Here is a 57,671-nt window from a genome sequence, read left to right as displayed (position 1 = left end):
CATTACCATTATTGGGAACGAGATCCAGGCTATATACAGACCAACCCCGTTGTATGAGGTATGCCCTCATTTTATGGAAAACTGCCTCTGTATCGACAATGCCGTGTATTAACAAAACGGGATTGCGTTGTTGATTTTCAATGTTCATTTACAAAATCTAACTGAATTAAAGGGTGTATTTCACTTTTGTAGACACATCCTGCTCTACAAACTGAAGCTATTGCTTTTCGGATTCGATATTGTTGCAAACAAAACTGAAATGCTTCCAAAGAGAATTTGTATAAAGTTTTACAAATTAATCCGTTCGTCTGCCAATAGGCTATGACACTCTTCTTACTGGGTGAGAGCAAACTGCTTATTTAACTTCAATTGGGTATTTAACAAACAAAGAAATGTTAATTATTGTAAAGCTTGCTTTCAGAATCTTGCTCTTAGCTACAGTAAAATTTAATAATTAATTCTCGGTGTGTGCAGGTTGCAAATGCTTGCAATAGAACATTTGCCCTGTGGTTTTACTACAATGTTAATTAAGCACAAGCCTATAAGGGTTGTCACCAGAGCGAGGTGACACTAAGTAGATAATGTAACATTTTGTCGTAATTTTTAACAATTACGGTCGAGTTCAAAATATAAAAGGTAAAAGGCAGGAGTAATTGTAATGGATTTTATCAAAAAGTTAATTTCGGGTATTCAGGGTTTTCTTGGCGGTATTCTGGGTTTCATTACTGGATTGTTACCAGGGAAGAAGAAAAGCAACGGCTACTTCTTAGAATTGGACGAAGCCAAAGATGCTGCCAAAGATGCTGCTAAAGAGGTAGCATCGAACGCAAAGAAAGTAGCAGAGACAGTTACATCGACAGTTGCATCGAATGCTAAGAAAGTAGCAGAGACGATTACATCAGAAGCACCAACTCCATCTAAACCAGATTCATTGAACGGAACAAAAACTGCTGCGGCTAAGAGTAAGGCTAAGGAGAAATCAGCTAAAAATCCCAAACCAGCCGATGTTCAACTAGTCCAGACTGCTGAAGGTCTGAAAGTTGAACCGGGCAAAAAAGAAAAAGCCGCAGCCGCCAAAGTCCTCAAAGAGGAGCCAAAAGAAACTACCTTTGCACCAAAATATCTTGCTCCCTCGGCTACTAGTTCTAATGGTCGTCGTCGTCCAGGGGCGAATATGAGTGCTTATCTAGACATGGCACGTCAGATTAAAACACCTAAATAATTTATAGAGACCGTAAATTTACGGTCTCTATAGATTAAGCGTGAAGATGCAAGGTTAAGATAACTTTGCCAGTTGTAGATGGGGGAACTCTCCAAAGTAAGAGCGATCGCTTAATTTTCTCCACTACAACTGAATCTTTGAGGGTGGAGGTTTCCTCATCCAAAACTACCCGTTCTACCCGACCTTTCTTGACGGTGAACTCAAAGACGATTTCACCACTGAAGCCTGAAGGAAAGTTTAGTTGCTGAAGGTGTCGGGTTAGATCAGCAATTTCTGTGTCATCCAAGCCAGTAACGCTGATGATCTCTAACTGATGGTTGATGGCTGCGTCTAATATTTCATCTTGTGCCATCTCCTCTAAATCAAAGTTCAAAGATATCTCGACTTCTTTGGCTACTGGGGATTGTGGCGATCGCTTTTGCCGAAGAAAATCTGGAGCTTCTGCTGAAGCTGGCGCTGATAAGGTTAAGAATTCCATTTGATCCGCAAAACCACCAGCCGGAGCATTGCCAAACACTCCTTTGTAACTAACTGCTTCAGGCATTTCCACTGGCATTTGCATAGATACATATTCGCTTCCTGGTTCAACCCGCACGTCATCACTGACGGCAACAAAAGCAGTGTATTGAGAAAGTAGTTGATAAGTTAAGGCTGTTTCTGTCACCGCTTCTACACCAGCTTTAGTTTCAAAGCTCACCATCTGATTCATCAAGTCTTTGATGCAAGCACGTCCCCATAACTGGGCTACAGCAAGATTTCCTGTTTCTTCAAATTTGAGGTGAAAAGTTTTTTCGTAGTCTTTACCGCCCGCAGCAACGCCGGAAATTTGCAGATTACCTCCGACTTTATCTTGCTTCCGACCAAACAACACTAATGGTTGTTCGCTGAATAAATCAGGCGCTATTGCTGGGTAAATAACAGGCGATTCTGTCTCACCCTGCCAAGAAATTTGAATATTTGTGAGTACGGGGTTGTTAATTTGCCTGTAAAACTTTTCGGCAACTTCTTCTGTGGGTTCATCATGACGAATGATTTGGGATATTCCCCGGCCAATTTCGGCGATGCGATTTAGTAAGAAACGGTTGACTGAACTACCAGCACCAAAACTGTAAAGGCGATTTCCTGGTTGGAGGTGCTGTTGTACTTCTGCTAAAATCTCATTTTCGTTGCCGATATAGCCATCAGTTAAGAGTACAACACTGCGCAATCTTCCGACTGGTGTAGGGAAATTTATGGCTGTACGAATGCCACTGAGCATTTCTGTGCTGCCATCAGCTTGTAAATTGTTAATGTAAGCGATCGCTTTGGTACGATTTTCTGCTGTATTCGGTAGAGGTTTTTTTGATAACTGTCTGACTCTATTGGAAAAATCGATAATTGTGAAAGTATCGTTGGGATTTAACCCATTGATAAATCGCCGCATTAATTCCTGACACTTCCATAACGGATCGCCAGATTGTGAACCGGAAGTATCCACCAAAAATACAACATCTTTAGGGACAATTTGATCCGTGGAATATTCCAAAGCTGGAATCAGATATATGGCAAAATGTCCGCCGCGATCGTCGGCTTGGCTTAATACTGTGCATTGAGTTTCTTTACCAGAAACTTGATAGCGGAGAATTAAATCTTTGTTGGGAATTGTATCTTCTTTGGCTAATTGAATCCGTACAATTTGACCTGAGTGTTCAATTTTTAATTGATGGGAAGGAGAACGCACTTCACAAATTGGTAAACCTGCATCAATTTCGACTGTGACATTAATATTGTGACGCGATCGCATTCCTTCTAAGACTACAGGTGGTGTAATGCGAGAAGCATCAGGAACTCGATCTGTATCACCGCTACCATCTATCGGCGTTCCCGGAATATATCTTGGTCCCACCACCATCGGGAAAACAAATTCGTAGTTTCCCGCCTCAAATTTTAAACTTTCGGTGTAACGAATTGTAACATCAATTTGTTCGCCAGGTTTGATGTTAGCTAGAGATTGGGTAAAAATGTTGTCTCGTTCCTGTTCTAGTAGTCCGGCGGTGCGTCCTTCTTGTTTGGCTTGTTCATAGATTTGTTGTGCTTCTTCACGTTTTTTAATATTACCTTTGATGATGCGATCGCCTATTTTGATTTCCATATCATCCACCGCCGCCTCATCAGGTAACGGAAAGATATAGACTGCTTCTAAAGGCTGCGTGAAGGTATTTTCAAAGCTTTGAATGACATCAACTCGTGACAAGTTACCTGCAATTTTTGCTAGAACCTCTGTATGCTTGAGTGGAAAAACTAGTTGCTCTCCTTGAGGCGATTGAACATACAAACCGCCTAAATGTTGTTTTTTAGCACTTACTATATTCATAGAACACTCCTATTTGATTTGTGAACTTACTTTTTAAAGTAGGCAATAAGTAACTTAATTACGAATTACGAATTACGAATTACGAATTATTTAACAAACACCAGTCCACTATACAAATGAAAAGCTGAATCCCAATTAGTCTGTTCTCGACGAAACAAATCGATGTGAGACTTGATATGACTCAACATTTCTGTTTGATCTAATGTTGTATCTGCAAAAGGCGTGAAATCTGACCAGATTTTGACTTGAGGTAGTTGCTGGTCAATCCAACTTGATAAACTATTCCAATTAATTCTGATTGTATTTTGGCTAGCTTGAGGAATGATTTCTAAACCTTGCTGGAATTCATAGCCATTATCATAAAGTCGGAGAATAGAACGCCTACCAGGTATGTGTAAATCACAAAACTGAGCATAGTCTTGTGTTTGGGTTTTCCATTCCAGTTTACGGCGAGCATCAACATCTACAACTTGTTCAAAAATGGGCAAAAGTCCTACTACTCTCGCTGTGACTTCTGACCAGTCAAAGGTGAGAGAACCAAGTTGATTGACTTCGTTTCGGCAAACAACAGTAGCTTGTGGGGTAGATGCTTGGAAATGTTTGACTTGATAAACTTGAATTTGCTGAATTTGCGCTATTGTTGCCCAAAAGCAAGGAATACCAGCCTGCTGTAGCTGTTTGCCATAAAATTTTAGTTCTCCTACTTGGCCAGTGCGGTACAATCTCCAGCCACGACTTGGGAGTATTAATCGTGCAGTGTAGGGGTCTAGCTGCATAATCTGGGCGAATTTTCGAGACACTTCTGTTTTCAATTCGTTACTGAGTGGCTCTAAGACTAGTACGCCAAGTTCGGTGTTATTTGGTTCAGATTTTGCTTGGGAAATAGCTCTTTGTCTTTCTTCTAGCTCCATTTCTTGTAGGCGTCGCAAACCTTGGCGTGCGAGCGTTACTATTTTGGCGTTCCTTGTATCTCGCAGCAATTGCCGATAAATTTGTTCTGCATCTTGGCGCTTTTGGGATACTTCATGGAGCCGACCGAGATAATATTGTACCCAAGGATTTTCGGGTGATTCTTTTTGCAGCTGTTTGAGTAATTTAGCTGCTGTTTGATAATCTTTATGCTCAAAGGCGATCGCAACTTGCTCAATCATCACTTACTCTAAATACACGCTGGAGTGATGTCTCGCGCAAAAGTAATTTTGCGTGAGCTATAAATCATTTATACTTCACAACTTGCGGTAATCAAGGATAATGCTACTACTGGGGCTGTAACTGCTCTCAGGATGCGGCGACCAAGGGAAACGGGTTGAAATCCGGCTGATTTGGCATTCTCTACTTCTTGTGTTGTCCATCCCCCTTCTGGCCCAATAGCAATGACAATCTCCTCAGAGATGCTACTCAGCACTTTGTTTAAATGGGGATACTCTCCGCGAGCCTCACAAATATAACGGTGACTTGTCTGATTCGCGGTGACAGCAGTATTAAAAGCAACAGGCTCTAAAATTGTCGGCACGAATGAGCGTTCTGATTGTTCGGCGGCTTCGGCTGCGATACGCCGCCAGCGTTCGAGCTTTTGAGGACTAGGATGAAGTAAAGTGCGATCGCTCAATACTGGTGCAATACAAGTTACTCCCAACTCTGTACAACACCGCACTACTTCATCAAATCCATTGCCTTTGGGCAACGCTACCATCAGGATAATTGATACAGGTAATTCTGTTTCCACCAAAAGCGCTTCTAAAACCCGTGCTTGTTCCCCTGCTAGCTGCGCTAACCACCATTTTCCTCTACCATCCATTGCAATAAAGCGATCGCCTTCACGCAAGCGCAACACACGCCCCAAATAATGCTGCTGTTCTTTGGTGAGTAAAATTTGCCCTTGTTGAAATTGGGAGGGTGCGATCGCAATTCTTTGCAGTTGAGACATGGGATTTTGGAATTTCAAGAATATCAAATCAAAGATGGACACAGATAAATCCATCTGTGTCCATCATGGTTTAATTATTTATTCGGCTTACGAAAGATTCTGGAAGTAAACCTCTAGCGCTTCAGTAACTAACTGAGTCATCGGTTTACCTTGGCTTTCTGCTACTTCCTTCAACTTGCTATAAACCTCTTCTTTCAAATTCACCCGATGGCGCGATTTGTTTGCACCATTAGCCGTGTTAGGTTCGTAGGTGGCAGCAAATTCGCGGATGGCATCAAAACCAACGCGATCGCAAAAATCACCAAATTTTTCCTTTGATTTCCGAGATCTCTTAAAGTAAACAAAAATTGGCTCTAAGAAGATTTCTAAGTCATTGTGGTGCAGTTTCTCTGTGTAAGGTTGCGCCAGTCGAGTCTGATTTGGCGAACCCCCTAACCATAATTGGTAAGATTCTGGGGCGCTACCGACAAAGCCCAATTCTGCTAAGTAGGGACGAGCGCAACCGTTGGGGCATCCTGTCATCCTTACTACAAAATGTTCATTTTGTAAACCTACTTTATTTAAAAGGGCGCGAACCCGCTCCAAAATACCCGGTATTGCCCGTTCTGATTCCGTGATTGCCAAGCCGCAAGTGGGCAAAGCAGGACAAGCCATTGCATACCGTACTAAAGGTTCGATTTTACTAGGGTCGTCTACGATACCGTGACGGCTGAGAATGTCTTGAATAGCTTGCTTACTATCTGGCTCAATATCGTAAAAAATCAGGTTGTGGTTGGCTGTCAGGCGGATGTGTAAGTTGAACTGCTCGACAATTTCCCGCAAAGCGGTTTTCAGTTGAAACGAACCTTCATCTTTGATTCGACCATTGTCAATGGAAATTCCTAAAAATAGCTTGCCATCACCTTGTTCATTCCAGCCGAGGAAGTCGTAGTATTTAAACTCTGGCAGTGGTTTGAAGGCTTCGACTGGTTTACCGAAATATTCTTCAACTTGGGCACGGAATTTATCTAGCCCCCAATCGTTGATTAGATATTTTAACCTGGCATGACGACGATCGGTGCGATCGCCATAATCTCTCTGGGTCGCAACAATCGCTTTTACAATGTCATAAACGTCATCCTTCGCCACATAACCGATGGGGTCTGCTAACCTAGCAAAAGTTTCTTCTTTACCGTGGGTTCTGCCTAAACCACCACCAGCAAAAATATTAAATCCTTCTAATTGCTTCTTCTTATTGGTAATCACTACCAACGTCAGGTCTTGAGAATACAAATCAATCGAATTATCCCCAGGCACTGTCACGCAAATTTTGAACTTGCGGGGCATATAGTACGTGCCATAAATCGGTTCTTCGTTGTCATGGATAATTGTGCCATTTCCATTGCGCTGTCGGGCTGCCTTCACTTCTGGGGCTTCTTCAGCACTAATTGCCTTTTCCCCATCTAACCAAATTTCGTAATAAGCGCCTGTTTGCGCTGTCAGTAAGTCAGCAATATTCTGGGCATACTCCCAAGCATACTGATACTCTGGGCGATTCTTAAATGGGGCTGGTGGTGCCATCACGTTGCGGTTAATGTCACCGCAAGCTCCCAAAGTAGAACCCAGGTTCTTGACAATGGTGGCAATCGCTGATTTAAGATTCTTCTTTAAAATTCCGTGCAGTTGGAAACCTTGACGGGTAGTTGCTCGTAATGTCTGGTTGCCATACTCATCAGCTATTTTATCTAAAGCCAGATACAGCTGCGGCGGTACTAAACCACCGGGATTTTTTGTCCGCAGCATAAACTGATAATCTTTTTCCTGCCCCTTGGTGCGGTTGTCGCGGTTATCCTGCTGATAAGAACCGTGATACTTCAAAAGCTGCACCGCATTTTCAGTAAAATGGGTAGTATCTTGAAGGATTTCAGTTGCTACAGGTTCACGCAAAAAATTACTATTTTCCTTGATTCCTTCTACTTTGGAAGGCTTACGGCTAGCGATGGGGGAAGGAGCAGATTTAACCATTAGACTTGTATAGTATTCTCAATAAAGCATTAGTAGACGCCGAATCAGCACCCTTCGGCTAGTTTATCCCCGGTAATCCGGCCGGAATAATGAGGAATATTTTAATTTTATCACGGCAAAAGCTGGCTTTGTCAGTGATGTAATACTTAACAAAACCAGCTTTTTGGAGTAGTGAGTGAAGAAGTGCTGAGTCCTAAGTACTAAGTAAAGTATAAACTGACTGAGGACTCAATAATTTTTTATTTGAAGCGATAGCCAAGACCACCGTTGATGGTAACAGCAGAAGCATCACTATTTTGGTAGGCACCAAGTCCTACTTTAGCGTTAGTGTAGACGAGGAAGTTATTAGCAACTTCCGATTCAACACCAGCACCTACCACTACTGAATCTTTGTTACCTATAGGAGTTGGTGAGCCATCTTTCTCTACAAAAGAATAACCACCAGTTAAATAAGCATTAGTTCTATTAGCGATAGGCACATCCACAGAAACTTCTGGGATAATGGCACTTGTTTTATCACTCCAGAGGACATTACCGCGTGCAGAAAATGGCGTAGTTCCTAATTTCACGCGACCTGTAACATTACCACCAAATGTGGCATCATCGTTGATACCTTGTCCGCCACTGGTAACGCCAGCGGCAACACCAGCACCAACATAGCTAGCATCAGTACCCTTTTTAGTTTCAGCAGAAGCTTGACCAGCTGATAGAACAAAAGGAGCAACTATTAAGGAAGACAATGCAGAAATTGTCACGAAAGACTTGAGTAAGCGTTTCATAATTTTTACCTAAATTTGTATTTTTTACTTGTATATTCCAGGTCGAAAATAAAGTGATAATGTTCCAAATGATTCCCAATTTTTATTAAAAAATTGTTGTGGTTAATGTATAACGCTTACAGGATAACTATCCCTTAAATTGATAAATAAGCTGTTATAATTACATCTCAATGTCTTTACATTCTGTCTGTTTGTTCCCCCAATAGACGCTTTTAAAACTGTCACAATATTTGGAACTAAAAATAAGTCGGGATATGGTAAATAAAATACCCGATTAATAATTTTTGCCTACCTTTTCACAGATGATGAAGTAGGCTGTAACATCTGTTGCAACAAGCTATAGAGGGAATCTATAAAGTTAATTTTGAGCAATTCTTGTGGAGATTGAATAATGCTAACCGTTACAAAAACGTTATCTGGTTTGATGGGTTTATGTGTCGGTGATGCGTTGGGTGTGCCGGTGGAGTTTACTAGCCGCGCTGAACGAGTAAAATCTCCAGTGACAACGATGCAGGGTTATGGCACATGGAATCAACCACCAGGAACTTGGTCAGATGACAGTTCCTTAAGCTTTTGCTTGGCAGAATGCCTTTGTAGGGGGTATTCGTTGGATGCCATAGCCAATTCCTTCTGGCGCTGGTACAAGGAGGCTTACTGGACTCCTCGTGGCGATGTCTTTGATATTGGTCAAACTACCCACACAGCAATTATGCGCCTGAAACAAGGAGTTGTTCCCCATCAGGCCGGTGGTAAGGTTGAAAATACTAATGGCAATGGTTCTTTAATGAGAATCTTGCCGATGGCTTATTGTCACAGAAGCTTAACTTTAGCCGAATTGCTGGCGCGGGTGCATGATGTTTCGGCAATTACTCATGCTCATGCGCGATCGCAAATGGCCTGTGGCATTTATATTAGTATTGCAGTGGCGCTCTTGGAAGGGGCTGACCCGCAAACAGCTTATCTACAAGGATTGCAAGATATCCAAACAATTTATTCTGTCCGAGAATTTTTATTAGAGAAGCCGCATTTTGGCAGAATTTTCAGTGGTGAGATTGCCAAGGTACCAGTGGAAGAGATTAATTCTAGTGGCTATGTGATTGATACCTTAGAATCATCCCTGTGGTGCTTGTTAAATAGTTCGTCTTATTCTGAAGCGGTGTTAAAAGCTGTCAACTTAGGTGGAGATACCGATACTACTGCTGCTGTCACCGGTGGGTTAGCGGGAATTTACTATGGCGTGGAAAATATTCCTAAACAATGGATGAACCAAATTGCTCGTAGACAGGACATTATTTACTTAGCAGAGCGTTTTGCAAGGGCTGTCTACACTTAGGTTAGGAGTTAAAAGTTAAGAGTTAAGAATTATGAAACTCTAAACTCCTAACTCCTAACTCCTAACTTCTAACTCTTAAACCGTAGACAAAGAATAGACCTGACCATCAATTAGCAGTCGTGTAATGCCCTTAGCTTGGAGATGAGTCCGAGCCTTATGCAGCATTTTACTATCAGGAACTTTAATCACGCGATCGCGTTTAGTAGAAAAACGCTTGGCGACGCGATGGTTATCAAACACCGGCAGAGTTCTTTGCTGGGTTTCCAGGCTGGGAATTTGTCCCAAATCACCAAAGTCTTTCAGAGGACGGGTAATTAATTCTGAGGAACGGTCAATTACCAAATAGCAAGTTTTGGGCAAATTGGCTATCGACAGTGGTAAAACTTCAACTGATGCTTCACCTGGTCTTCTTCTTGTAACTAAAGGTCTTTGCTCATCCAGGTCATCATCATCAAAGTCTTCTTCCTCAAAGTCGTCATCCTCTAAATCATCATCATCTAAATCATCCAAATCTTCGGATTCGTCGAGCAAATCTTCGCCCAGCATGTGCGCGATAACAGCCGCTCCTGGATGTTCATTCTTTAGGGGTGGGATGGGGATGCTGACTATTTCCGGCGGCTTTGGCTCTGGAGTTTCTAATTTATCTGCTGTGACTCGGAGTTTCGGTTTTTCCGCAGCCGAAGGGCGTCGCCGCACCCGTCTACTAGCGGCGATTGACTCCGCCGTTTCCTCTGAGTACACTTCCTGCTCTACACGAATTATCTTACGTGGTAGTGGCTCAACCTTTGGCACTTCCAAGGGTTGGCTTTCGATGGGTGGAACTTCTATCTCCGGCTCTGGTTCTGGTTGACTCAGCAGTGGTAACTGCTCGTAGCTCACCTGTGCCCTTCCTTCAGGAGTTCTCGCAGCCCGCTTTAAGGAGACTAAGTATTCATACTCATCTTCTGGCAAAGTGCTTTTGAGCAGGCGACTAATTGTCGAATTACTCACACCATAGCGGTCTGCCAAAGTTGAGGTTGTTTCAGCAGTCTCTCGATATAACTTAAGAATTTCTTGCTTGTCAGAGTCTGTTAGTTTTCTCACGGTAGATACCAAAAATCTTTACTAAGCTCGTTTACGTCCGCTGGTACGCCGCGTTCGTCTTAGTGATGCGTCATATTCTAAGGCAGCGCCCATACCAAATAACACTCCACTAAACACCCAAAACACTTCTAATATTTCTCCACTTTGATAATTGGGGCCTTGGGCATATTTAAACCACATATCTGCAATGTAGAGCGAAAAGGCCGCCGCTGCAATCATTCGCCAAGACTGGGAAACTCTTCCCCCCCAAAAGGCTAGTAGCAGAGTGGTAGCAATAATTAACAAAACTACATCGCTAACTACGTAAAACCAATTCAAAATAGCGACTAGCAGTTCTGAGGGTGTTTCTTGTTGCATAGAAATCCACCATGCCAACAAACTACCGAACACTGCAATTGCTAATACAATTAGCCACTGCCATTTTTCCAGATTGATTCGCCTGGAAGCCACAGCTAAAATCATGCCTGCGCCAAGTAATAGATAAGTCAGTACAAAAAATATATCGCCCACAGACACATCCGGTTCATCTTTTAAAACTATTTCGGTATAGCCGAAAATTATCCCTCCAACGAAATAAGAAAGCATACCTAGCCCAATTAAGAGCCAAACATTCCGGCCACTGACGATTTGCGGACTCAGCCAGTTCCTCAAGCATAAGATACTGGCACCCAAATAAGCTAAAGCTTCAAAAATATTTGTGCCAATCACATACCACTCGGCTCGGCTTTCTATGCCATCGGCTCCAGGAACTTTGGCACTAAATAACAAAAAGTATAGCAGTGCCAGTACGGCCCAGCCAATATTAGCTAAGACAATGTTCTGAGTAGTGAAAATTGATTTAGAAAGGAACGAATTCTCGTAAGAGTTACTCATAGGACTTGACTATGTAGATGCACTCTGGCAGTATTTTGAGTTAAAGGACTGTATATCTAGCAGTGTGTCTATCAGGTAATACACAATCGGACACCAAAAGCAAGTGCCAGTGGCAGGAATTTTGTGAAAAAATTTCCCTGCTACTGCCATAGTTTACCCAGTGGCGATTGATTTAGCCAAGTGATAAACAGCGATCGCTCGGCTTCTGGCATATCTTCTAGCTTATAAATTACTTGTTTGGTAAAATTAGCATTGCCAAAATAGGCTTTTCCTAATCTATGCAGTTCTTGTAACAGGATAACTACATGATTTTCTTGCCAATCAGGTATTTTGGCTGTTGGCAAAGGATTAGTAGATACCAGATATTTCACTGCTTCTAAAGAAGATGCTTGGGGAAATTGTTTTTGCTTGAACACCTCCGCAATATCTTTTTCAAATAATGCAGCTTGTCTAGCACCTAAAAACTCTTCAATGTCGATAGAAACACCCTGCAACAGCAAAATACCGGCTTGGATTAAAATCGCCGTTTTGCCATGATTACCTGTGTCACTATCTAGTTGCTCTAAACGGATTTTACCCCAAACACTAAAGCGTTCTGGTTCCTCCAGCAAAACACAGGCTTTACCTCGGTTATCCGTTAATTCTCTCCATAAGGCTCTAGCTTCTTCCTCTTGACTAGCTTTGAAAACACTAATCAAGCGGAAAGTCTGCCCTTGATAACTAAGAATCGGCACCTGCTGATCCTTTTTTGGGTGCTGAATGCTTGATATTTCAACATCCTGCCGTTTGAGAATAAACATGGCACTAGCAAATAACTCCTCACAGGGGCACTCTTAATATGGAATATATAATGGCATTTGGCAGTATCGCCAAGGCTGAAATTACCTAGCATACTGTAGGAATGAGCCTCGCGATCGCCAGATTCTTCCCGAAGGTAGCCGCCCAGAGGACGTTAGCGCTAACGGGCAAATAACCCCTTGACAACACAATATATCTAAACCAATACCCCATCTGTTTCGTTTTCAGTGTAGATTGCACTAACTAGCGACTAGCATCTTAGCCTTGCTAGTGGTAAATCTGCAATTTTCGATTGCTTCTTGTTACGTCGAAACGATATAATAGTTAAGATGACTCTTTTGGGAGCCATTATTTTGTTTTGGGCGCGTAGCTCAGTGGATAGAGCAATTGCCTTCTAAGCAATCGGCCGCAGGTTCGAACCCTGCCGCGCTCGTTTTAACTCAATATGAACCTTCAAGCACCGTGAAGTGATATGATGATTTCCGAGTTTGAGGTTCGTTATTGCTGCATCATACCAAGAACAAAGGCGATATTGCTGCTACGAAAGCGATCGCCGATCTAACTTTAAAAGGATACTTAATTCTCACACCATTTGTTTGTGAGCATTTATCTTTTGATTTTGTTGCCTACAAAGACGATAAATTTTACAAAATACAAGCTAAATACGCGGGAGATAATAGAGTAGTCAATAAAACTATTTGGGTAGATAAAAATGGTACTCATCAGAAGAAGTATAAAGTAAATGACTTTGACTTTTATACTGTTTATCTGCCTGATATAGATAAAGTTGTTTATCCATCAATTAACTTTAATGGTTGCTACATAACTACCCAGATACCTAATTCAGCTACACCGTTTTACTGGTGGGAAGATTTTACAGACTTAACTGAAGCAGCATCTAAGCGAACCTACAAGGACTTTGGCGTTGATTTAACAACCAGAAAGGTTAACCCAGACTCTAGAATTCATACCAGAAAAGTAGAAAGACCATCGAAAGAAGAACTAGGAAAACTAATTTGGGAAAAGCCAACTGCACAAATTGGGAGAGATTTTGGCGTGTCTGATAAAGCTGTAGAAAAGTGGTGTAAGGCTTATGGAATAGAAAAGCCACCTAGAGGGTATTGGGTGAAGAAAGCTTATGGAAAAGTGGAAGGACAGTTAACAATCCATGACGAAGATTGAAACTTCTTGAGTCTGCTCAAAAAAACTAAATAAATGAAAACTTTTTTATATACATCAGATATTCCATCTAATCGGAGTGATGTTTTAGACTCTCTTAAGGGACTTGCGATACTGAATTTGACTAGATATAGTTGGGAGCCACCTGATAAGGCGGTTCTGGAATACGGCATTGAAGCAAAAGAAGTTTTTTCACTGACAGCCGGCTGTCTTATCATGAGCTTTGACTCAGGGCTAGTTATTGGATATGGAAGTCAACCATCAAAAAACTCAGTTATTATCTGGGTTGAGAAAAACGAGGCTGCTGAAACAAGTGAAGAACTAGCTGAAGAAGATAAGGAACTTTATCCAGTAGATGCAAGAGATGCAGTATACAGTAATAATTTTTGGGCTAGGTTTGTAGGACAACGTATATCAAATATAACTATTTTAAAAAGAAGCTACAGCAGCGCACTATACGCAGATATTGCAAATGAAATTGGATTACTGTTTGAGGTAGAAGATGGGAGTAGATTTATCGCTTCTCACGGATTACATGACGATTCGGATGACTTTTCAGTAATTCAGGAATCACAAATTGATAATGAAATTCGTAATCAGATCCAAGGACTTTAGAGGAGAGAGTGAAAAAAGGGTGTTGTTGAAGACTAAGATAAATATTTCTGTGGCTTATACTGAGCCTACAAAATCATAGCCAAATCATAGCCAAAAAAACAAGCTGGATATCCCAAATTCTAACCTGATAGTCAAAATCATAGTCAAAATAGTCACAAATACAAGTAAGATAATTAGCTTTTCAACATTTGAATTCCTTCAAAAGCCTGAAGCCCTTGCTTTTACGTTGATTATTTCATCAATCTAAAAAGCCCGTGACGAGGATTGAACTCGTGACCTCACCCTTACCAAGGGTGTGCTCTACCACTGAGCCACACGGGCAAAATGTAACTTTGGTTTTTAAGTTGTAAGTTACAATGCTGGGAGCTTTGCTCTTAACCCAGTCATTATAACTTATAACTTCGTAAGTGGTGGGCCGGGCTGGATTTGAACCAGCGTAGGCGCTAGCCAACGGATTTACAGTCCGTCTCCATTAACCACTCGGACACCGACCCGATTTGTCTCACGATTTAAAATCTTAGCACTATGTTTTAGAAATTGCAAGTGATTGGAAAAAATAACTTGTCGGTAGAGATCGCAACAAAACTGCGTCTCTACCATCTAGATAAAAAATACTGGTTACACGCTCATCTCCAGCATTCGTTGCATTGGTCGCAGTGCAGCAAGGCGAATATCCTCTGACATGGTAATTTCGGGAGTACGATTTTTCATTGCCCAGTAGAGCTTTTCTAAGGTGTTTAACCGCATAAACGGACATTCGTTACAAGCGCAATTATTCATCGGCGGTGCAGGAATAAAACGCTTGTCAGGAGCTAATTTTTGCATTTGGTGAATGATTCCTGGCTCTGTAGCAACGATAAATTCTTTCGTGGGGCTGCTTTGACAATATTTGAGTAAGGCGGCTGTGGAGCCAATAAAGCTGGCGTGGCGCAATACACTACTTTCACATTCTGGATGTGCGATCGCCTCTGCTTCGGGATGGGCAATTTTTAACTGAACAATTTTCTTTTCCGAGAAGGTTTCATGGACAACACAGCTACCTTGCCATAGCACCAAATCTCGTCTGGTCTGTTCCATGACATACCGCCCCAAATTCCGATCTGGGGCAAAAATAATCGGCTGTTCCTTCGGTATCTGCTGCACAATTTTCACAGCGTTGGAGCTAGTACAAATAATATCGCTCATCGCCTTGATATCAGCAGAGCAGTTGATGTAAGACACCACCAGATGATTTGGATGCGCTGCTTTAAAAGCTGCGAATTCGTCTGCTGGACAACTGTCGGCTAAAGAACAACCAGCATCCAAATCTGGTAAAAGTACTAATTTATCGGGATTAAGGATCTTTGCTGTTTCTGCCATGAAGTGAACACCAGCAAAAACAATTACATCCGCATTAGTTTTTTCGGCGGCTCTTGCTAGTTGTAATGAATCCCCAATAAAGTCTGCAATATCCTGAATATCTGGCTCTTGATAATAATGCGCCAGGATAACGGCGTTGAGTTCTTTTTTGAGACTCTGAATCGCGGCAAACAAATCTAGTGGTACACCCAGTTGGGTATTTTCTCGTTGAGCTAGTGCAGTGGTAAACACAGTTTAGGGGTGCTTTATGTTGCAAATGTATGTCCTGTGGATTCAATTATAGTAGTTTTTACCAAAAATAGTGGACGGTTGATATTTTGGGGTTGTGTCCAAATCGGGCTGAGTTTCATATCCTGGAGATAGACGGCAAGGAAAGTGGCATGACCAGTCAGAAAACTCAATCGATAAACCTCAAAATTGCTGTAGTTGGAGATATTCACGACCAATGGGAAGTGGAAGATGGCGTTGCACTCAAGCATTTGGGTGTTGACTTAGTGCTGTTTGTCGGGGATTTTGGCAATGAATCGGTGGAAGTGGTCAGAGCGATCGCATCTCTCGATATTCCCAAAGCAGCCGTGATGGGCAACCACGATGCCTGGTACACCGCCACCGAATGGGGACGCAAAAAGGCTCCTTATGACCGCTCTAAGGAAGACTGGGTACAGGAACAACTCGATTTATTAGGCCCGTCCCATGTTGGTTACGGTAAGTTGGATTTTCCCGCTTGGAATTTAACTGTAGTGGGGGGTCGTCCCTTTACCTGGGGTGGCCCAGAGTGGAAATTCGCGGAAATCTGTAAAGAACGTTACGGTGTGACGAGTTTGGAAGAATCCGCCGATCGCATCTTCAAAGCTGTTAAAAGCGCCGCTTACGAGACAATTATATTTTTGGGTCACAATGGGCCTAGTGGGTTAGGCGATCGCCCCGAAGACCCCTGCGGCAAAGACTGGCATCCAATTGGCGGCGATTTTGGCGATCCAGATTTGGGCGAGGCGATTTCTCAGGCCTTGACTGCTGGTAAAACCATTCCTCTGGTGACATTTGGTCACATGCACCGAGATTTACGCCATACCAAGAAGGTGCAGCGCAAGCCCATCTTTAGAAGTCCAGAGGGGACAATTTACTTAAATGCGGCTAGTGTCCCCAGGATTGTGGAAAATGATGGCGAGAAGTTGCGTAACTTTTCCATCGTCACCCTAGAGGCGGGTGTGGTTTCGCAAGTTTCCCTAGTTTGGGTGGGGAATGACTTTCAGGTGGCTAAGGGGGAAATTTTGTATGAGCGATCGCGTATTGTGTCGTAGACATTCGCATCCAGTAGTGCAATCTGCGTAGATAATAGGGTATAGTATTATCTGTCAAGTTTAGTGCTAACCAACAAAAGCGCCTGAATAGCGTCTGAAACTAGGATCGGCACAAGTTTGACAGATTTACTGGAGAGGTGGCAGAGTGGTCGATTGCGTCCGACTTGAAATCGGATGAGGCTAAAACCTCCGGGAGTTCGAATCTCCCCCTCTCCGTTGAAGAAAAATTAGATTTTACAAATGTTATTTACGAGGTAAGCCATTGATTAGATTTAATCTGAGCAACGGCTTAACTGTGATTTATTCTTGATAAGCGCTTATTGAATTCTTAAAGTTAGCAAGAGCTTCAAAAAACTTAACTAAAGGAATGCCGGCATAGATTCATGGATGGACTCATCTGCTTTTTCATACAGAGCATTAAGGTAATCACGTTGCCGCACGCCTTTAATGTTACTACCTCTCAATAATTGGTGAAATAAGAGTCGAGCAGAATCTTCATGTAAAAGTACATCATTTCCTTCTTGTAATTGTTTATTTTGTGCAAAATTTCTGGCTTCCATTTTGGCCTGTTCCAAGTAGAATTTGAATAATTTTACGGCTTCCTCTTCATTTCTTATAGGTGAAAGTTGAACTTCATTAGCAAGACGACCTCTAATAGCTGGAAGCATCTCACGGTAACGTTCAAGGGCATCTGTAGTTAAAGCAACCATTAAGAAAAGATATTTAGGTAGTGCATCAATTAAAGCCCGCAGAGCAGATAAATATCTTAAAACAATAGTTTTTGATAAGCTACCATTCTGTTTTTCTAATTCATCAAGAAGAATAAAAATACCCTCTAAAGTCTTCATTTCTGAACCAAAATATACAATGTCTCGCAATGCTCTTGTTTTCGCTTCTACAGTATCTAGACGAAAATTTACTCCCAGTTCAGTTTGATGAGTTTTTCTTACAGGTAATCCTAAAAGCCATTGATATGCTAAAGATAGGCGCTCATTTAGTTTTTCTTCGGAATTAATAACACTCAAAAGAGCCTTAAGCATTATTTTAATTTCGCTCATTCGCACAAATCCTAATAATTTATCAATATCATCTATCTCTTGCTTCCTCTTTGCAAGTGCATCAATTGAACGACGTAAGTAGTCTTCTCCCAAATTTTCAAATATAGACCTAATGAGCGGATCAAAAAATGGTTCTGGATCTGGAACGTATCTAATAACGAAAAAACCATGTTGAGAAAGTTTTTCACGCAAAGCATTTTCATAAGCATTCAGAAGGTTAGTCTTTCCAATCCCCTGACTAGCAGTTATTGAAATTACATGAGACTTGCGATCTGAATAAAATGTCTTTACCGCAGCATCAACTTGCTTATCTGCTTCTGTTGACATATGCGGATGACCACTGGTTTGCCCAGCACTGGGAAAAGGGTTACTCAACACACCAAACTTTTTATAGAGTAATTTAGGTTGTTCTTCTGGTGCGTTAGCAGTCGCCTCATCTGTAAATAGATTTTCAAGAGGCATTTTTAACTCCTTCTAGCTTGATACGTACAGCAGATGTACCAGGTATAAGAAAATTTCCATGATACAGATAAACTTTTTCTAACTGGGGAAGTCCGTCACTTGTCTTAATTATCCACAAATCGTGCAGTTCAAAACGAGTATCTGGAGTAGATCCTTCAGCATAGACATTGACTAAGTTTTGTTCTTGTGCTTCTTTCACCAGCTTTCTAGCTAAGATGGGATGAACAGCATATTTAATAGCTAATTCTTCTAACCAGCGGCCAGTAAGTATCCATTCTGTGTCTTCCTGTGAACGAATTGATTTATAAATCTCTACTGCTAAATTAGCAAAATCTGGTAGTTCAGGTATGTTATCAGTGGCAACAACTTTTTGGTTTTGTATATTTAGCCAAGCACAAGCTGCCTCACCTAGCTTTATGTAGGTTGGTTTCGCTTTATTTGAAATTGGTAATGTGCTATATTCAACACTTCCATTTTCATTTACATAGTTACATATTGCGTCAAATGATGGTATTTTCTTCAAATAATATAAAATTTTTATAGAATCTTCGTTCAGGATGCTTTCCCATAGAAGCTTTAGTAATTCTGTACATATAATTTTATTATCATTAAACTCAACAAATTTTCCACTATGCAGAAAATTCTTATATAAGCTATAGCGAGATTGATGTGTTAAACCCAATTTTTCTTGAGCCTCTTGATTAGTTAGCTCTCCTTTGTCTACTAACATTTTCATTAGTAAGAACATCTGATCTGGACTAAATGCATATGTCTTAACTATTGCTTCTATATTTTGGCTAGAAACTGCATCAGTCTGATCTTGGCTTTCTATGTCGGTTGATAGCGCAATAGAGGTATTATCTGTTGTTGTAGAGGATGTTCCAGAGTTAAAAATTCCCCAAAGAAGATCATCTTTAACGTGAAGTGGTTGCCAAGTATATTCCCCACTAGGTATGCCCCATAGCTCTAATGACTCGTTAGTGTTGTAATTTTGCAAGCGCAGGCAACCAAACGATACAGCTAATTCCCAAAGGACATCTGTTAGTGATACTGTATATATTTTTTGACTGAAAGGATGAAAAAGAGAGCCAGTGAGTTTTCTACCATCAAATTTAGGAAAAGAACGAGATTCAAAAAAGAACACATCCATTCCTTCAGCCATTGTCATTCTGGCTAGACCTTGATCACTAGTTAGAAGAGCTAGGGCATGATCCGGGCGAACTTGAGTTTGGAAGCGTCGTGCAGTTTCTAAAATCAGACGATCAGCAAAACTCCTAACAATCTCTTGTAGTTTAAGATTACCATCTTCAGGATCGCTACTCGGTGTCACAATACCCCGCAGGGGATCTGCACCTAAGTCACCACGTTCTATTTCTGCATCCGAAAATTCTAGACGAAGTAAAGTTCGTTGACCACCCTGGCTGAGAATATGTTCTCGAAGTGCCGCAGCAACAGGTTTGTTCTTTTTTTGACTATCTCTGCGAGTTGCAAAGTACCTATCTACCTGATTAATTATTTCCATGTGAACAATAGCTGGTACTTTTATTCTTGCCCAAGGACTAAGAAACCGACATATAAAATCAAGCCCTCCTTGGTGAATAGCTGATGTATCTGTAACAATAGTTATCGGTTTTTGCAAAGGTATTTTGCCAATAGTTTCAACATCAAAAATAGGTAAAAGTAATAATGTTCTTCGGAGTACATCCTGCAATCCTTCTCTGAAAGCCTTCTGAACTCTATCTTTACTTTGTGGATTCTCAAGAGCTTCAGTAATATTGTCATTGAGTTTCTCTAAGGATAGTATTTGCCATTCAAAACCACCAAATTTAGCTGCACAATACTCATCATATCTAGTTTCATTTTCAATATATTGCCCTCCTGGCTGTAATGTAATAGTTCCAACATTCACCCATTTGTCACGTCCAAAACAAATATCTTCACCAAGAGATATTTCAAATGGCTCCCCATCCTTACCTATTTGGGCGATACATTTTAGTGCATCTTCTTTACTAAACAATTTTAATTTCATAAGGTTATTATTTTAATGAAGGGACACATTGACATCTGGAACATTAACAAACGTATCACACACCCACTGAATATGCTGGCGTAAGGCCAGAAGTTGATGTTGACGAAGGTTGACACTATCACTATTAGATAAGCGTCCAAGCTCTTCTAAATCACTCCAAGATGATTCGTCATTAGATAATATCTCGTCTATTACTTGGATGACTTGCTTAAACTGTTCTATTCCACGCTTTTCAGGTTTTATTACTAGTGTAAACTTTTCAATCAATTCTTCTCTTAGACGCTGAGTTTGCTCACTGCTAGTCACTGAGCCAAAGGGATCTCCAAACGGTTCCCAAGAATAAATTTCTTCTTGATAGAATGTCGGTTCAACTAAAGCATTTGTGTTGGTATCTAAGTATTTTTTACCCCAGCGGCAAGGTTGCCAAAGAACAACCTTTAATGGACTTGAACTATTGCTGCTCACAAGAATTAATTCTCCAAAGTAATTATTTATGAATATCTAGATTAAATCTAAGTGTCAAATTAATTTTTATTTATGAATCATAGGTTTTAAGGGTCAAGTCACAATTCTACTGATTTTTTTGGGTATTATAATCATAATTGGAACTTAGTTAAACTTTATCAAGAGTGAGATATGATCGCCCCACTCTCTCCTTTTGCTTGCATAGTGCTATCATCTTGATAAATTCTACTTTGAGGTAAAGCGATGGCTACCCTTTATGTAAGAAATTTACCCGATGATTTGTATGCAAAGCTGCAAGAGTTAGCTGTATCTCAGCACCGTTCAATTAACGCCCAAGTCATAACTCTATTAGAAGAAGCTTTAAAAACGGAAACACAGCCAACAGAAGACGAAAAGCGAAAAAATGTCCCAAAACTCTTAGAGGAAATTCGCCTTCGCCGTGAGAGTCGCCAGACTGATGTGGAATGGCCTGATAGTACTGCCTTAATCCGAGAAGACCGAGACAGATGACTATCCCTCTCAGGTGTGTTGTAGACGCAAGTGTAGCTATTAAGCAATTTATACCAGACGATCCACTAACTCCGAAAGTTAATCAACTGTTTGCTCATCTTGCCAATCCCCAAACTGCGATCTTTGTCCCAGACCTGTTTTACATTGAGTGTGGCAACATCATTTGGAAGTATGTCCGCGCCAGACTTTATGCTGTTGCTGATGTGCCAGCAGATTTAGCAACTCTCAAAAACTTCCCCTTGCGTGTTGTCTCGACAGCTGATTTGATGGCGGATGCAGTTGCGATCGCATTAAATTATGGAATCTCTGCCTACGATGGCTCTTATGTAGCACTTTCACAGCAGTTAGGTGCTACTTTGCTGACTCTCGACGGTAAGCTGGTGAAGGCTTTAGGCACTTCGTCTTACAATGTTTCCTCGTTTAATGACTTCGAGGTTCCGCCGTTGGAGTCAATGTAGAAGCGATCGCCTTTCCTCAGCATATATTTAACCCCAAAGCATTGAATGAGGCTAAACAAATCGATACATAACTCAGAATTGGGGAAATTAAATTTTGATCGCGGACTTACTTAGTTGCAATAAAATTAGTTTGTAAAGCAGGGGATAAACCTGCTGTTTTTTAATATTCAATTGTCAAAAATGCCTTTTACTTATAACCGCACGGTTCGCTTTCAAGATACTGATGCTGCTGGAGTAGTTTATTTTGCTAATGTTTTGGGTATTTGCCATGAAGCTTATGAAGAATCTTTAGAAGCATCAAGTATTAATCTCAAAGATTTTTTTACTAATCCATCTGTAGCTTTTCCCATTGTTCATGCTAGTGTCGATTTTTTGCGTCCTATGTTTGGTGGGGACAAGTTGCTGATTAGCTTAATTCCCCAAAAAATAGGTGTTGAGAAGTTTGAAATTACTTACGAAATTACTGTGGGTGAAGTGATAGTTGCTAAGGCTATTACTCGCCATGTTTGTATTGATGCAAGTAGTAGAAGTAAGCAGGAATTACCTGATGAGATAGTTCAGTGGTTGGAGACGAACCGCAGAGACGCAGAGGACGCAGAGAGAAGAAGGTCGAGAGAGATTATGTGATGGAATTTTGGAGGAATTCTGTAGCTATTTGTTGTAACTTTTGGCGGTTAATTTTACCTTGGGAGTTACGAGGTAAGTTTTGCTGAGGAATCCAATATTTTGGAATTTTAAATTTGCTGAGTTTGTCTTTGAGTAGGGTTTGGATTTTTAAGGCAGAGATATCTGATTTTTTGGGAATGTAAATCGCTGTTAAGGCTTGTCCCCAGTATTTATCGGGAATGCCGATAACACAAATATCAGCAACCATTTGAGTGGCTTGTATAGCTGATTCAATCTCTGCTGGATAAATATTTTCGCCACCTGTAATAATTTTGTCGCTGTTACGTCCGACTATATTTAAATGACCTTGTTCGTCTAAAAAGCCTAAATCATCTACTTGGAAATTAGTTTGATTTTCTCTAGTTTTAGGATAGTAACCAAGGGCTAAGGATTGAGCATAAATGGTGATATTTCCGATTTGATTGGAATTTAAAATTTCGCCTTGCTGATTGCGAATAGTTACTTTGGCATGGGGAAGAATTTGACCACTGCTAATTTTACCACTGAGAAAATTGTCTGGTTTGAGGGTAGCAATTTGAGAGGCGGTTTCTGTCATGCCATAAGTAGGTGCTAATCGGATGCGGTGAAATCTGGCTTTTTCTAGTAGTTCATTCCATGCTGGCGCACCTCCCAAAAGTACGGTATTAAATTGTGATAGCCATTCAGTTAATTCTGGATTTTGCAGGAGGCGTTGTAACTGTGTTGGTACTAAAGATATGAAAAATTCTGATTGTTTAATATTTAATATTTGACCGGATTCTACGGCTTTAAATGGTTGAATAGCTAGTTTACCTGCGGTGGTAAAAGAGCGCATAAATTGCATTAAACCGCTAACGTGATATAGCGGCAATACACAAAATGAATTAACTTGTTTGATTTGAAAGTATTCTGTAAATCCTTGTACCGATGAGATGAGAGTTTCCCAAGTGTGGATGGCAAATTTAATTTCTCCTGATGAACCACCCGTAGGAATCATGATGCTATTGGAAATTGGGCATTGGCTATTATTATGCCCATTCCCCATTCCCCATTCCCCATTCCCCATTCCCAAAACAATATCTGGCTGTACTAAATCAAAGACTTGTTGCCATTCTTGTGTTCCCCAATCGGGGTTACAAAGAAAAACTGGACAATTAGCTGCACAAGCGGCAATAAAACTTGCTAAAAATCGTAATGGTTCGCGTTCGGCTAAGATGATTTTTGGTGGTGTTCCACACGCTGATAATTGTGTTAGTTCTAAATATAATTCTTGAGCTATTTGATTAAATTGACGGCTGTCATAACCGATAAGCCAATCATTCTGAGTTAGGTGATTAAGACAGTCTAAAGGTCGTTCCATAAACTTGAAACCACGTTTTTTCTTGTTCAAAAAAATGGTCTATGCCAAAACCAATTGCTCTGTTGTTTTGGGATAATTCGGCTGCGAGTTGGAGTGCTGCAAGTCTAGCGATCGCAGTTTCAAATACTGATGAAAATACAGTATCAATTTCATGCTGGTGGCAAAATTTTCTCAGACGAGATGGCGAGCCAACTATCCCAGGCTTGATGACAAAAATCCCTCGCCAACCTTGTTGATGACAGGCGGCGAGTTGTCCAAGTGTGGCGACAGATTCATCTAAAGCGATCGCAGTTTCATAACTCGTACTCAATTCCAACATCTGCTGAAATTGCTCAACGGGTAGCGGTTGTTCGATAAATTCAATTTCTAGGGGTAGTTCTGCATTTGCCTTGAGATTATCGCAAGTCCGCAGCCATAAGTTAGCTTCTTCATAACTGAGTCCACCGTTGGCATCTAATCGTAGTTTGGTAAAGGCTGGTAAGGTGTGTATCAGTGACTCAAAAATTTCTAGTTCATCAGCGATCGCATCCACACCAATTTTCCACTTAAATGTGCGATATCCTTGCTGCCATAGAGTTTCCAATTGATTTAAAGCCGCTTTCCCAGATGGTAATAAGGCACTGAAAGATTGGGCATTGGGCATTGGGCATTGGGCATTGGGCATTGAAAAGAATTTACTTCCCCAGTTCACATTGCCTACTCCCGATTCCCAACTCCTCATCTCATAGGCTGACTCAAAGCCAAATTGACAGGCAGGTAACTCATCTGGGATGGAGAAAATTATCTCGTCTGTGATTTCTTCTGGGAGTTGGCGACAAAAGTCTAAGGCTTGTTCTAGGGTTTCGGAACCAAACCAACTGATGGGGGCGATTTCTCCCCAGCCGAGTTTACCTGATTCATCGGTGAGACGGAGGATAATACCTTCACGAATCTCCCACTTACCGTGATTGGTGGTAAGCGATCGCAAAAACCTTCGCTGATATGGACGAAATTTAAATTGATAACGCATCAATTAGTAATTGCTAAAGTATAAATCCCAGTCCAAGCAGCAAGCAAGCCCAGAAATGCACGGCTACGGCAATGAATTTACAGTTACTAACTTTGTCCGGCTGATTGTGATTTTCTTGGACGTGGCGGCATAATTTGAAGGCAAAGGGTAAACTTACCCAACTTAGTAACGTCCAAACTGGAAAAATCCCCAATAGCACAAATAGCAAGGTGAGAGGATAAATGCTAGCAGTGAACCAAACTAGGAGTTTGGCCCCTTTTGCTGTTCCGAGACGGACGATAGGCGATCGCTTGCCTGCGGCTATGTCATCCTTAACTTGATGAAAGTGTGAGCAAAACAAAATTAAGGTTGTGGCAATCCCGACGATCACTGAAGCTGCTAAACTTGTCATTGACCAAGTTTGCGTTTGGCTATAATATGCTGCCTCCACTGCTAAGGGGCCAAAGGCAAAAAAGCAAATAATCTCGCCTAAACCCTGATATCCTAAGCGAAAGGGAGGCCCTTGGTATGTATAGCCTAAACCACAGCATAGTAAAATAATGCCGATAACAGTTAGGTCATGTTGCCAAAAGGCGATCGCTAGTATGCCCAGCAACCCCAAACCTAAACAAAAATTTCCTATCCAAAATATTAATGGCTTATTGCCTGTTAAGTTCACCAGAGAATGGTGCTTATTTTGATCGATACCTGTTTCGGAATCAAACACATCATTACTGATATTTTCCCAGGCAAGAATTAAGATTGCCGCAGCTACAAAAGTAGAAAATACTACAGTATTGAAAGTTTTAGTTTCGGCAAATGCTACTGCTGTTCCCACCCAAATGGGCATAATGGCAACGCTATACATTGGCGGTTTAATCGCTGCCATCCATAACTTAGTGTTGGGATATAAAATTTGCTTGGTAGTCATCAGTTGTGATTAATTAAATTACCGGAATATTACTCTCACTTGAGATTTTATGGTTTAAAGAGACGCTAGATATGGGTGATATACAAACAACTGTCACTTTTACTATGGCTTGTTAACCTGGTGTTGTTAATACTCACCCTCACGTTGCAGTCTCAGGCTGAAACTGTCTTATCATAGTCTGAGAACACCACAAATAAGGCAAACCCTACGCTGGTGAAATAGCAACTTAATATGTTACCTGTAAAAATACGACCACGATTAATTACACTTTAGGAAGTTAACTTAAAAAAAATTTACTATCGTTAAATCCATGACAGTTTTACCATGTCGTAGCAACTTCTTTGTAAAGCACAAAGATTTATATCAATTTCTGGTAACAGTGCAAGAAAAGTGCGTCAAAAATAATTGCAGACAAATTGTCAGTGTTTCCCAAGAAATTGATTTAGTTGACCCTTTACTTGTATTAGATAAACTTACACAAGCAAATGAAATAAATTTTTACTTTGAGGACAGAGGTAAAGGAGAAGCGATCGCAGCAATTGATGCTGTAGCAAAATTACAGATTGATGGCTCAGACCGTTTTAATCAAGCAGAATATTTTATCAAATCTTGTCTAAAAAATATAATTAATTTTGGTAACGCAAACCAACCTTTTTCTGGGCCTCACTTTTTTTGTTATTTCAGCTTTTTTGATAAAAATGCCCAAGTAGATTATCCATTTCCATCTGCTACCATTTTTCTTCCACGTTGGCAAGTAGCTGTCAAAAATCAGCGTTGCATATTAGTAACAAATATAATTATCAATCCAAATGTAAATATTGAAAGATTGTTGGAGAAAATTCAAAATAAAATTGAATTTATCCAAACTTTAGAAAATTACTCTACTAATATTGATTATTTTTCTAGAAACTTATATAAAAAATCTCTCACAAATGCTGCCCAATTTAAACGTTCAGTAGTATCTGCTTTAGAAAAAATTCAGTCTAGTCATTTAAGCAAAATTGTATTAGCAGATATATTAGATGTAAAATCAAGCAACAACTTTAGCTTAGTTAAATCATTAAATAATCTTAGACAAAACCATCCTAATTGTTATATTTTTTCTACAAGTAATGGCAAAGGACAAAATTTTATTGGTGCAAGTCCAGAAAGATTAATTAGTATTAATAATCAACAGTTAATCACTGATGCTTTAGCTGGTTCTGCACCACGAGGTAAAACCCCTGCTGAAGATGCAGCTAATGCTAATCGCTTACTAAATAGTGAAAAAGAAAAGCATGAACATTCCCTAGTGCTTAATTTCATTACACAACGCCTATCCCAGTTAGGTTTATTACCGCAAATATTAGCACCGCGATTGCGACAATTATCAAATATCCAGCATTTATGGACACCAATCAGTGCTATGGTTCCCGATGACATACACCCATTAAAGATTGTCGGACAATTGCATCCTACGCCAGCCGTTGCAGGTGCAGCACAAGATGTAGCTTGTGCCGAAATTCGTCGTTATGAAAGCTTCGAGAGAGGTTTATATGCTGCACCTCTGGGTTGGATAGATTCTCAGGGTAACTGTGAGTTTATTGTGGGAATTCGTTCAGCATTGATTGATGGCGATCGCGCCAGATTGTATGCTGGTGCTGGTATTGTGGCTGGCTCCGATCCTGACAAGGAGTTTGCAGAGGTGCAGCTTAAGCTTCAGGCGTTACTGAAAGCCTTAGTTTAAAGTTAATTACTAATCTTGTATGCCAGCTAAAGATATTTACCACAATTCTGTTAGAAACGCTCTTGAAAAAGAGAGTTGGCATATTACCAACGATCCATTTATCTTAAGATGGGGTGCAAGAGATTTATATATTGATTTAGGTGCCCAAAAGCTAATAGCAGCAGAAAAAAGCGGACAGAAAATAGCAGTAGAAGTTAAAAGCTTTATCGGTGCTTCTCCAGTAACCGAATTAGAAAAGGCTTTGGGACAATATATTTTATACTACGATATTCTCAGTCGCTTAGAACCAGACCGCCGCTTGTATCTTGCTATTCGTCAACAAACATACTTAGAATTATTTCAAGAACCAATTGGTAAGATATTGATAGAAAATCAGCGTCTTTGTTTACTCGTCTTCGATTCAGAACTAGAGGTGATTCTAGAATGGATACCTTAGATAATTATCGCCAAATAATTGAAAAAATATTAGCCGAATATGCCCAACTTCCTTACGCTCATGGAGAACTAGAAAGACAGCTAATTATTGATGAAAATGCAAACCATTACCTACTACTCACACTTGGCTGGGAAAACAAACAACGAGTACATGGGTGCCTTGTCCACGTTGATATTATCAACGATAAAATTTGGATTCAAAGAGATGGTACTGAAGATGGTATTGCTAACGAATTCGTCAGTGTCGGCATTCCTAAAGATCGTATCGTTCTAGCTTTTCAACCTACCGAAGTAAGAAAGTATACTGATTTTGCTGTTATATAAATTTTAAATACGGCGATCGCGCAAGATTGTATGCTGGTGCTGGTATCGTGGCTGGCTCCGATCCTCACAAAGAGTTTGCAGAGGTGCAACTTAAACTTCAAGCTTTACTTAAAGCCTTAGTTTGACATTCAAAAAAGGGCGTTTTTAAACAGACTATTTGAGTTGATTTTAATTATCCAAAGAATTGTAGGCTTCATTCAGTTTGGCGGCTGACTCTTCTAATAAACGTTGTTCATGAGCATTTCTTGGTAACACCAGTTGGCGCTCAATACCTTGGGAGCTAATGATACATGGAAGTCCAAGAACAACTTCACTGCCAACTCCATAGTTAAAATCTGCTCTGGCCGATACTGGAAATATCTGCTTTTCATCTCGCAGGATGGTATCAACTAACTGACAAACTACTATTGATATGCCATAGCTAGTATTTCCTTTACGTTTAGAAATGTTATAACCTCGTTTACGGGTTAACTCTGCGTACTCTTGCTGAATTTGTTCCAGCGTTGCTCCTTGTGGTATGGGAAATTCAGCTAACAAAATTCCCCCAATAAATGCATTAGACCAAACGACAAATTCACTGTCTCCATGCTCTCCAATCACATAAACATGAACGTCTTGTTTACTAACGTTCAGTCGCTTACCAAGTTGATATCTTAGTCTAGCAGTATCAAGAACGGTTCCCGAACCCAAAATTAGATTTTCTGCTCTAGTAGAACTGGCGATCGCAATCCGTGTTAGTACATCCACTGGATTGCTAACGATAAGTACGATTGAATTCGGTGCAACTCGATCCAATTCTTTCATCGTCGAACGCACGATCTCTGCATTATCGTTCAATATATCTAATCGGCTTTGTCCTTCTTTTTGCCGCACCCCAACAGTCACGACAATCACATCAGAATCAGCTAAATCTTCATACTGATTTGACGCTATAATTTCCATGTCTTTAAGTAAAGGAATGGTGTCTTCAATATCCCATGCTTGCCCCTCAGCTTTTGATAAAGTTCGGTCAAAAAGGACGACTGTTACACATTTACCGAGTAGCACTAAAGCATTTGCTACATTTGCACCCACATTACCCGCACCAATAATACCGACCTTGGATATTTTGCTACTCATGCCAAATCTATTTTTTTGTAACTGGCCTGATAGGTTAATGTTAACTCTAGAACTAACCGTTTCGAGTCAAGATTCTTGAAGCGATCGCTTCGTCTCAAAGATTTGATATGTTGACGCAAGAGAGAATTGATAAGTGTTTTGTGTTCGACACCCTGGAATTGAAACCAAGCTATCATATCTGGATCAATCTGAATTAAGTTCTGTGCTTCAGTTGCTGGCAATCTCAACATTGCCTTCTCGAAAAACTCATCGTTTAATAATGGAATATTCAGAATAATCAACATCGTCATCTGACATCGATTTCAATGCTTCCCAATTAGCATGTGAGATATTGTTCAAATCGTTGGCGCTCATTATGTTTTAGTTTCAGTATCGTAGATGCTTTATGAAAATCGAAGTGGTAAAAGCTACTCAACAACAGAAGTCAGTGCTGTGTAATTTAATGGAACTATACCAGTATGACCTGAGTGAGATAGAAGCTAAAGATGTAGATAGCTGCGGCTTGTTTGGTTATCAATATCTTGATTACTATTGGACAGAACCTGAGCGACATCCATTTCTAGTTAAAGTTGACGAGAAACTGGCAGGGTTTATACTTATTAATCAGCACACCTATCTTTATCAAGATAACAATGCTATGTCTATTGCTGAGTTCTTTATCCTCAAGAAATATCGAAGTCAGGGTATTGGTGAACAGGTAGCTACTCACATTTTCAACCAGTTTCCCGGCTGTTGGGAAGTACGGCAGACTGCTTTGAACTTAGGCGCACAAGCTTTTTGGGGTAAAGTAATTAGTCAATACACTAATGGAGCTTTTAACGAGGTTTTCTTAAATGATGATCGATGGCATGGCTCAATTAAAACTTTTGACAACTCAGATAAACTATTAACATAAAATATATACCGATTTATCTAGTCTATTTATAGTGAGACTCATTGATTCGATTACCGCATCATATTCTGTATATAAAATCCAAGTAAGCCACCCAATATTAAAATAAATGTATTACTAATCAACCCCAAAATATTAAAGCCGTTATAAACATTGAACTTAGCTGCTGATGAGACTAATTTTTGTAAATTGGGAAAAACAAATGCTAAAGATACAATTGCAGCAGGAGTAACACAAACTATAATTACATCCTGGAGAACTGTAACTTTGTTTAAATTAGCTCTGAGAATGACGCAAATAGCTGCAAATGAAATTTGTACGATAAAAGGAATAAGATAACCAACAATCGACCAAGGATTGATTAGTAATTCACTTAATGTTTCCCAGAAATTGATAAATATATTTATAAAAAAGGCTAAAAATGTTAAGTAAATATGCATCATTACATAGAAGATAATAGTAAATTCGTAAAATATGCATAAACTTATGCAAAGTAGTAATCCGATTGAAAAATCTAAAAGCAATGGTTCAGTCATGAGTTTTTTTAAATGATGATTGATGCCATGTCTCAATTAAAAATTTTGATAACTTAAATAAACTATTAATATAAAAAATACACCGATTTATCCGGTGTATTTTTAGCGTTACTAAAGCCCATAATTTGGAGAATCTTTTACACTAAATCCTGATGAGTAAAAGCTTTAGCATTCGCCCCGGTGTAAGTAGCCACAATATGACCATCGCCAGTCATTTGATATTTATATGTAACTAATCCTTCTAAACCAACGGGGCCGCGGGGAGGCATTTGTTGCGTACTAATTCCTACTTCTGCACCGAAACCATAGCGGAAGCCATCAGCAAATCGGGTAGAACAATTGTGGAATATATTCGCTGAATTTACTAGTCCAAAGAAAGTTTCAACAGATGCTGGATCTTCAGAGATAATGGCATCGGTATGACGAGAACCATATTCGTTAATATGTGCGATCGCATCTTCTATAGAGTCTACAATCTTTATCGATAAAATAAAATCGCTATATTCTGTTTCCCAGTCGGTTTCTGTTGCAGGTACAATGTTAGGTAAAATTTTCAACGTGCGTTGATCGCCTCTTAATTCCACATGGCGTTCTTGCAAAGCCTCAGCAACTTTTGGTAAAAATTCTGCCGCAATCGATTGGTGAACTAGCAAAGTTTCAATTGCATTACAAACAGCAGGATATTGCGCTTTGGCATCGACGGTAATCGGAACTGCTTTAGAAATATCGGCAGCTTTATCTATATAAAGATGACAAATTCCATCAGCGTGACCTAATACAGGAATTCGTGTATTTTCTTGCACAAAGCGCACAAAGGAATTAGAACCTCTGGGAATAATTAAATCCACATATTTATCTAACTTCAAAAGTTCTAAGGTTTCTTCTCTAGTTGTGAGCAACTGTACCGCATCTGGATTAACAGTAGTTTGCGATAATCCTTGTTTAATAGCTTTAACTATCGCTTCACAAGAACGTACTGCTTCCTTTCCACATTTAAGAATTACACCATTTCCCGATTTGATTGCTAAAGAAACAATTTGAATCGCCGCTTCTGGACGGGCTTCAAAAATAATCCCCAAAACACCTAAAGGACAGGTGATACGCTTCAAAACTAAGCCAGTGTCAAGTTCGCGGTGAATCTGCACTTTACCAATTGGATCGGCTAGCTTACCAACATCTCGTACCCCAGCGATCGCATCTCTTAATTTATGTTCATCCAACTGCAAGCGCTTATAAAGTGGTTGGGGAATTCCTTCGGCAGTAGCAGCTTTACAATCAGCAATATTTGCTTGTAAAATTTCATCTTTAGATGATTCTAAAGCTTGGGCGATCGCTTCAAGTGCCTGATTTTTTGCCTCAGTGGAGAGAATCGCTAGCTTACTTGCAGCTTGGCGAGTTTGTCCGGCGATCGCAGTTAGGGGAGAAGCAATATCAAAAATAGTCATAGTACAAATCTTTACTTTTTCCTCATCTTATCAATCTCAGGTTATGTTCATCATTCGTCTTCCTCCAATCGGGTGAACCATTTGGGTAATCAATAATTACTCTAATCGGGTGAAGTAAGGCTGGGTTGAAAACATGTATTCTCTAAATATCAACACGGACAAAGAGGTAGTAAGTTTACCGCAGCAAAAATATTATAAGTATTATTACAGGTTTTATTTGAAAGTCTTAAACATGATTTATGCGTTCCCCAGGCTAGAGAGACATAGTAATATATGTTTCTCTAGTCTTTTACTTAAGTAAATATTTTATACTGTTATTAATTAAATTTTTACGAAATTGCAGTGACATCGCTGGATCTATTGAGTATTGATAGATCAAATACCACTCCTTTAGTAGGGAGATCCTATGTCATTGCAATCTGCGTTAAATGCCTTAAACCAAAAACGTTATCAAGAAGCGGCTGAATTACTCGAACAATTCTGCCGCGATTGCGCTGAACACAATTCCTCAGATTATCTTTCAGCACAGATGTGGCTGATGAAAGCTTATCAAGCCATAGGCGAAACCGAAAAAGCCAAGGCCGTGTGTCAAAAGCTAATCATGAGCGAAAATCCCCAGGTTCGCAGTTGGGCAGAACAAGCCAATCAATCCTTGGGCCAAACACCATCTAACGTTAGCCGAAAAGCTGGTCGCGCTGCTACGACTGGGATGAAATTAGCGATGGGGGGAGTGGGTGGTAGTTTGGCGTTAGCTTCTGGTGTCACCATGACCTTGCTGTTTGGCATGGTGTTGGCTTTAGGTTTGAGCTTAGTATTTATTTTGGGTAGCGATAATCCACTCCAAGGATTAGCGATCGCAATTGGTATTACCCTAGTTTTTAATATCGCCGCCTTTTTCATATCTCCATTCATCATGGACTTAACTCAAGGCTGGCTTTACCAAACTCGCTGGGTAGAGTTGGCAGAAGTTGAAACCCTCAGTCCAGAGACAGCTAAAGTTATTCGCCAAGTCTGCGAGCAGAAAAAGCTGAAAACGCCGCGCTTGGGAATTATTAACGACCAAAACCCCACGGCTTTTACTTATGGCTCATTGCCAAACAGCGCTCGTTTAGTCGTCAGTCAAGGACTTTTCACATACCTCGATGACGATGAAATTGCTACCGTCTACGCTCACGAATTGGGGCACATCGTCCACTGGGATTTTGCAGTGATGACAGTAGCTTCTACCTTAGTACAAATTTGTTACTTGATTTACAGTACAGCCAGAAGATTTGGGCGTGGTGGTGGCGATAGCAAAATTAAAGATGCGATGCAAACTGCTGCCCTAGTTGCCTACGTGTTTTATGTCGTCGGTACTTATCTAGTGCTGTACCTCTCCCGCACACGAGAATATTTTGCTGACCACTTTGCAGCCGAAAGTACGGGTAATCCCAATGGATTGTCCCGCGCTTTGGTGAAGATTGCTTATGGAATTTTAGAAGAAGGTTCGCGCACACAAGAACCCAGCCGTTTAATTGAAGGAACTCGCGCCTTGGGTATATATGACCATAAAGCCGCCGCTTCCACAGGAACCGCCTACCGCATTGCATCCGATACGCAAAAAATCGGTCGCGTCTTTCTGTGGGATATGTTTAACCCTTGGGGCTGGTGGATGGAGTTAAATTCCACTCATCCCTTGACAGGGAAACGAGTTCGTGCATTGAGCAACTATGCCGAACAATTGGGTTTACCGACTGAGTTTGATATGGGGCGAGTTATTGGAGAAGGAAAAACTCTTAATAAAAGTAGGCTTTACGGCAACTTCTTTTTAGATGTTGTATTGTACGGTGCTGAAACAATTGGTTTCTTCGTTGGCTTAGTAATGGGTGTGATTTTGTTGTCAAGTTCGCAAAACACAGGTTTAGTATTGGGTGCGCCACTAATTGGCTTAGGGATTGGAATTCTCATCAAAGCTTTGGTGATGTTCCCCGACTACAAGCAAGCACCAAAAACCGATATTCTCACCTTGATGTCAGACCCTTATGCCAGTCCGTTACGCGGACAACCTGCAAAACTTGAAGGTCAACTTATTGGTCGTGGCGACGCTGGTTATAAATTTGGTTCCGATTTAAAAATTCAAGATCGTAGCGGAATGCTTTATCTGCATTACGCCTCACGCTTTGGCCCTATCGGCAATTTCCTGTTTGGGATGAAGCGAGTCCAAAGCTTGATAGGCGAACAAGTTGGGGCTGTAGGTTGGTTCCGTCGAGGTGTTGCGCCTTGGATGGATTTAATTCAACTCCAGAGCGAAAATGGCACTATCGTCAACAGTTACCATCGCTTCTGGTCATTCATCCTTGGCGGTGGATCGATTATCCTGGGAGTGGTCTTGATTATGTTTTTGAGCCGCAGCTAGCAAAGTTTCTAGGCTGCTGTCAAAGCATTTCTCAGTCCATCCAAGCTTTAATTTGTCAGGAGGTGGTTAGTAACTGCCTCCTTTTTTAATGCCACTTATAAATTCAATTCACGAAAACCCTGATATATATAGATTTACCATAGTGTTTTTTATCCTCACCTATGCAAATCTCATAGTTTACTACTATAAGCCTACCGATTTGCAGTATATTTATTCTAGGTGCAAAAATAGATGGCAGAAGCCACAAACTCTATCGAGATTATTGCAGCTGTTAAGCCATTACTATTTCATACCGTCGTCTTAGCAAAGATGTCCTTAGGTATATTAGAAGTATCTACTCAATATGAGTGTGACCCAGAGTTTGCAATCTTTTAAGTCTAGAAACTACCGTCTATTTTTTGCTGGTCAAAGTTTATCTATGATTGGTAGTTTTATGACAGAAACTACCTGTGCATGGCTAGTTTATTCTCAAACAGAATCAGTAGCTTTACTGGGCTTAATTGGTTTTCTGAGCCAGGTTCCTAATTTAATAGTTAGCCCTTTAGCTGGTATTTGGATAGAGCAGTTTAATCGACGTAATATTTTAATTACTGCGCAATTTATCATGATGATTCTCTCGTTAGCTTTAGCAATTTTTGCTTTCAGAGGAATAATCAGTATTTGGCAGATAATTTGTGCAAGTATATTACAAGGTTTACTCAGTAGCGTTGAGATACCTGCTCGCTATGCTTTCATAATGGACATAATTGAAACTAAAGAAGACATTAGTAATGCAACCGCTCTCCATTCTTCTTTACTTAGCGGTTCGCGGATTATAGCTCCGGCGATCGCAGGAATTATAATTGCTAGTCTTTCTCCTGGACATTGTTTTTTAATTGATGGTATTAGTTACATTACTATCATTACAGCTTTATTAGCAATTAAAATTAACAAACTAACAATAGTACGCCGGAATTATCAAAATAACATTTGGTGGAATTTAAAAGAAGGTTTTACATATGCTTATAACTTTTTGCCTATTCGCTCAATCTTACTATTGATAGCATTACTCAGTTTTTTTGGAATGCCGTATCTAAGAATTATGCCTGTTTTTGCCATTCAAATTCTTCAAGGAGATTCCACTACTCTGGGTTTATTAACGGGAGCGTCAGGACTGGGGGCATTATGTGGTGGCATTTATTTAAGTTCCCAAACAAATTTAGTTAGGCTTGGTAAAATTATTGCCTTTGCTCCGGCTATATTTGGTATAGCATTAATTACCTTTTCATTGTCGAGAAGCTTTTGGTTTTCTTTAATGATAGTTCCAATAATAGGTTGTAGCTATATTTTAGAGTATTCATCTAGTAATTCTGTTTTACAAATAATATCAGATAATGAAAAAAGAGGTCGGCTCATGGGTATATATAATATGTCCGTGATGGGAATCATTCCATTTGGCAATTTATTTATAAGTGGATTAGCAAGTATATTTAATGCAACAAATGCTTTAATTTTTGGAGGCTTGTGTTGTATTCTTGGTTCAATTATTTTTTGCAATATGTTACCAGAAATTGAAAATTTATTGCACCCAATCTATGTCATTAATATGGAGGACTGATGAGCAGATCGAAGCAATTAAAACTAGGTGCTTTTATGCGCCCAGTAAGCATACACACAGGCGCTTGGCGCTATCCTGGGGCTTTGCCTGACGCTAATTTTAACTTTCCAGCGCTGAAACGATTCATCCAGAAACTAGAGCAAGGCAAGTTTGACGCATTCTTCATGGCAGATCATTTAGCAGTGCTGAATATGCCAGTTAACGCTCTGAAACGCAGCCATACTGTCACCTCTTTCGAACCTTTCACCCTACTTTCTGCCCTTGCCAGCGTCACCGAACACATCGGGCTGGTAGCCACCGCTTCCACGACCTATGACCAGCCTTACCACATCGCTCGCCGCTTCGCGTCTCTCGACCATATTAGTGGCGGTCGCGCTGGCTGGAACATCGTCACCACAGCCAATCCAGATGCAGCGCTCAACTTTGGATTAGAAGAAGAGATAGAGCATGATGAACGCTATCGGCGGGCTAGAGAATTTTATGATGTTGTCACGGGTCTTTGGGATTCCTTTGCTGACGATGCGTTTATTCAAGACGTAGAAGCAGGGATTTATTTTGACCCTGCAAAGCTTCACGTTCTGAATCATCAGGGAAAATATCTCTCGGTGCGAGGGCCATTGAACATCGCCAGACCTGTCCAAGGCTGGCCGGTAATCGTTCAGGCAGGCGCATCCGAAGCCGGACGGCAATTAGCTGCCGAAACCGCCGAGGCTGTGTTTGCACCTGCGGGTAATCTGGAAGCTGGCAAAGCTTTATTTGCAGACATTAAGGGACGGGCGCGGACAATTGGACGTGACCCAGACAGTATAAAAATCCTTCCAGGTGCTTTAGTCGTTGTGGGGGAAACCGTTGCCGAGGCACAGGCAAAGCGTGTTTATTTAGATAGCCTCGTACATTATGACAGTGGAATTTCCAGCTTAAATAGTGCGCTTGGCTACGACGTTTCAGGTTTTGATCCAGACGGCCCCTTGCCAGAAATCCCACCGACTAACGCTGGTCACTCTTCACGAGAAAGAGTAATATCCCTAGCGCAACGTGAGAATTTGACGATTCGACAACTGGCGCAACGTGTTGGCAGTTATGGCGGACTGGCTTTTGTCGGCACACCCCAAACCATCGCTGATGAGATGGAAAAGTGGCTGTTTGAGGAAGGCTCTGACGGTTTCAACATCATGTTCCCTTATCTTCCTGAAGGGTTGAACGATTTCGTAGATAAGGTTGTGCCAGAACTCCAACGCCGTGGGATTTTCCGCAAAGAGTATGAGGGTACAACGCTGCGTGAAAATCTCGGTCTGGCGCGCCCTGCTAATCGCTTCTTCCAGACTAGTCTGGTGTAAACTGCGATCGCGCTAGTATCACACCTATTGTTTCTTTTTTTTACCACTTGCATCAATAGCACCGTCATCCTCGCTGCTTGATTTTTAAATTAGCTTGTGGTAAAGTTCGTGCAATTATAATCTACTGTAATTTGGTCGAGTTGCAGTAGATTGTTTAGATGAGAGAGTTAGCAAACAAAGTCTAACCGCAAAATAAAAAATTTCCCATCTTGAACTTTTACATCATTCCAAAATCAGTTTTTTAATTAAAGCCTGTATTTTAAACCCCAGAAAATTGGTAATACATCATGGTAGCAATATCTAGAAAACGCAACTTTCTAATTTTATTAGTAGCTGGAATATTTACTCTCTCCACAACTTTAGTAAGTTGTAAAGCACCAGATACACGAGAAAAGGCAGCAGTTGCAGCTCCTAGTGGCATTAAGACAAAATTATTAAGAATTGGCTATTTTACTGCTGCGGATATCACCAAAAGTAGACAAGTTTTAGAGAAACGCTTGAATCCCTTGGGTATTCAAGTGCAGTGGGCGCAATTTACAGCTGGGCCACAGCTTTTAGAAGCAATAAATGTCGGCAGTTTGGATGTCGGTGCTGTTGGTGAAACTCCACCCATATTTGCCCAAGCAACTGGTATTCCTTTTGTTCTTCTTGCTAATACTATACCGGGTAGTGGTGAAGGTTCGGCGATCGTAGTACCGGAAGACTCCCCCATCAAAACTATAGCTGATTTAAAAGGTAAGGGAATTGCCTTTCAAAGAGCTACCGCTAGTCAATACTTTGTGGTTAAAGCTTTACAAGAAGGAGGACTAGAGCTAAAAGATGTCAAACATCTCAATCTGATAGCACCAGAAACTCGTGCAGCATTATCGCGTAAAAGCATTGATGCAGCTGTGCTAAGTGACCCCCACCTGGCTATATTTCAGAGAACGGAAAAAGTTCGGATTCTTCGTAATGCTAAAGGACTTTCAACCCAAGGAGGCTATTGGATAGCTGCACGTAGCTTCGTGAAAGAGAACCCTGAGCTAATAAAAATTGTCCTTGAAGAAGTCTACAAATTAGGCAATTGGTCTAAAGCAAATACGCGAGAAGTTGCCGAAATTGTCGGGCGTGATACCAAGCTTGATTTACCAACCTTAGAAACAATAGTCAAGCGTCGGCGTTTTGGCATCAGACGGATTACCGATAAGGTTATAGCAGGACAGCAAGAGATATCTGACTTGTTCTATAAGCAAAAATTCATCACTAAAAAGATTAATGTCAAGGATGTAACACTTACTCCTAAAGAATATGCTGCTATACTCCCGTCAGAAATCAAGCCCTGAGCATTTGCAGTGAACATTAAGCCTGAAAAAATTGGCAACATATCATACTAACAGTATCTAGAAAACGCAACTTTTTAATTTTCTTGATGGCTGGAGTATTTACCCTAATTTGTAATTGGGGAAAAGGGAACGAGGAACAGTTTCGTAGGGTGTATTATCGCTGTTCTCGTAATGCACCACCAAGATTTGCGGTGCATAGGGCTAATTTCTATAATCGCATCCTACTAAACTATGAATCAATATCAAAATCTAAAATTCGATGACAGACGAGAGAAGTCACTTAAGAACCACTTTTAATCAAGTAGCACTGTTGTATGACCAAGTTCGACCAGGATATCCAGAAGCGCTTTTTGACGATGTGGTGTCTCTTTCAGAAATCACTCCAAACGGAAGGATATTAGAGATTGGTTGTGGTACTGGTCAGGCAACTGTGCCCTTTGCCCGCCGAGGTTATCGTATACTCTGTATTGAGTTGGGTGAGAATCTTGCTACGGTTGCCCAAAAAAATCTGGCTGCTTATCCGCAAGTAGAAGTGCGTAACATCGCTTTTGAGGATTGGGCGATCCAAGAAAATGCTTTTGATTTAGTGATTTCGGCGACTGCTTTCCACTGGCTTGACCTAAGTATTGCTTACAAAAAAACGGATCTTGCCCTCACATCTAAAGGAGCGATCGCACTATTTTGGAATGAACACGTATATAGTGATGCTAGTAATGGCTTCTTTGAAGAAGTACAGGAGCTATATCAAACTTTAGCTCCTCAACTGGTTAAAGACGATGAGCCTCCTTTGCGCGAACAGAAAGTCCCTAATAAAACAGCTGAGATTGAGCAAACAGGTTTGTTTGGTGAAGTAATTTATCGCTCTTATCGATGGGATGCAACATACAACAGTGCAAGTTATCTCAATCTCTTAAATACTTACTCCGGTCATATAAATTTAGATCGCATTACAAAAGCGCGTTTTTTTGAGGCGATCGCTGAATTAATTAATACCAAATTCAATGGTCAAATTACTAAAGGTTACTTAACAACTTTATACGTAGCCCACCGATTGTAATCTTATTTAAATCATTTTGCAGATATGATTAAACAGTTATAGCAAGGGACTGGGGACTGGTGACTGGGGATTGGGTGAAAAGTCTTGTTGTGTCTAAGTTTTATCATCTGTTAATGTCCTAACCACGAAGGCTTGTGCTATACGTTTTGTAAGGGGGACTGTTACCCCAACACAAACACTTGTTGTATATGAGATTTTAAACCCCTTGAGTAGGATATTCAGTTTTCGGCTCCTATCACAGCTAACTCGTCGGAATTGCAAACTCTGTTCGATTTCATTGCTATAGGAGCAAGTGAGGGCGATCGCATCCAGCCTTCAGCAACGCCCACAAAATTAATAAACAGAAGTCAACAATTTATCGATCGCAGCCCGAAACGCCGTTGCTGCACCAGCGCTCATATCACGAGGAGCGCAGATGCGATTTCTTAAATATGCGAAAGTAATAGCACCTACAGCAGCGAAGATGGAATCAACGCTGCTATTTTTACCACCAGTCCTTCCACCTGGTAAAGTTGCACCATTGGCATGAATGAGATAATCAGCTAGTTGTCGCAGGTGAAAATCAACAGCGTCCTTAACTGTGGTAAAATCACCATCTGCGGCTATTGCTTGGACTCCAGAATTTTTGATAATATCTGCGATCGCAACTTCCCGATTATCGCTCAATCTCTCAGCCGCTTCGGCACGATATTGAATTTTTTCACTATCTGCCACATCCAGAGGTAAAGGATTTCCAATCGGTTCTACACCCCATCTGCGACGCAACAATAAATTATTGGTGATATTATCCGACTTCACCCTGTGATAAGCAGGACGCTGATTAAGTGCATCAAACCAAGCATTAATTCGAGGAAAGCGAGGATTTCCTTTAAGGTGATATCCCCGATACACAGGTAAATTAGCCGCCAATCTATCTAAATGGGGGCTATAGAGAATGTCTACTAAGCTAAATGTACTGACAAAGTAGGGGCCGGGGTATTTAGCCAAAGCTTGCTCAAGTTCATCTAACTTCGCCTCAAACGCTGTTTGTAAGTTAGCCAACTCATCAGCATCTACAGGTGCTTCTCTCAGAAATTTGTAAGCAATCTCTTTAAAACCGTTAGTCTCAGCTTCTTCAACCAACTGCCTAGCAACAGCGTTTTCCTCTGAATTCTCAGGCAATAATGCTGGATGTGGAAACCTTTCTTCTAAAGCCAAGAGAATATCTTTAGATTCATATACTAAATTACCCTCAATTTTGGCTGCTGGGACAAGGGTTGTGGGAACTAGGTCAGTGTACCATTTAGGTTTATTACTTAAATCAATAAACTCCGTTGCAAAGGGAATTTCCTTTTCTTCCAGAGCAAACCAAACTCGTTCGCAGAAAGGACACCAGGAATTAGTATCTCGATAAAGCAAGACTGGCGGTTCTGCGTTTGGCGGAAGTTTATGTAAACTGCTGGGTATTGGTGCAGTAGAAGGAGATTGTCCTGTCCTCTTTACCCTACGCGCAGAGGTATTTTTTCTAGCAGTTTCTAAAACTTCTTCCCAAGTTGATACTGTGTTTTGAATAGACATTTTTTACCTCGCTTTACTAGGAATGCCGGAAAACACAAATAACTGTTGCTCTTTAGGTGCAGCCAAGTTTTCACCAAGGTATCGATGAAGACCAACACCCATATCTCCTGTAGCCGTAAGCTTGAAGTTTACTTCCTCAAATCCAGATGCACTTAAAATTTTTCGTACATTGTCAGAGTAGGTAATACCGTTGGAGTGTCCACGAGTCCAAATGACAAAAGCACCCGGTTTACTCAGAAAACTCAGGTTATCTAGTAAGCGATTGAGTTCAGCTTCCTCAAGATTGCCAAAGACACCACACACAATCACAATATCTGCTGGTACTGCTCCTACATAGTTAGTGGCAAGAGTTGCATCACCATTGATAATCTCAATTTGCTTGGCTAAACCCAAAGACTCTATAGTTGCTCGTCCACGCTCAACTAGATTTGAATTTATTTCAACCAGTCGTGCAGAAACATTCTTCGCACGGGCGTGATTTTTTAAAGTTCCTAATAAATCTCGTCCATCACCCGCGCAAACACTTACGACACGGATAGTTCCAGATGGCGACGCATTCAAGCTGTAAGCAATATATTCCTGCACGATTTCTAGACGCTGCTGCAATTTTGGCTCAGTGTCGTATAGGTCGTGCCATTCATACCAATCTTTTGGCATAAGGCGTGATTCCCGTTTGATGCACACTGTGTAGTTAAAAACTACGATTACTGTATCAACTAACTGTAGTTTATAGATAAAAGCAGAGTATCACAGACATTTAAATAAAATCAAGTCTTATTCCCTGTTATGCCTATTTTCTGAGCAAAACTGATGTAGGCTTTAGGATTGTAAAATTAAGAAGTCAAAGCAATCGAGGTAGTGAGGTGCTAATGACATATCCAGAACTGCGCCAAAACGATTGAACAGCAACTAACTCAACTACCACCCAATCAGCTATCCCTGGTCAGTGACTTTCTAGATTCCCTTCAAAATAGAGACAGTAGTAGCGATCTCGCCCACTCCGTCGGTTAGCTACGATGAAACGAGGAAGCAAAGCCGCGGATTTGTTAAAGTTTGCAGGAACATGGCAAGGCGATGATTGAGAAGAGTGCCTTCAATCCTTTCATAACAATCTTTTGGCACAAGGGATGATTACTATGTAATCTAAACTACGATTAATTTATCAATTAAATGTAGTTAATGCCTGAAAGCATGGTAATATAAGACTTTAGACGCAATAAAGTCTTAATTCTTTTAGCTGGGTTGGAAATGCGTTTAATCCTGGTAGATAGACTTGATGAAATCGGCGTAACTATTGATTGATTCTAACTAAGATCGCCATGAACCCTAGTTTTTTAACTGCCCATACTCCAACCACGATCGCTATTGTTGGCGGAGGTTTTAGTGGTTCTCTAGTCGCTACCCACCTATTGAAAACTGCCAGTCAACCCCTCACCATTAAGCTGATTGAGCGTAGCGATCAAATTGGCAAGGGAATCGCTTACAGCACAGATACCAACTGTCATTTGCTGAATGTATCGGCAGGTAACATGAGTGCATTTGCTCACGATCCAGGGCATTTGTTACGTTGGCTTCAACACAACCGAAATGAGTTAACAGTATTTTTTTCAGAAGAAGTAAATGCCAGTACCTTCATACCTCGTAAGGTCTATGGTTTATACATTCAATCGGTTTTAGCAGAAGCAGAAGCCACAGCGCCTAGTGATGTGCGACTAGAACGCTTCACCGATGAAGTGGTAGGGGTACAGCCTGAAGAAAAAGGCGCAATGATTTCTCTACGTAGTGGTCGCTGTTTTGCCGCAGACAGAGTTGTGTTGGCATTGGGGAACTCACCTTCTGCACCCCCCGCCATTCAAAACGCAAACAGTAATGATGATTATCTGCGGAATGCTTGGTCAGCCGATGCCTTAGCAGACCTTGATGCTGATGCACCTGTGTTGCTAATTGGTACGGGACTGACGATGGTGGATATGGTTTTATCTCTGAGCGATCGCCAACATCGAGGTAAAATTTATGCTGTGTCCCGACGAGGATTATTTCCCCTAAAACATCAAGCGGCTCAACCTTATCCCTGCTTCTTGACGCTAGAAAATTCACCAAAAAGTGTACGTGGCTGGTTACGTCGGCTACGTGCCGAGGTGGAAATTGCTGCTACCCAAGGCTACGACTGGCGAGCTGTAATTGATTCTCTGCGTCCCATAAATCAGAAAATCTGGCAAAAACTACCGACTGAAGAACAGCAACGTTTTTTGCGTCATCTGACACCCTATTGGGATGTGCATCGTCACCGCATTGCCCCAAGGGTGGCGGATGTTGTCACTGAAATGCTGGATTCTGGTCAACTCACCATTGCTGCCGGGCGGATTAGGGAATATCAAGCTTTGCCGGATAGTGTAGCTGTTACCGTGTGTCAGCGCAAAACCCAAACTAATAATATCTTGCACGTCCACCGGGTGGTGAATTGTACAGGAGTAGCAGCAGATTATCGCCGATCGCCTCATCCTCTGATTACTGATTTGCGATCGCAGAAATTAATTCGCCCCAATACCATCGGTTTAGGATTAGATACAGATACCCACGGTGCTTTATATGCAGCAGACGGTAATGTTTCGACGCTGTTTTATACCTTGGGAACTCCGCGCAAAGGCGACTTGTGGGAAACTATCGCTGTACCAGAATTACGAGGACAGGCGCAGGAACTATCTAAGACGTTGTTGCAATCGCTACCAGTGCGTGCGCGCCCTATTCCAACGATGCCTTTGTTAAGCGATGGCAGTGCAGAGATACCGCAATCAACTTTTCTATTTCGGCAATTTTTTGACCCTGCAACTAGTAGTTATACTTACTTAATTGGCGATCGCCAGACAGGAGATGCTGTTCTAGTCGATCCTGTATTAGAGCAAGTTGACCGCGATTTGGAATCATTGGATGAATTGGGATTAAAGCTACGCTACTGTCTAGAAACTCACCTCCATGCCGATCATATTACAGGGGCAGGCAAACTCAGGCAAAAAACAGGCTGTGAGGTGATTGTTCCCCAGAATACTGCTGTGACAAAAGCTGATCGCTCCCTTGTCGGTGGCGAAATCCTAGAGGTGGGATCGGTAATCATCGAAACAATTTCTACGCCAGGTCACACCGCCAGTCATATAGCATATTTAGCGAACAAAACCCATCTGTTAACTGGTGATGCCTTATTTATTCGTGGTTGTGGACGCACAGATTTTCAGGGAGGCGATCCTGGAACTTTATACGATGTAGTGACACAACGCTTATTCACCTTACCAGATGATACTTTGGTATATCCTGCCCATGACTATAAAGGACGTACAGTTTCCACCATTGGCGAAGAAAAGCGGCTTAATCCCAGATTTAGCGATCGCAGTCGTAGTCAATTCATTACCATCATGAATAATCTCAAATTGAGTTATCCCCAAAAGATGAATGCAGCTGTACCTGCGAATGAATACTGTGGTGATTTTATTCCTCAAGAAAGTTTAGACCAAGCTACAAGTTCGACAACAGATGAAGAACAGAAACAAATAGAACTCACAGTTATGACTAATACAGAAATTTACAATGATTACTTTGCTATGTATATCTAGAGCAGATTAAGCTTCCCCGCACGCTTCGTGACGGGGATTTCTGAAGAGTCCACAAAAGAACTTAAATTCTGTTTAAGTCCTGTTACTTCAAAGCACAATTCATGCCAATCACCCAATGGCTGATAACCAATTTCCTGGTAAATATGATTAGATATCGGGTTTGCTAAATCTGTAGATAGGAAACAGAATCGATATCCCTGGTTCAATAAAGTCTGACTCAAAGCTGCTACGCAAGCACTAGCGTAACCCAGGCGACGATACTTTGGTGGTGTGTACACCATATTTACTCGCGCACCATTGGGCGTTAGTCCACCACGACAAGCAATTGAAACCGGGACTTTATCCTGCCAAAGATAAGCAGTACCTTCCTTCAACCGATGTTTAGCCCAGCGTTCTGCTTCTGAGTCAATCTCGCCAAGGGTTTCTAGAGAAAAAGCTTCATACCAGTTTATCAAAAGTGTGCGATCGCTTTCTGTTGCTTGTCGTAAATAACCTGTAGCTGCGGAAATATGTCGTACTTTTTCCAGTTTAAAGGTACGCAACGCTAACTTTAATTGGTAAGATTGACCAGTTAAAGAATGCCAAGCTGAAGCAAAGGCTTGGGCTTCATCTACGGGAGCATTAACTCCCGTCAGTGATGGATAGGAAACAGATAAATTTTGAGCAAGTAGCTCTACTGCTTTCAAATCTTCAATCTGTGAGAGTAATAATGGGCGGGGTGGCGTTCTAATTGCTACTGCGACAATATTATTATCTATTTCCACAGCTGCCAAGTATGGAGTTTCTTCATAGCGTTCAGGATTGTGAATCAAGCTATTGCTAATTCCCAGCAGCAGACTATGGATTGGTTCTTGATTGAGCAAATAATCTTTCACCCAGGTATAAAATTGATTAGCATCTTGAAATTCATGAATTTTCATTTTATGTCATTACATTTAATTGTTGGCAATTTGTCATTGTGAGTGCAACAACAAAATCACAAAGTTATTGAGATTGGGTAGAGCATCAGCCAGATATTGCCATAAATCAGATAGTAAAAGCCTTTAAGGGACGCTCATGTTATATGTTGCCTAAAGAGTTCCCGCAATTATTAAAATTGCCTAGCCTATGGACTAATAGTTATTTTTACTTTACTGCTGGACAGGTTTCGGCAGATGTTATCAAAAGATATATCGAAGATCCACATCACGGATAATATTTACGGCGAATAAATTCGCCTATTCGCCTTCCTCAACTGCCTTAAGTCAAGTGGCTTCCGTGCTATTCGGCGATTTTCTTGTGAAAATCAAAATTTTTCTACCCAAGGTCGCAATTCAACTTCCCAAGTCCAAGCATTGCGAGGTTGGTTCAGAATGTTCAGGTAAGTTTGAGCGATCGCATCTGGATCGAGTAAACTATCTGGCCGATCGTCTGGTTCTATCCGGGTAGCAGAACGAATTCCTCCATCAATCACAAAATGCGCCACATGGATATTCTGAGGAGCCAATTCACGGGCAATGCTTTGAGCCAAACCCCGTAAAGCAAATTTACCCATTGCAAACGGTGCAGACTGAGGATAACCCTTAACACTGGCGGAAGCACCTGTAAAAAAGATCGCTCCCCCACCCGCAGCTAACTGACGTTTTGCTGCCGCTTGTGCTACTAAAAAGCCACCATACGCAGTAATTTCTAATGTTTTGGCAACATCGGCTGGGTCAAGTTCCACAAATGAACCCCGAACGCGCCAGCTAGGATTATACACAACTAATGTTGGTACTCCTAGCTTTTGTTCGACATCTGTAAATAGTTGTTCAACTTCATCTAGTTGAGAAGCATCAGCAGTAAAACTGACGGCTCCAATTTCATCAGACAATGCTTTGAGCTTATCAATTTGTCTTGCTGCTAAAGCAATAGTAAAGCCTTCTTTTGCCAATAAACGGGCTAGTGAGGCACTGAGTCCACTACCAGCCCCAACAATTAATGCAATATTTGCCATACCCTCAAGTTCTCCCTTGTGATTTGAACCATAATTTGACCAAAGGCTTACGAAATACTTCAAAAGCAGTTAGGACATTCCCCCTTTTCGAGCTTGCTTGTGATTGAACCATCTGCTACCTCACATGTAGTTTTTTATCTGATGTAATATTTGTGTATCTAATACATAATACGGTAAAACTATTGACTTAGCGTATTTTCCAAGCACAGTTCTTAGGGAGGGTTTCAACCTTCTACCTGTTCTATCTCTACACCCGTTCCTTGGTCTAATTCTATGAACTTTGGCCCGGCGATCAGAACTACGATCATCATTAAAAGACTCGTCACCATGATGATGCTCACCACGCTGGGATCTTCAAAATTACTTGTAGCTACTAATAATGCTGCGGCAAAATTACGTTGAGCTGTTCCTACTCCTAGCACTCGTTGGGTATCGATACCAGGACCGCCCAAAAGATAACCTACGCTAAAGGAGAAGACTATGAAAACAGCACAAACGAAAATTGCACCTGTTTGTAATAAGCCAATGATATCGTTAGTGTGAACTATCAGCCTGACTACTAAACCTAAAAGTAATCCAGCATTAGATAATTTGAACAAAATCGGCTGAATAATGGGAGCGATCGCACTCAATTTTGCTTTGATGAATAACCCAATGATCAATGGGCTGACCATCATTAACAATAAGGGTTTGGCAATGTCCCAGGAGTTAATTTGCACACCTTCCACCACTAAGGGCAGTACAATCGGCATATAAAAAATTGTGCCCAGCATTAGCAACATCATTAATCCCACCGAGAAAGCTATATTGCCTTTGACTATGTGGGCAAGTTTAGGTAATGCTGGAGGCCCTGATGCTACTGCCATAATCAGTAAGCCATCTCTTAGTGGTTCGCTTAAATGTACTACTTGTAGTAACAAATATACAAAAAGTGGCACTAGCACAAAATTTGTTAGCAGCGATGATATGACTAAACGGAGGTTGCGGAGTGGTTCCCAAATCTGTTGTACGGTGAGACTTAACCCTGCACCCAGCATGGTGAACACGATAAATGTGAAAAGTGCGAGTTTATCGATTAATGACAAGATTTCGTTCATGATTTTTTTTCACGCAGAGTTGCGGAGGGGCAGGGGAGCAGAGGAGCAGGGGAGCAAAGGAGCAGGGGGGCAGGGGGCAGGGGGCAGAGGAGAATAACCAATGCCCAGTGCCCAATGCCCAATGCCCAATGCCCAATGCCCAATCCTTATTACTTCAATTCCAGGGTGACTTGCTGTAAGTTGCCAGTGAATGCAAAGGGTGTTTGGTAAGTATTTACCGCAGGTGTGCCAGTATCTTGACCAACATCAAAGGTTTCATCTAAACCAAATCGGTAGCCTACGGTTTTATCAATGCGACCTTCGGCAACCTGTTGATCGTTGATCGAGAGCTTACCAGTACCACCTGCTCCCGGAGCGCCACCATCATAAGTAAAGTCAAATTTGATTTGGGATTTGCCGATCGCAATTGGTTGGGAAGATTGAATAATTGTGTGATCGCTATTTAACAAGTTGTAAGCAAAGGTGGGTTTACCTTCTTGCAAGAAGAAACTCCAACCCGCAAAACGTCCGCCTTGGGTAACTAAAACGCCTTCAGTACCAGATGAAGCAGCATCCACATCGGCAGTGATGCTAAAGGAGCGATTCTTAATATTGGGAGCGCTACCTTCCGGAATCCCTGCAACAGATGTGTAATAAGTAAAGCTATTGCGTCCTGTGATTAGGTTGGAACGGATTTTGACATCAAACCGTTGAAGTAAGCGATCGTCCAAGGGTAGAACTTTGTATTTCTTTGCTTCCTTCAGAAATAGATTTTGCAATTGCGCTAATTTGTCAGGGTTCTGCTTGGCTAAATCGTTGGCTTCACTGAAGTCTTTAGTAATATCGTATAGTTCCCAATTATCTTCATCGAAGGTAGTTTTCGAGACACGCTCCCAAGGTAAGCGTCCATGACGGGCGGCTGCTACCCAACCTCGATCGTAAATGCCACGATTGCCAAACATCTCAAAATACTGGGTTTTGTGATGGGATGCTACAGCAGGATCATCAAAGCTATAGACAAGGCTAGTACCTTCGATGGGTTGTTGTTTTACACCGTTGACTACCTCTGGTTCTTCAATCCCCACAGCTTCTAGAATGGTGGGAGCAATATCAATTACATGATGGAATTGGCTTCGCAGTCCACCACGATTTTTGATGCGTTCGCCCCAAGCCACAACTAAACCATTGCGGGTTCCGCCGAAGTGAGAAGCAATTTGTTTTGTCCATTGGAAGGGGCTATCCACTGCCCAAGCCCAAGCTGCATGAAAATGATTGAAGGTTTTTGGCCCACCTAAATCATCAAAAGCCGCGAGAACTTCTTGAGGACTTTCTGCTACGCCATTAAAGACTTTTAATTCATTAACACTACCTGTTAAGCCGCCTTCAGCACTCGCACCATTATCGCCAGCGATGAAAAAGACTAAGGTGTTATCCAATTCACCCAGTTGATCGATCGCGTCAATGACTCTACCAATTTGTGCATCGGTATGGCTGAGGAAACCTGCAAATACTTCCGCTTGACGCGCATAAACTTTCTGCTCGGTGGGAGTGAGGGAATCCCAAGCCGGGAGTTCTGCTGGGCGAGGAGTCAGCTTAGTATCGGCGGGAATTACACCAAGAGCTAGCTGACGAGCAAAGATATCTTCGCGTAATTTATCCCAACCTCGATCGAATTTGCCCTTGTACTTGTCGATCCATTCCTTGGGCGCATGGTGTGGGGCATGGGTAGCACCAGTGGCAAAGTAGGTAAAGAAGGGTTTATCAGGAGCGATCGCTTGTTGGGTACGAATCCACTTAATCGCATGGTCTGCTAGATCGGGGGTGAGGTGATAATCAGGGCGATCGCTTGGTTTCTGAATATGTTGGGTATTTTCCACCAATGCCGGACTCCATTGATTGGTATCACCGCCCAGAAATCCATAGAAGTACTCAAAACCTAAACCTGTCGGCCAGCGATCGAATGGGCCTGCCGCACTGGTTTCATAGTCTGGGGTATTGTGCCATTTGCCAAAGGCCGCTGTGTTATATCCATAATCTCGCAATACTTCCGCGATCGTTGCCGCACTTCTAGGTAAAATCGCTGTATAACCTGGATAGCCTGTGGCTAACTCCTCAACCACACCTGTATTCACAGAATGATGGTTGCGTCCCGTGAGCAATGCGGCTCTGGTAGGAGAGCAGAGTGCTGTAGTGTGGAATTGGTTATAACGCAATCCCCTTGCTGCTAGACGGTCTAAATTAGGCGTATCGATCGAGCCGCCAAAGGTGCTGGTTTGCCCAAAACCGACATCATCAAGCAACACCAGCAACACGTTTGGTGCATTTTCTGGAGCCTTAATTGGTTTGGGGAAGTCTGGTTCGGATTCTTTGTAAGTAATGCCAATTTTGCCTTTAAAAGATGGTTGGGGTAATGGCAATTTGTCGCCATAGTCTGCCCAAGCAGGTAGAGGTAAGAGACTAGAAAATATTAGCGTTAGGGCTGTCAAAAAGGCGATCGCGCCAGAAGTTAACTTCAGAGATGCATACAAAGAATCTCTCTTGTGAGGATCAGTCATACAATTTTGGATTTATAGGTAGTGTGCTGTCAGGCAAATTTTTAACTAGCCGAAACCCGATATGAGTAGTTCCCGTATCGGGTGATTCTGACTCCCGCGCCGCCGGACGGAAGCGACTACAGTAATTAGGAGCGCAGAGATACGATCCCCCCTTGATGACGTGTAACTCTGGTTGATCGGGCTTGTTGGGATCAAAGCTTTGATTTAAGGCAATAGGATTAATTTGATCGGATTTGCGATCGTGTCCGACTTGATAGAAATCGGTAGTCCATTCCCACACATTCCCGGTCATGTCATAGAGTCCATAACCATTGGGTGCAAAAGAACCGACGGGAGCAATGCCCAAGTGACCATCGGCTTTGGTGTTGAAAAAGGGAAAAATTCCTTGCCAAGTGTTGGCTCTATGTTCAGAATATTCATTGCCCCAAGCATAGATTGCACCATCCAAGCCACCACGCGCGGCGTATTCCCATTGGGCTTCGGTGGGTAGGGATTTTCCTGACCATTTGGCGTAGGCTAGGGCATCTTCGTAAGCTATGTGAACAACTGGGTAGTTGGATTTGCTAGCGATTGCACTGTCTGGCCCAAAGGGATGTTGCCAATTCGCACCAGTAGTCCAATGCCACCAACTCAGAAAGGAAAGCTTGACATCGGGTTTTGCTATCTCAAATACTAAGGAACCCGGTAATCGCTGCTCATCGGGTAAATCGGGAAACTGTTCTTGAGATAAGGGACACTCTGCAACTGTCACATACCCTGTAGATTTTACAAATTCACCAAATTGTGCATTTGTTACCTCATATTTATCAATACAGAAGTTAGTCACCGTTACATCTCCAGGCGATCGCTCCTCCACAAAACTGGAATTATCAGACCCCATTTTGAATGTTCCTCTTGAAATCATTGCCATACCTTCGGGACAGGGATTGACTGTGGCTGCCAATGCGGTTGTATTGATGAATAAGAGTGCGATCGCTATTCCCGAAATGAATATTAGTGTGAGAAAGTAATGTTTTTTCCCATCTCTAATATTCTCAATTTTGCTAGTTATAATTGAATGCCTGTAGTTCATCAATAAGATTCAACTTTGCTTCAAACTTATATATTTTGGTTTTAGATGAAAAATTCCCTTTTCATCATAGTTATCAGTAAGTTATTTTTCGCATTACATTATTTATTGGGGAAAAATCTATATTTTAATCAATAAATTTTAAGAAGATTTTAAAGGTTTGATACTATGCAGAAACTGTTAACTCTAAACTTAGGTTAATTTACAACAAAGATATTCATTTTTGCTAAAATACTAAAAACCGATTAAGTTACCGATGTTTTATTCAATATTGATAAATTACATCTTGTGAAAAGATAAGTCAAGCACTATATATATTTAGCTACGAAAAAGCTTAACACTACCTCAGTCAGATATTGGTGTAGCCCCAAAACCAGTTTTGATAGTCTTCTTAAACCCAGTTTTTTCGTAAAACTGGAGTACTTCCTTGGTTTGCCTTCCACTTAGGAGCATTACTTTGTAACAATTATGACTCCATGCAGATTGTAACGCAATGTGAGTTCGACAAGCCCTTTTTTGACCTCTCCCCCAACTCCTCTCCGACACGGAGAGGGGAGCCAAAACTGTAGAGGGACAAATTATTTGACCAAAACAACAGATTTTTTGTCAACAATCCAAATTCTTCTATATTGCTTGTTCAAGCAACTTCTATAGCTTCATATCAGAAAGGCTAAAAATCAGATTCCTCTAGAGCGAAGCTTACAAGCTTGAAGAACTTGACAAATTATTTATCGCTGTGGTCAAATAATTCGTCGCAGTAAAGCGAAACGCGAAAAATACAGTACGCGCTCCTTAAGCGCTATGTCCTGCAAGGTAAAATCAGTGTTAAGTACAAGAAAGATGCTATAAAAAAAGATGCATTACGAAAACACTATCTTTTTATAGGGGATGGTGCTAATAATCCTGATAAAGCACCCAAAGAACCAGTTCCAAGAGCGGTTAGAAGTTCAGGAATGTGTTTGTTGCCCTTTGCTTGTAGACCAATTGCACCTATAAGGCAAATTAATACTGTAGAGGTCAGTGTACCAACAATCATGCGGTAAATCCAGGGGTCTGTTTGTATATAGTTTTGTGGCAGATTAAAAGTATTATTTACTGCCTCAGCGTTTTGTTGTACACCTTGCTGACCTTTTGAATCATTGAGAGTTGATGGTTGTTTACTTTCCTCAACTAAAGACTGTGTTTCGACTAAAGAGTTTTTTGCATTCTCTGTACTCATAGTTAGTGCATCCTTTTTATTTAATAAAAATAAGCATTGGAAGTTTTCTATAATTGTTAATCACATTACGATTCCTCTTTTTCGGAAAAGTAGAAACAATCAGCAAAGTTTTTTGGCACTCAAGTAAGATCGCCCCTCTGTCCCTTGTGCCTCGATCGTTGGAGTGGGCTTAATTTTGGGTTTAAACAGGCTCTAGTAGGTTAGCTGTGGATTTATTGGCATCGCTGTAGGGGATTGTAGGGTGTGTAGTATGAGCGATCGCGCCCAATACTCAATGTCTCACTCCAAGATAAGTAATAAGCCATCTGAGTAATGGTAGTAGTCGGTTTTATCGATACAGTGGTCGAAAGTATGATTTCAGTTAACCACCGCCAGTCAATCGCACACCTGCTATCATTGTTAACCCAGATTTACACTTGCCCAGATACCCTTACCATTAGCAATGCCGATAGTTTTGCTGATGTATGGGCTTCTTCATGATGAAAGAGAATCTAGCCATCAACGTTTTCTAAAGTGGGTTTATATTTTTGTAGCTAAAACAACACTAATTTTCTGGTTTTTTACTTACAACACGGAGTTTGTGGTTTGCTACCTGCGCCTAATCTAATGCCAGTTGCTCTGTCTTCAAACCTTGAGAGTGAGCTTTTCCACTTGTTCTGTGCGGTATTAAGGATAAATCTTTAACCGGACACTAGATGATAAATTAATAGTGCTGACCTACTCAAACTGATTTGAGTTAATCCGCAAATACACGTATGCAGCTAGATGAATATTAGATTAGTAGATAACCGAAATATTACTGTAATTTTTGAAGGTTTTTATATATGTAAATGGTTGATTTCAGAGGATATACGGTAACGATAACCAAAGCGATCGCGGTACTTTAATTTTAATAAATCTTATATTATTCAGATTAAAAAACTCAGAAAAGATGACGAAAACAGAATGTAGAAGCTCAAACTAATAATCAATTCTAGTCTAAAACTAGTACGGTAAAATCTGACAAACGCCAAACGTAGTTCTCCTTGAGAATATGAGAGCCACTCTTTAGGTGTATACGCATCTACAAAAGGTCTGAGGCTAAAAACCTCTTCTTTCGCACTTCAGGCTTTGGTGAAGACTTGTGCAATGTGTAGGTTTTTATGATGGAATTTTTAAATAATTTTTTCTCTACTAGCCAGTTTATTCCCCACGGACATTGCTATCTCTGGAAACCAGGATTGGTGTGGTTGCATCTGATTTCAGATGTGTTAACTGGACTTGCTTATTATTCAATTCCAGTGATGCTGGTTTATTTTGTCCGTAAACGGCGAGATATGCCTTTTGGCTGGATATTCTTAATGTTTGGTTCATTCATCGTTGCTTGTGGCACAACCCATTTAATGGATGTATGGACGCTTTGGTATCCTACCTATTGGCTATCAGGGTTAGTCAAAGCTATCACCGCTTTCGTCTCCGTATTAACGGCTCTAGAGCTTATGCCATTAATGCCGCAGGTGCTAGCTTTACCGAGTCCTGCTCAACTAGAGGCTGCAAACTACCAACTAGCAAAAGAAATTGCTGAACGCATACGGACTGAAGAAGTGTTGAGGGAAAGCGAGCAACGCTGGCAATTAGCTTTGCGAGGCAATAATGATGGAATTTGGGACTGGAATGTTAAAACCAATGAAGTTTTCTTCTCGGCTCGCTGGAAAGAAATGCTCGGTTACGAAAACCACGAAATTTCTAACCATTTAGATGAATGCGTGACACGAGTGCATCCGAACGATATTGAGCGGGTGAAACAAGCGGTTCAAGATCACTTTGCTCAGAAAACACCGTTTTACATTACCGAGCATCGAGCTTTATGTAAAGACGGCACCTATAAATGGATTTTAGATCGAGGGCAAGCACTGTGGGATGAAAATGGTAATGTAGTACGAATGGCAGGCTCACATACTGACATTACCGATCGCAAGCAAGCAGAGGAGACACTAAATAGCCTACTTAACCAATTAGAAAGCAAGGTTGAGGAAAGGACAGCAGAGTTAACAAAAATCAACGAATCGCTACAGACAGAAATTACTGAACGCCAGCGAATAGAAGAAGCATTGCGAGAGAGCGAACAGCGATTTCGGGCTGCATTCCATCAAGCTGCTGTTGGCATTGCCCATGTCGCAATCGATGGAAGCTGGTTGTTAGTTAATCAGAAGCTTTGCGATATTCTCGGTTACACACTCGAAGAACTACAGTTGTTAACTTTCCAAGATATTACTCACCCGGACGATCTTAACACTAACCTGAAATATGTTGAGCAGATTTTAGCAGATAATATTCAAACTTACTCGATGGAAAAGCGCTATTTTCGCAAAGATAATTCCTTAGTTTGGGTTAATCTCACTGTGTCTTTAATGCGCGAATCTAGTGGGGAGCCAAAATATTTTATTTCTGTGGTCGAAGACATTAACGAACGGAAAGCCGCGCAGCGCGAACGCAAGCAGTGGGAGGAGCAAATTCAAGCATCACTATTAGAAAAAGAGGTGTTATTAAAAGAAATTTATCATCGGGTCAAAAACAATTTACAGGTTATTTCCAGTCTGCTAAACCTGCAATCTGCCTATATCAAAGACAAAGAAGATTTAGTAATATTTCAAAAAAGCCAGCAACGGATTGCATCAATGGCTCTGGTTCACGAAAAATTGTATCAATCTCAAGACTTAGCAAGGATTAATTTTGGTGAATATATTCGAGATTTGGTAACAAGTTTATTTACTGCTTATGAAGTCAATGAAGATGCGATCGCTTTGACAATAAATACGGAAGATTGTATTTTTCTCGGTTTAGATACAGCAATTCCTTGTAGCTTAATTATCCATGAACTTGTATCTAATTCTTTAAAATATGCATTTACCAAAGGTAGTGATGGTGCAATTAATATTGAAATAAAGAAAATAATTAATAATAATTTAATGCTAATAGTTCGTGATGACGGGATTGGCTTACCACCAAACTTTGATTTTAAAAAACTTGCATCATTAGGATGGGAGTTGGTGGATGCTTTAACCCATCAGTTAGCAGGAAATATAAATATTACAGGCTCTACTGGAGTAGAGTGCCAGTTGACATTTCCTTTAATATAAATAGACAATCAATAAAAGATGACAAGCGCAAAAATTTTAGTTGTGGAAGACGAAGCTATTGTTGCTAAAGACTTACAATATCGGCTTAATAAATTTGGTTATATAGTGCCTGCTATTGCTTCTTCAGGAGAAGAAGCGATTAATATAGCAAGAGAAATATCTCCAGATTTAGTTCTGATGGATATCAAGCTTAAAGGCTCAATGGACGGGATAGAAGCTGCTGAAGAAATCTATAAGCGTTTGGATATCCCAGTAATTTATTTGACTGCTTATGCAGATGAAAACACATTAGAACGAGCTAAGATAACTGAGCCGTTTGCTTACCTGCTGAAACCTTTTAAAGAAAGAGAACTACAAACAAATATTGAAATAACTTTGACTAAGCATGGTTTAGAAAGGCAATTAAAAGCTAATAAAAAATGGCTGGATGCACTTTTAAAAAGTATCAGCGATGGTGTAATTGCTAGCGATTTACAAGATGTAATCACTTTTATGAATCCGGTTGCGGAAAATCTGACTGGATGGAAACAAGAAGAAGCGTGTGGTAGAAATTCCTCAGAGATATTTAATATTGCTAATGGCGAAACTCATAACTCTATTGAAAGTCCGACTATAAAAGTTCTTCAAGATGGTATTATAGTTCATCTCCCCGCAGAAACAATTCTGATTAATAAAGATGGTGCAGAAATACCAATTGATGACAGCGCTGCACCAATTAAAGATGACAAAGATAATATTACAGGCGCTGTATTAGTGTTTCGAGATATTACTGAGCGCAAACGAGCGATTGAGGCGCGTCAAAAGCAAATTGAGCAAGAAAAACTTGTGGTGCAATGGAAGGAGATAAATCAACTAAAAAATGACTTTTTGAATTTAGTTTCTCACGAACTGCGATCGCCTCTGAGTAATATCAAGATGATGATTCAAATGATACAACTATCTAATAATACTGAGGATGCTCAACGCTATCTAAAATTAATGGAAAGCGAGTGCGATCGCGAACTAGAATTAGTTAACGATCTACTAGACTTACAACGGCTAGAAAGCTCATCCTATCCAGTTATTACACCTGATGCGTTGCTCTTACAACAGTGGTTACTTTGGATTATCGAGCCGTTTCAAATTCGTGTTCAACAACATCAGCAAACTCTACAGCCGAATCTCCCTGCAAATCTCCCGCCGCTATTCTCAGATAGCATTAGCTTAGAACGCATTATAGTAGAATTGCTCAATAATGCCTGTAAATACACACCTGCCGGTGGTGAAATTGTCTTAAGTGTAAGTCACAATTCCTCGGAAACACCTGCAAAAACAATTATTACTGTTAGTAATTCAGTAGAAATTCCGGTAATAGAGTTACCACGAATATTTGATAAATTTTACCGTCTACCCAATGCAGATATCTGGAATCAAGGTGGTTCGGGTTTAGGTTTATCTATAGTCCAGAAATTAGTGGAACAATTGCAAGGAAACATTCAAGTAGAAAGTGGCAATGGATGGACTACATTCACTCTTACATTAATTGATTTATAGTACTCAATAATCCAGAAATTGCTATAGCAATCCTAAATGAGATTGC

At 40.9% G+C, this 57,671-nt stretch carries 49 protein-coding genes, 4 tRNA genes and 4 pseudogenes (1 of these 57 running past the window's edge); 27 read left to right on the top strand and 30 right to left on the bottom strand.

The genetic code is table 11. From position 1 onward, the window contains the following. On the bottom strand, positions 1-148 hold the start of the coding sequence (locus RMZ42_RS01130; RefSeq protein ID WP_322669661.1) for a triacylglycerol lipase. 488 nt of this gene lie to the left of the window's left edge; only the first 148 of its 636 coding nucleotides appear in the window; its start codon is at positions 146-148; the stop codon falls past the left edge of the window. 510 nt (positions 149-658) lie between these two features. Here RMZ42_RS01130 and RMZ42_RS01125 point away from each other — a divergent pair. Continuing rightward, entirely contained in the window at positions 659-1,222 is a 564-nt protein-coding gene (locus RMZ42_RS01125) for a hypothetical protein (protein WP_322669660.1), read from the top strand. A gap of 34 nt (positions 1,223-1,256) precedes the next feature. Here RMZ42_RS01125 and RMZ42_RS01120 read toward each other — a convergent pair whose 3' ends face one another. The 5 genes from RMZ42_RS01120 to RMZ42_RS01100 form a co-directional block, all read right to left on the bottom strand. After that, positions 1,257-3,575 carry a VIT domain-containing protein gene (locus tag RMZ42_RS01120; protein WP_322669659.1) on the bottom strand — a complete coding sequence of 773 codons (2,319 nt, stop codon included), beginning with the start codon at positions 3,573-3,575 and terminating at the stop codon, positions 1,257-1,259. Between the two features lie 86 nt (positions 3,576-3,661). Continuing rightward, the gene (locus RMZ42_RS01115; RefSeq protein WP_322669658.1) at positions 3,662-4,726 is read right to left on the bottom strand and encodes a tetratricopeptide repeat protein; all 1,065 of its coding nucleotides are present in this window, start codon (positions 4,724-4,726) and stop codon (positions 3,662-3,664) included. Positions 4,727-4,794: 68 nt separating this feature from the next. After that, positions 4,795-5,502 (bottom strand): 16S rRNA (uracil(1498)-N(3))-methyltransferase, encoded by a 708-nt coding sequence (locus RMZ42_RS01110; RefSeq protein ID WP_322669855.1) that lies wholly within the window; start codon positions 5,500-5,502, stop codon positions 4,795-4,797. Positions 5,503-5,589: 87 nt separating this feature from the next. After that, complete coding sequence (gene sir, locus RMZ42_RS01105) at positions 5,590-7,506, bottom strand: sulfite reductase, ferredoxin dependent (RefSeq protein ID WP_322669657.1); 1,917 nt, start codon at positions 7,504-7,506, stop codon at positions 5,590-5,592. Positions 7,507-7,745: 239 nt separating this feature from the next. Continuing rightward, the gene (locus RMZ42_RS01100; protein WP_322669656.1) at positions 7,746-8,285 is read right to left on the bottom strand and encodes an outer membrane beta-barrel protein; all 540 of its coding nucleotides are present in this window, start codon (positions 8,283-8,285) and stop codon (positions 7,746-7,748) included. 391 nt (positions 8,286-8,676) lie between these two features. On the opposite strand from RMZ42_RS01100, the gene RMZ42_RS01095 reads away from it, so the two are divergent. Beyond that, on the top strand, positions 8,677-9,618 hold the full coding sequence (locus RMZ42_RS01095) for an ADP-ribosylglycohydrolase family protein (RefSeq protein ID WP_322669655.1): 942 nt from the start codon (positions 8,677-8,679) through the stop codon (positions 9,616-9,618). A 75-nt stretch (positions 9,619-9,693) separates the two neighbouring features. On the opposite strand, the gene RMZ42_RS01090 is transcribed toward RMZ42_RS01095, so the two are convergent. From RMZ42_RS01090 to RMZ42_RS01080, 3 genes are all read right to left on the bottom strand, one after another. Further along, positions 9,694-10,701 (bottom strand): transposase, encoded by a 1,008-nt coding sequence (locus tag RMZ42_RS01090; RefSeq protein WP_322669654.1) that lies wholly within the window; start codon positions 10,699-10,701, stop codon positions 9,694-9,696. A gap of 21 nt (positions 10,702-10,722) precedes the next feature. Further along, positions 10,723-11,574: a hypothetical protein gene (locus RMZ42_RS01085; RefSeq protein ID WP_322669653.1), complete on the bottom strand. Its 852-nt coding sequence runs from the start codon at positions 11,572-11,574 to the stop codon at positions 10,723-10,725. Positions 11,575-11,714: 140 nt separating this feature from the next. Further along, positions 11,715-12,374, bottom strand: coding sequence for an Npun_F0813 family protein (locus RMZ42_RS01080; RefSeq protein ID WP_322669652.1), 660 nt, complete (start codon positions 12,372-12,374; stop codon positions 11,715-11,717). 358 nt (positions 12,375-12,732) lie between these two features. On the opposite strand from RMZ42_RS01080, the gene RMZ42_RS01075 reads away from it, so the two are divergent. From RMZ42_RS01075 to RMZ42_RS01065, 3 genes are all read left to right on the top strand, one after another. Beyond that, a tRNA-Arg gene (locus RMZ42_RS01075) sits at positions 12,733-12,805 on the top strand. A gap of 68 nt (positions 12,806-12,873) precedes the next feature. Further along, positions 12,874-13,554, top strand: coding sequence for a group I intron-associated PD-(D/E)XK endonuclease (locus tag RMZ42_RS01070; RefSeq protein ID WP_322669651.1), 681 nt, complete (start codon positions 12,874-12,876; stop codon positions 13,552-13,554). 33 nt (positions 13,555-13,587) lie between these two features. Beyond that, on the top strand, positions 13,588-14,166 hold the full coding sequence (locus tag RMZ42_RS01065) for a hypothetical protein (RefSeq protein ID WP_322669650.1): 579 nt from the start codon (positions 13,588-13,590) through the stop codon (positions 14,164-14,166). 249 nt (positions 14,167-14,415) lie between these two features. Here the strand turns inward: RMZ42_RS01065 and RMZ42_RS01060 are convergent. The 3 genes from RMZ42_RS01060 to nadA all read right to left on the bottom strand — a co-directional run bounded on the left by RMZ42_RS01060 (position 14,416) and on the right by nadA (position 15,756). Next, positions 14,416-14,487: transfer RNA gene (locus tag RMZ42_RS01060), tRNA-Thr, on the bottom strand. A gap of 87 nt (positions 14,488-14,574) precedes the next feature. Next, positions 14,575-14,660 (bottom strand) — tRNA-Tyr (locus tag RMZ42_RS01055). A gap of 124 nt (positions 14,661-14,784) precedes the next feature. Continuing rightward, the gene (gene nadA / locus RMZ42_RS01050; RefSeq protein WP_322669649.1) at positions 14,785-15,756 is read right to left on the bottom strand and encodes a quinolinate synthase NadA; all 972 of its coding nucleotides are present in this window, start codon (positions 15,754-15,756) and stop codon (positions 14,785-14,787) included. A 149-nt stretch (positions 15,757-15,905) separates the two neighbouring features. Here nadA and RMZ42_RS01045 point away from each other — a divergent pair, with 149 nt between their 5' ends. Beyond that, positions 15,906-16,826, top strand: a complete 921-nt coding sequence (locus RMZ42_RS01045; RefSeq protein ID WP_322642977.1) for a TIGR04168 family protein — start codon at positions 15,906-15,908, stop codon at positions 16,824-16,826. Between the two features lie 131 nt (positions 16,827-16,957). Then, a tRNA-Ser gene (locus RMZ42_RS01040) sits at positions 16,958-17,042 on the top strand. Between the two features lie 143 nt (positions 17,043-17,185). Here the strand turns inward: RMZ42_RS01040 and RMZ42_RS01035 are convergent. From RMZ42_RS01035 to RMZ42_RS01025, 3 genes are read right to left on the bottom strand one after another with little or no spacing between them, the layout of a single operon-like run. Next, the gene (locus RMZ42_RS01035) at positions 17,186-18,346 is read right to left on the bottom strand and encodes a P-loop NTPase fold protein (protein ID WP_322669648.1); all 1,161 of its coding nucleotides are present in this window, start codon (positions 18,344-18,346) and stop codon (positions 17,186-17,188) included. Further along, entirely contained in the window at positions 18,336-20,375 is a 2,040-nt protein-coding gene (locus RMZ42_RS01030) for a hypothetical protein (protein WP_322669647.1), read from the bottom strand. Before RMZ42_RS01030 ends, RMZ42_RS01035 begins: the two co-directional genes overlap by 11 nt. Before the next feature lie 12 nt (positions 20,376-20,387). Then, positions 20,388-20,840, bottom strand: a complete 453-nt coding sequence (locus RMZ42_RS01025) for a hypothetical protein (RefSeq protein WP_322669646.1) — start codon at positions 20,838-20,840, stop codon at positions 20,388-20,390. A 243-nt stretch (positions 20,841-21,083) separates the two neighbouring features. On the opposite strand from RMZ42_RS01025, the gene RMZ42_RS01020 reads away from it, so the two are divergent. From RMZ42_RS01020 to RMZ42_RS01010, 3 genes are all read left to right on the top strand, one after another. Continuing rightward, positions 21,084-21,350: a FitA-like ribbon-helix-helix domain-containing protein gene (locus RMZ42_RS01020; protein WP_322669645.1), complete on the top strand. Its 267-nt coding sequence runs from the start codon at positions 21,084-21,086 to the stop codon at positions 21,348-21,350. Beyond that, on the top strand, positions 21,347-21,808 hold the full coding sequence (locus RMZ42_RS01015; protein ID WP_322669644.1) for a type II toxin-antitoxin system VapC family toxin: 462 nt from the start codon (positions 21,347-21,349) through the stop codon (positions 21,806-21,808). Before RMZ42_RS01020 ends, RMZ42_RS01015 begins: the two co-directional genes overlap by 4 nt. A gap of 180 nt (positions 21,809-21,988) precedes the next feature. Then, positions 21,989-22,435 carry a thioesterase family protein gene (locus RMZ42_RS01010; RefSeq protein ID WP_322669643.1) on the top strand — a complete coding sequence of 149 codons (447 nt, stop codon included), beginning with the start codon at positions 21,989-21,991 and terminating at the stop codon, positions 22,433-22,435. On the opposite strand, the gene RMZ42_RS01005 is transcribed toward RMZ42_RS01010, so the two are convergent. Genes RMZ42_RS01005 through menA form a run of 3 tightly spaced genes read right to left on the bottom strand, consistent with a single transcriptional unit; the run spans position 22,428 to position 25,732 of the window. Then, on the bottom strand, positions 22,428-23,813 hold the full coding sequence (locus tag RMZ42_RS01005; protein WP_322669642.1) for a 2-succinylbenzoate--CoA ligase: 1,386 nt from the start codon (positions 23,811-23,813) through the stop codon (positions 22,428-22,430). The genes RMZ42_RS01010 and RMZ42_RS01005 overlap by 8 nt on opposite strands. Beyond that, positions 23,788-24,822: an o-succinylbenzoate synthase gene (locus RMZ42_RS01000; protein ID WP_322669641.1), complete on the bottom strand. Its 1,035-nt coding sequence runs from the start codon at positions 24,820-24,822 to the stop codon at positions 23,788-23,790. Before RMZ42_RS01000 ends, RMZ42_RS01005 begins: the two co-directional genes overlap by 26 nt. A gap of 13 nt (positions 24,823-24,835) precedes the next feature. Next, a complete protein-coding gene (gene menA, locus RMZ42_RS00995; protein WP_322669640.1) occupies positions 24,836-25,732 on the bottom strand; it encodes a 2-carboxy-1,4-naphthoquinone phytyltransferase in 897 nt (298 codons plus the stop codon). 310 nt (positions 25,733-26,042) lie between these two features. Here menA and RMZ42_RS00990 point away from each other — a divergent pair, with 310 nt between their 5' ends. The 4 genes and pseudogenes from RMZ42_RS00990 to RMZ42_RS00975 form a co-directional block, all read left to right on the top strand. Further along, complete coding sequence (locus RMZ42_RS00990) at positions 26,043-27,458, top strand: isochorismate synthase MenF (RefSeq protein WP_322669639.1); 1,416 nt, start codon at positions 26,043-26,045, stop codon at positions 27,456-27,458. Positions 27,459-27,477: 19 nt separating this feature from the next. Continuing rightward, complete coding sequence (locus RMZ42_RS00985; protein WP_322668302.1) at positions 27,478-27,894, top strand: element excision factor XisH family protein; 417 nt, start codon at positions 27,478-27,480, stop codon at positions 27,892-27,894. Then, positions 27,882-28,217, top strand: coding sequence for a XisI protein (locus tag RMZ42_RS00980; protein ID WP_322669638.1), 336 nt, complete (start codon positions 27,882-27,884; stop codon positions 28,215-28,217). Before RMZ42_RS00985 ends, RMZ42_RS00980 begins: the two co-directional genes overlap by 13 nt. 11 nt (positions 28,218-28,228) lie before the next feature. Then, positions 28,229-28,342: pseudogene (locus tag RMZ42_RS00975) on the top strand (chorismate-binding protein); the annotation flags it as partial. Between the two features lie 43 nt (positions 28,343-28,385). Here RMZ42_RS00975 and RMZ42_RS00970 read toward each other — a convergent pair. Both RMZ42_RS00970 and RMZ42_RS00965 read right to left on the bottom strand, forming a co-directional pair. Then, entirely contained in the window at positions 28,386-29,336 is a 951-nt protein-coding gene (locus tag RMZ42_RS00970; RefSeq protein WP_322669637.1) for an L-lactate dehydrogenase, read from the bottom strand. After that, on the bottom strand, positions 29,333-29,626 hold the full coding sequence (locus RMZ42_RS00965) for a hypothetical protein (protein ID WP_322669636.1): 294 nt from the start codon (positions 29,624-29,626) through the stop codon (positions 29,333-29,335). The genes RMZ42_RS00970 and RMZ42_RS00965 overlap by 4 nt, the downstream gene beginning before the upstream one ends. A gap of 95 nt (positions 29,627-29,721) precedes the next feature. Between RMZ42_RS00965 and RMZ42_RS00960 the strand changes: the two genes are divergently transcribed. Then, on the top strand, positions 29,722-30,231 hold the full coding sequence (locus RMZ42_RS00960) for a GNAT family N-acetyltransferase (RefSeq protein WP_322669635.1): 510 nt from the start codon (positions 29,722-29,724) through the stop codon (positions 30,229-30,231). A gap of 50 nt (positions 30,232-30,281) precedes the next feature. Here RMZ42_RS00960 and RMZ42_RS00955 read toward each other — a convergent pair whose 3' ends face one another. Together RMZ42_RS00955 and RMZ42_RS00950 are read right to left on the bottom strand one after the other, a co-directional pair. Beyond that, positions 30,282-30,764 carry a hypothetical protein gene (locus tag RMZ42_RS00955; protein WP_322669634.1) on the bottom strand — a complete coding sequence of 161 codons (483 nt, stop codon included), beginning with the start codon at positions 30,762-30,764 and terminating at the stop codon, positions 30,282-30,284. A gap of 137 nt (positions 30,765-30,901) precedes the next feature. After that, positions 30,902-32,209: a glutamate-5-semialdehyde dehydrogenase gene (locus RMZ42_RS00950; protein WP_322669633.1), complete on the bottom strand. Its 1,308-nt coding sequence runs from the start codon at positions 32,207-32,209 to the stop codon at positions 30,902-30,904. Between the two features lie 406 nt (positions 32,210-32,615). Here RMZ42_RS00950 and RMZ42_RS00945 point away from each other — a divergent pair, with 406 nt between their 5' ends. From RMZ42_RS00945 to RMZ42_RS00925, 6 genes and pseudogenes are all read left to right on the top strand, one after another. Continuing rightward, positions 32,616-34,604 (top strand): zinc metalloprotease HtpX, encoded by a 1,989-nt coding sequence (locus tag RMZ42_RS00945; protein WP_322669632.1) that lies wholly within the window; start codon positions 32,616-32,618, stop codon positions 34,602-34,604. Between the two features lie 231 nt (positions 34,605-34,835). Further along, positions 34,836-34,940 (top strand): annotated as a pseudogene (locus RMZ42_RS34605) (alkanesulfonate monooxygenase); the annotation flags it as partial. A 7-nt stretch (positions 34,941-34,947) separates the two neighbouring features. After that, the gene (locus RMZ42_RS00940; RefSeq protein WP_322669631.1) at positions 34,948-36,201 is read left to right on the top strand and encodes an MFS transporter; all 1,254 of its coding nucleotides are present in this window, start codon (positions 34,948-34,950) and stop codon (positions 36,199-36,201) included. After that, complete coding sequence (locus tag RMZ42_RS00935) at positions 36,201-37,538, top strand: LLM class flavin-dependent oxidoreductase (RefSeq protein ID WP_322669630.1); 1,338 nt, start codon at positions 36,201-36,203, stop codon at positions 37,536-37,538. The genes RMZ42_RS00940 and RMZ42_RS00935 overlap by 1 nt, the downstream gene beginning before the upstream one ends. A 287-nt stretch (positions 37,539-37,825) precedes the next feature. Next, positions 37,826-38,860 carry an aliphatic sulfonate ABC transporter substrate-binding protein gene (locus tag RMZ42_RS00930; RefSeq protein ID WP_322669629.1) on the top strand — a complete coding sequence of 345 codons (1,035 nt, stop codon included), beginning with the start codon at positions 37,826-37,828 and terminating at the stop codon, positions 38,858-38,860. Positions 38,861-39,119: 259 nt separating this feature from the next. After that, positions 39,120-39,917 (top strand): class I SAM-dependent methyltransferase, encoded by a 798-nt coding sequence (locus RMZ42_RS00925; RefSeq protein WP_322669628.1) that lies wholly within the window; start codon positions 39,120-39,122, stop codon positions 39,915-39,917. A 333-nt stretch (positions 39,918-40,250) separates the two neighbouring features. Here RMZ42_RS00925 and RMZ42_RS00920 read toward each other — a convergent pair whose 3' ends face one another. Together RMZ42_RS00920 and RMZ42_RS00915 are read right to left on the bottom strand one after the other, a co-directional pair. After that, complete coding sequence (locus RMZ42_RS00920; protein WP_322669627.1) at positions 40,251-41,474, bottom strand: glutathione S-transferase family protein; 1,224 nt, start codon at positions 41,472-41,474, stop codon at positions 40,251-40,253. 3 nt (positions 41,475-41,477) lie between these two features. Further along, on the bottom strand, positions 41,478-42,131 hold the full coding sequence (locus RMZ42_RS00915) for a class I SAM-dependent methyltransferase family protein (RefSeq protein ID WP_322669626.1): 654 nt from the start codon (positions 42,129-42,131) through the stop codon (positions 41,478-41,480). Positions 42,132-42,343: 212 nt separating this feature from the next. On the opposite strand from RMZ42_RS00915, the pseudogene RMZ42_RS00910 reads away from it, so the two are divergent. After that, a pseudogene (locus RMZ42_RS00910) lies at positions 42,344-42,556 on the top strand (hypothetical protein). Positions 42,557-42,793: 237 nt separating this feature from the next. After that, positions 42,794-45,079 (top strand): FAD/NAD(P)-binding protein, encoded by a 2,286-nt coding sequence (locus RMZ42_RS00905; RefSeq protein WP_322669625.1) that lies wholly within the window; start codon positions 42,794-42,796, stop codon positions 45,077-45,079. On the opposite strand, the gene RMZ42_RS00900 is transcribed toward RMZ42_RS00905, so the two are convergent. After that, entirely contained in the window at positions 45,076-45,999 is a 924-nt protein-coding gene (locus RMZ42_RS00900; RefSeq protein ID WP_322669624.1) for a GNAT family N-acetyltransferase, read from the bottom strand. The genes RMZ42_RS00905 and RMZ42_RS00900 overlap by 4 nt on opposite strands. A gap of 74 nt (positions 46,000-46,073) precedes the next feature. Between RMZ42_RS00900 and tnpA the strand changes: the two are divergent. Beyond that, positions 46,074-46,274 (top strand): annotated as a pseudogene (gene tnpA, locus RMZ42_RS00895) (IS200/IS605 family transposase); the annotation flags it as partial. A gap of 90 nt (positions 46,275-46,364) precedes the next feature. Here the strand turns inward: tnpA and RMZ42_RS00890 are convergent. From RMZ42_RS00890 to RMZ42_RS00875, 4 genes are all read right to left on the bottom strand, one after another. Further along, complete coding sequence (locus RMZ42_RS00890; protein ID WP_322669623.1) at positions 46,365-47,054, bottom strand: SDR family NAD(P)-dependent oxidoreductase; 690 nt, start codon at positions 47,052-47,054, stop codon at positions 46,365-46,367. A 224-nt stretch (positions 47,055-47,278) separates the two neighbouring features. Continuing rightward, positions 47,279-48,151 carry a bile acid:sodium symporter family protein gene (locus tag RMZ42_RS00885; protein ID WP_322669622.1) on the bottom strand — a complete coding sequence of 291 codons (873 nt, stop codon included), beginning with the start codon at positions 48,149-48,151 and terminating at the stop codon, positions 47,279-47,281. A 149-nt stretch (positions 48,152-48,300) separates the two neighbouring features. After that, on the bottom strand, positions 48,301-50,685 hold the full coding sequence (locus tag RMZ42_RS00880; protein WP_322669621.1) for a sulfatase-like hydrolase/transferase: 2,385 nt from the start codon (positions 50,683-50,685) through the stop codon (positions 48,301-48,303). Beyond that, positions 50,678-51,565 (bottom strand): formylglycine-generating enzyme family protein, encoded by an 888-nt coding sequence (locus RMZ42_RS00875; protein ID WP_322669620.1) that lies wholly within the window; start codon positions 51,563-51,565, stop codon positions 50,678-50,680. The genes RMZ42_RS00880 and RMZ42_RS00875 overlap by 8 nt, the downstream gene beginning before the upstream one ends. Before the next feature lies 1 nt (position 51,566). Between RMZ42_RS00875 and RMZ42_RS00870 the strand changes: the two genes are divergently transcribed. Continuing rightward, the gene (locus tag RMZ42_RS00870; protein WP_322669619.1) at positions 51,567-51,695 is read left to right on the top strand and encodes a hypothetical protein; all 129 of its coding nucleotides are present in this window, start codon (positions 51,567-51,569) and stop codon (positions 51,693-51,695) included. A gap of 930 nt (positions 51,696-52,625) precedes the next feature. On the opposite strand, the gene RMZ42_RS00865 is transcribed toward RMZ42_RS00870, so the two are convergent. After that, the gene (locus RMZ42_RS00865) at positions 52,626-52,973 is read right to left on the bottom strand and encodes a hypothetical protein (RefSeq protein WP_322669618.1); all 348 of its coding nucleotides are present in this window, start codon (positions 52,971-52,973) and stop codon (positions 52,626-52,628) included. Positions 52,974-54,115: 1,142 nt separating this feature from the next. Between RMZ42_RS00865 and RMZ42_RS34600 the strand changes: the two genes are divergently transcribed. Both RMZ42_RS34600 and RMZ42_RS00850 read left to right on the top strand, forming a co-directional pair. Then, positions 54,116-56,092 (top strand): PAS domain S-box protein, encoded by a 1,977-nt coding sequence (locus RMZ42_RS34600; protein ID WP_416211780.1) that lies wholly within the window; start codon positions 54,116-54,118, stop codon positions 56,090-56,092. An 18-nt stretch (positions 56,093-56,110) separates the two neighbouring features. Then, positions 56,111-57,625, top strand: coding sequence for a response regulator (locus RMZ42_RS00850; RefSeq protein ID WP_322669617.1), 1,515 nt, complete (start codon positions 56,111-56,113; stop codon positions 57,623-57,625). Positions 57,626-57,671 lie beyond the last annotated feature (46 nt).

This window comes from Nostoc sp. DedQUE05, assembly GCF_034530955.1.
Classification (GTDB): Bacteria; Cyanobacteriota; Cyanobacteriia; order Cyanobacteriales; family Nostocaceae; genus Nostoc.
The sequence above is the reverse complement of the archived record's forward strand: the minus strand, read 5'-3'. Positions and strand labels throughout refer to the sequence as shown.

Bases quoted from the DNA above. Each gene is read 5' to 3' on its own strand.
- RMZ42_RS01125 (WP_322669660.1), top strand. From the start codon at position 659: ATGGATTTTATCAAAAAGTTAATTTCGGGTATTCAGGGTTTTCTTGGC.
- RMZ42_RS01120 (WP_322669659.1), bottom strand. From the start codon at position 3,575: ATGAATATAGTAAGTGCTAAAAAACAACATTTAGGCGGTTTGTATGTT.
- RMZ42_RS01115 (WP_322669658.1), bottom strand. From the start codon at position 4,726: ATGATTGAGCAAGTTGCGATCGCCTTTGAGCATAAAGATTATCAAACA.
- RMZ42_RS01110 (WP_322669855.1), bottom strand. From the start codon at position 5,502: ATGTCTCAACTGCAAAGAATTGCGATCGCACCCTCCCAATTTCAACAA.
- sir (WP_322669657.1), bottom strand. From the start codon at position 7,506: ATGGTTAAATCTGCTCCTTCCCCCATCGCTAGCCGTAAGCCTTCCAAA.
- RMZ42_RS01100 (WP_322669656.1), bottom strand. From the start codon at position 8,285: ATGAAACGCTTACTCAAGTCTTTCGTGACAATTTCTGCATTGTCTTCC.
- RMZ42_RS01095 (WP_322669655.1), top strand. From the start codon at position 8,677: ATGCTAACCGTTACAAAAACGTTATCTGGTTTGATGGGTTTATGTGTC.
- RMZ42_RS01085 (WP_322669653.1), bottom strand. From the start codon at position 11,574: ATGAGTAACTCTTACGAGAATTCGTTCCTTTCTAAATCAATTTTCACT.
- RMZ42_RS01080 (WP_322669652.1), bottom strand. From the start codon at position 12,374: ATGTTTATTCTCAAACGGCAGGATGTTGAAATATCAAGCATTCAGCAC.
- RMZ42_RS01065 (WP_322669650.1), top strand. From the start codon at position 13,588: ATGAAAACTTTTTTATATACATCAGATATTCCATCTAATCGGAGTGAT.
- RMZ42_RS01045 (WP_322642977.1), top strand. From the start codon at position 15,906: ATGACCAGTCAGAAAACTCAATCGATAAACCTCAAAATTGCTGTAGTT.
- RMZ42_RS01035 (WP_322669648.1), bottom strand. From the start codon at position 18,346: ATGCCTCTTGAAAATCTATTTACAGATGAGGCGACTGCTAACGCACCA.
- RMZ42_RS01030 (WP_322669647.1), bottom strand. From the start codon at position 20,375: ATGAAATTAAAATTGTTTAGTAAAGAAGATGCACTAAAATGTATCGCC.
- RMZ42_RS01020 (WP_322669645.1), top strand. From the start codon at position 21,084: ATGGCTACCCTTTATGTAAGAAATTTACCCGATGATTTGTATGCAAAG.
- RMZ42_RS01015 (WP_322669644.1), top strand. From the start codon at position 21,347: ATGACTATCCCTCTCAGGTGTGTTGTAGACGCAAGTGTAGCTATTAAG.
- RMZ42_RS01010 (WP_322669643.1), top strand. From the start codon at position 21,989: ATGCCTTTTACTTATAACCGCACGGTTCGCTTTCAAGATACTGATGCT.
- RMZ42_RS01005 (WP_322669642.1), bottom strand. From the start codon at position 23,813: ATGGAACGACCTTTAGACTGTCTTAATCACCTAACTCAGAATGATTGG.
- RMZ42_RS01000 (WP_322669641.1), bottom strand. From the start codon at position 24,822: ATGCGTTATCAATTTAAATTTCGTCCATATCAGCGAAGGTTTTTGCGA.
- menA (WP_322669640.1), bottom strand. From the start codon at position 25,732: ATGACTACCAAGCAAATTTTATATCCCAACACTAAGTTATGGATGGCA.
- RMZ42_RS00990 (WP_322669639.1), top strand. From the start codon at position 26,043: ATGACAGTTTTACCATGTCGTAGCAACTTCTTTGTAAAGCACAAAGAT.
- RMZ42_RS00985 (WP_322668302.1), top strand. From the start codon at position 27,478: ATGCCAGCTAAAGATATTTACCACAATTCTGTTAGAAACGCTCTTGAA.
- RMZ42_RS00980 (WP_322669638.1), top strand. From the start codon at position 27,882: ATGGATACCTTAGATAATTATCGCCAAATAATTGAAAAAATATTAGCC.
- RMZ42_RS00970 (WP_322669637.1), bottom strand. From the start codon at position 29,336: ATGAGTAGCAAAATATCCAAGGTCGGTATTATTGGTGCGGGTAATGTG.
- RMZ42_RS00965 (WP_322669636.1), bottom strand. From the start codon at position 29,626: ATGACGATGTTGATTATTCTGAATATTCCATTATTAAACGATGAGTTT.
- RMZ42_RS00960 (WP_322669635.1), top strand. From the start codon at position 29,722: ATGAAAATCGAAGTGGTAAAAGCTACTCAACAACAGAAGTCAGTGCTG.
- RMZ42_RS00955 (WP_322669634.1), bottom strand. From the start codon at position 30,764: ATGACTGAACCATTGCTTTTAGATTTTTCAATCGGATTACTACTTTGC.
- RMZ42_RS00950 (WP_322669633.1), bottom strand. From the start codon at position 32,209: ATGACTATTTTTGATATTGCTTCTCCCCTAACTGCGATCGCCGGACAA.
- RMZ42_RS00945 (WP_322669632.1), top strand. From the start codon at position 32,616: ATGTCATTGCAATCTGCGTTAAATGCCTTAAACCAAAAACGTTATCAA.
- RMZ42_RS00940 (WP_322669631.1), top strand. From the start codon at position 34,948: ATGAGTGTGACCCAGAGTTTGCAATCTTTTAAGTCTAGAAACTACCGT.
- RMZ42_RS00935 (WP_322669630.1), top strand. From the start codon at position 36,201: ATGAGCAGATCGAAGCAATTAAAACTAGGTGCTTTTATGCGCCCAGTA.
- RMZ42_RS00930 (WP_322669629.1), top strand. From the start codon at position 37,826: ATGGTAGCAATATCTAGAAAACGCAACTTTCTAATTTTATTAGTAGCT.
- RMZ42_RS00925 (WP_322669628.1), top strand. From the start codon at position 39,120: ATGACAGACGAGAGAAGTCACTTAAGAACCACTTTTAATCAAGTAGCA.
- RMZ42_RS00920 (WP_322669627.1), bottom strand. From the start codon at position 41,474: ATGTCTATTCAAAACACAGTATCAACTTGGGAAGAAGTTTTAGAAACT.
- RMZ42_RS00915 (WP_322669626.1), bottom strand. From the start codon at position 42,131: ATGCCAAAAGATTGGTATGAATGGCACGACCTATACGACACTGAGCCA.
- RMZ42_RS00905 (WP_322669625.1), top strand. From the start codon at position 42,794: ATGAACCCTAGTTTTTTAACTGCCCATACTCCAACCACGATCGCTATT.
- RMZ42_RS00900 (WP_322669624.1), bottom strand. From the start codon at position 45,999: ATGAAAATTCATGAATTTCAAGATGCTAATCAATTTTATACCTGGGTG.
- RMZ42_RS00890 (WP_322669623.1), bottom strand. From the start codon at position 47,054: ATGGCAAATATTGCATTAATTGTTGGGGCTGGTAGTGGACTCAGTGCC.
- RMZ42_RS00885 (WP_322669622.1), bottom strand. From the start codon at position 48,151: ATGAACGAAATCTTGTCATTAATCGATAAACTCGCACTTTTCACATTT.
- RMZ42_RS00880 (WP_322669621.1), bottom strand. From the start codon at position 50,685: ATGACTGATCCTCACAAGAGAGATTCTTTGTATGCATCTCTGAAGTTA.
- RMZ42_RS00875 (WP_322669620.1), bottom strand. From the start codon at position 51,565: ATGGGGTCTGATAATTCCAGTTTTGTGGAGGAGCGATCGCCTGGAGAT.
- RMZ42_RS00865 (WP_322669618.1), bottom strand. From the start codon at position 52,973: ATGAGTACAGAGAATGCAAAAAACTCTTTAGTCGAAACACAGTCTTTA.
- RMZ42_RS34600 (WP_416211780.1), top strand. From the start codon at position 54,116: ATGATGGAATTTTTAAATAATTTTTTCTCTACTAGCCAGTTTATTCCC.
- RMZ42_RS00850 (WP_322669617.1), top strand. From the start codon at position 56,111: ATGACAAGCGCAAAAATTTTAGTTGTGGAAGACGAAGCTATTGTTGCT.